This window comes from Sphingomonas sp. PWP1-2 (assembly GCF_049898305.1).
Lineage (GTDB): Bacteria > Pseudomonadota > Alphaproteobacteria > Sphingomonadales > Sphingomonadaceae > Sphingomonas > Sphingomonas glacialis.
This window is the reverse complement of the sequence record NZ_JAFCXM010000007.1, coordinates 166,713-223,606: the sequence shown is the minus strand read 5'-3', so window position 1 is coordinate 223,606 and position 56,894 is coordinate 166,713. Positions and strand designations below refer to the sequence as shown.

Genomic DNA, 56,894 nt, shown 5'->3' with positions numbered 1-56,894 from the left:
GACTGCAGAAGCGAACCGTCCGGTCCGTCGCTGCGGTGACACCCCTCTAGGTCCACGCCCTGATTCGGTCAAACCCTTTTTTGCACTTTTCTTGCAATCCCGCGTCAATCCCGCAGAAATGCTCGGGTTCGGCCTTGCTTCGCCACGCATCCGTCGCAGGACAACCGGCCACCCGCTGATTCGGACCGCCCCCTCCCGGCCCTGAATCAGCTGCCGGACTGTCGCCGCAGGGCTCGCAGATCGATGCCGAGCCGCTTCACCCGGTAGTAGAAGGTCTTGCGCGGCAGCTGCAGGCGCTCGATCGCGAGCGCGATCTCGCCATCGGCGGCGGTGACGGCATCGATGATCGCCGCGCGCTCGAACGCATCGAGCCGGGCCGGCAAGGGTGCCAGCGCCATGTCGGGCTCCCCCCCGCTTTCATCGAGGCCCAGACACATCCGCTCGGCGGTCTTCTCGAGTTCGAGGACGTTGCCCGCCCAGCTGTGTCCGGCAAGGCGATGGGCATGATCCGCCACAGTGGGCATCGCGCAGCCATGCGTCCGCGCCGCGCGGGCCAGGAAATGCGCGAACAGCAGCGGGATGTCGGCGCTGCGCTCGGCCAAGGGCGGCATGCGCAGAGGAACGCCAGCCAGCAAATGGAACAAGGCCGGCAACACGCGGTCGCGTTCGCCCTCCTGCACCGCCGCGATGATCCGGATATCGACTGGATCGGGATCGCGCGCCTCGAGTGCGACCGCCCGCGTCTCGGCGAGCCGGACGAGCCGGTTCTGGAAGTCGTCGCTCGCCCATTCGAGGTTATGGAGAAACAGCGTGCCCCGGTCGGCGCGCGCCACGACGCCGTTGCGCACGAACAGCTCGCGCTCGATCAGCGCCGGCGTCACCGTCGCACAGTCGATCTTAAGGAAGCGATGTCGCGCGCGCCGGCCTGCGCGGTGGACGAGCCGCGCGAAATGCTCCTTGCCGGTGCCGAGCTCCCCCTCGATCACGATATCGAGCGCGGCATCGGCCAGGACCGGGATCATCCCGCGCAGCCGGACGATCGCGGGTGTCGCTCCGATCAACGCATTCCCCGCTTCGGCATCGGCCGCGGCGCGGAGCTGCCGGTTCTCGAGGAGCACAGCCCGCGCCTTCGCCGCGCGCGTCGCCGCCGCCAGCAGCCCTTCGGGATCGAACGGCTTGGTCAGGAAATCCCATGCCCCTGCCTTGATCGCGCCGACAGCCATCTCGACGTCGCCATGCCCGGTGATCAGCACGACGGGCAATTCGGGATCGCGCGCGTTCAACACGCCGAACAATTCGATCCCCGACATACCCGGCATCCGCACATCGGTGATGACGACGCCGGGATAATCCGCGCCGATGGCCGCAAGCGCACTCGCCGCATTGGCGAAGGCGCGTACGCTGAACCCCTCCAGCTCGAGCAACTGCGTCGTCGCCGCGCGCAGATCGTCATCGTCGTCGACCAGCGCGACCTCGAGCGGGGCCGAGGTCTCTCTCACGCGCGCCGCATCCCGATCTCGAAACGCGCCCCGCTCCCACCCCCGCCCTCGCCCTCACCCGGCAGCAGCCGAAGCGTTCCGCCGAGTTCGACCATGATGTCGTGCGCGATCACCAGCCCCAACCCCAATCCTTGCGGCCGCGACGTCACGAACGGGGTGAACAGGCGCTCCGCGATTTCGGCCGACACGCCCGGCCCTGTATCCGCGACGACCAGCCGGACGTGCGTGGCGTCGCTCGTCAGGGTCAGCGCGATCTGCCGTGTCTCGCACGTCGCCATCGCTTCCACCGCATTCTGCATCAGGATCACGAGCACTTGCTCGAGCCGGACCTTGCCGCCGATCACCGCGAGGTGCGGCGCGACCGTCGGGAGATCGAGCGTGACGCCGCGCAGCTGCTGCCTGAGGATCAGCAGCGCGCCGTCGATCACCTCGGCGATGTCGACCGGCCGCACCTCCCCGGTCTGGCGGCGCGCAAAGCCGCGGAGCTGCGCGGTGACCGCGCCGATCCGCTCCGCCAGCCCGCCGATCCTGACGAAATTCTCGCGCGCCTCCGCCATCGCGCCGCGATCGAGCAAGGTCGCACCCGAGGCGGCATAAGTGCGGATCGCGGCGACCGGCTGCGCGGTCTCGTGCGCGACGCTCGCGGTGATCTGCCCCAGCGCAGCGAGCCGGTTGGCCTGGCGCAGCGCTTCGCGCAGTTCGGCGGCACGCGCTTCGCTTTCGGCGCGCTCGTCCATTTCGCGCCGCAGATCGGCGGTCTGCCGCGCGACCGCCCGTTCGAGTTCCTCGGTCCGGCGGCGCGACAGCGTAACGCGTTGGCGCCACGCCCAGGCAAGCGCGGCGAGCGCGATCGTGGCGAGCGCCGCGCTGACCGACGCGGCACGGCGCGCGGCCGCGACCGCTGCGTCGATCGGCTGCAGCAGGAGCAATTGCCAGCCCGGCTGCGCGGTCACCACGGCGCGCGCGAGAAAGGTCGTGCCCAGCCCGACAAAGCGATCCTCGCCATCGACCGCCGCGACCGGCAAAGGCGCGAGTGCGGCTGGCGTGACGCGCGCCTCGCCGCGGAACTGCGCTTCGTCGCGCGCGGAGAGCGGCCGCGTCGCGGCGAAGCGCCAGGCCGGCCGGCTCGTCACCAGCACGACGCCGAGCGGGTTGCGGACGAGCGTGATCCCGCCGGCGCTCGCCCAGACGCGTTCGATCCGGTCGAACTCGAGCTTGATGACGATGACGCCGCGATTGGCGATTCGGCGCGAGAGATAGAGGCCCGGGTGCCCGGAAACCGTTCCCAGCGCATATTGGCTCGCCTCGCCGCGCGCGAGCGCATCGCGGAAATACGGCCGGAAGCGATAGTCGGCGCCGACGAAGCTCTGCGCCGATCGCCAATTGCTCGCCGAGATCGTGATGCCATCCGAGCCGATCACATAGATGGCGGGCGCGCCCGTCACGCGCGACAGCGCTTCGAGCTTGATGTCGAGCGCACGCTTTGCCGCCGCACTCCCGCCGATCGCGGCGATCACGTCGCGATCGTCCGCGAGCGTCAGCGGGAGCAAGCGGAACCGCGCGAGTTCGCCGTTGAGCAGCGCGGCGCGGAGCCGGGCATCGCTCTCGACTTGCTGGTGCAGCGCCGTGACGACGCGCTGCTCGGCAAGGCGCCCGGCGCCCCACGCCGCCGCGATCGCCAAAATCGCCGCGACGATCCCCCAGCGCACCCCGATCGAGCGCCCGACTGCCGCCAGTGCCGTGCGCGCCGTCATCCGCCGGCCCGGCGGGCGGGCGCGGCACGATGCGGTAAGCTTCGAAGGGCAGCGCAGGTCATGGTCGATCGATCTGCCATAGCAAGCGGGCGATGGGACAACAGCTTCGACACGCTGCGGTTGCGGGCGTGGCACACCAATGTGCAACTTTCGGCACAATGTCGCCAGCCTCTGTCCCGATTATTGCATATCGATCGGGCGTTCACAGCCATTCAGCCAGAGAGAAGCGATTATATTTCAATGTCTTGTGCTAAAATAACGAATTGTGCGCCATCCGCAGTCGCCACCGCCGCACACTGTTCGCATAGTCAACCGCCCGTCAGAGGCGCTCCCCCTGGATGAGGACGAGAAGGCCGTGATCCCGATTTCGCAAAACCCCGCCGCCGAGATACCGGCCGCTCCGCGCCGCTCCTGGTATCGCCACACCTATGCGCAGGTGCTGATCGCGATCGTCGCTGGCGTGCTGCTCGGGCATTTCTATCCGGCGACGGGTGAGTCGCTCCAGCCGCTGGCCGATGCCTTCATCAAGCTGGTCAAGATGATCATCGCGCCGGTGATCTTCCTGACGATCGTCACCGGCATCGCCGGGATGCGCGATCTCGGCTCGGTCGGGCGCGTCGTCGGCAAGGCGTTCGCGTATTTCTTCTTCTTCTCGACGCTCGCTTTGATCATCGGGTTGATCGTCGCCAATGTCGTCCGGCCGGGCGCGGGGCTCAATATCGATCCGACCACGCTCGATACGACCAAGGTCGCCGAATATGCCAGCAAGGCGCATGCAACGACGATGGTCGGTTTCTTGACCGGGATCATCCCCAACACCTTCCTGTCGGCGCTGACCGAGGGCAACATCCTGCAGACGCTGTTCGTCGCGGTGCTGTTCGGCATCGGCCTGGCGATGATCGGCGATCGCGGGACCAAGCTGCTCGGCGCGCTTGAGGATATATCGGTCGCGGTGTTCAAGGTCGTCGCGATCGTGATGAAGGCCGCGCCGATCGGCGCGTTCGGCGCGATGGCGTTCACCATCGGCAAATATGGCGCGGGGACGCTTGCCAATCTCGCGATGCTCGTCGGCACCTTTTATGCGACCTCTTTGCTGTTCGTCATCGTCGTGCTCGGGCTGGTCGCGCGCTGGGCGGGGTTCTCGATCTTCACGCTGATCGGCTATCTCAAGGACGAACTGCTACTCGTGCTCGGCACGTCGAGTTCGGAAAGCGCGCTGCCGAGCCTGATCGAGAAGATGGAACGCGCCGGCTGCCCCAAATCGGTGGTCGGGCTGGTCGTGCCGACCGGCTATTCGTTCAATCTCGACGGCACCAACATCTATATGACGCTCGCAGCTTTGTTCATCGCGCAGGCGTGCAATGTCGATCTGTCGCTTGGCCAGCAATTGCTGCTGCTCGGCGTGGCGATGCTGTCGTCGAAGGGCGCCGCGGGGGTGACCGGCGCTGGCTTCATCACCCTGGCCGCGACGCTGTCGATCGTGCCGAGCGTGCCGATCGCCGGGATGGCGCTGATCCTCGGGGTCGATCGCTTCATGAGCGAGTGTCGCAGTCTCACCAACTTCATCGGCAATGCGGTCGCGACCGTCGTCGTGTCGCGCTGGGAGGGCAAGCTCGACATGGAGCAGTTCCGCAGCGCGATCGCCGGGCGCAGCGTGCGCGTCGACGAGATGGCGGCCGACGCCGTTCCGGCCGAATAACATGCGCAAGCCGAACCCGATGCGCGCGCTGCGTGCCACCACCCCGCTTGCCCTGCTGCTTTCCACGCCAGCACTGGCGCAAGCGACCGCAGCGCCTGCCGCAAGCCCCGCCGCGACCGAATATCCCGCGGCGGCGGCGGGCGATGGCGCCACCACCAACGGCTATAATCTGTCGCGCTGGGCCGAGGATTGGCGCGTGCTACGCGATCCCGCCAAGCGCGACGATCCGATCGATCGGATCAAGTTCATCCCGATCGCCGACGACGGGCAAGTCTATCTCACGCTGTCGGGCGAGGCGCGGTTGCGCATCAACATGACGAGCAACCCGAACTTGCGCGAGACACCGCACCAGCGGCAGGACATCCGCCGGCTGACCGCGGGCGCCGATCTCCATCTCGGGCCGCATCTGCGCCTCTACGGCGAAGTCGCGCATGGCGGGATCGGCGGGCGTGAACTCGGCGCGCCCGCGGCGACGCTGCGCAACGCGCTGACGCTGCAGCAATATTTCGCCGAAGCGACCGCCGATGTCGGCGGCGTCGCGCTCGGGGCCCGCTATGGCCGCCAGGAATTCACCGACGGCCCCAATCTGCTCGTCTCGCAGCGCGACAACAACACGATCCGCTATACGCTCAACGGCATCCGCGCCTGGGCGCGCACCGGCCGCTTCCGCCTCGACGTGTTCGACCTCAAGCCGACGGCGTACGGCGATCTCGGTGTCGAGGACGATATCAGCGATCCGGCGCGCCGCTTCTCGGGCGTGACGCTCGGCCTGGTCGTCCCGACGCAGTGGTTCGGCGGGTCGAAGCTCTATGTCGATCCGTTCCTGTGGCGGCGGCGCAATTCGGTCGGCACCTGGGGCGGGCGGATCGGGCCGGGACGGCGCTTCTACGGCGGCGTGCATGTCTGGGGCGATGCCGGCCCCGTGACGATCGACTGGACGCTCAACCATCAATGGGGCAATTTCATCGAGCAGCGGATCGATGCGTGGCACGGCTTCTTTGCGCAGACCTATCGCGTCGGGAAGAGCCCCGCCGCGCCGCGGATCGGCTTCCATGCCGATTATGCGAGCGGCGGTGGCGGCTATGGCGGGCGCACGCTGCGCAACGCCTATGCGCCGTTCGGCAACAACGTCTATTACAGCTATCAATTGTCGCTCACGCCCTCGAACCTGATCGCGGTCGCGCCGACGGTGAGCTTCACGCCGGTCAAGAAGCTGCGCGTCAGTGCCGAATATCAGCTGACGTGGCGCGACGATGCGCGCGACGCGGTGTACCGCGCGAACGGCCAGCCGTTTGCGGGCACGCAAAACGTCGCCGACCGCAAGATCGGCAATGTCGCGCGCGTGCAGGCGGTCTGGTCGATCGCGTCGCGGCTGTCGTTCACCGGGCGCTACGAGCATCTCGCAGCAGGGCCATCGTTGACGAAGGCCGGCTATGCCAGCTCGGACTTCCTCGCCGGCTGGCTGAGCTTCCGGTTCTGAGCTAGCCGATCAGCAGCCGCGCGCCGAGCGCGGCGGCGAGCGCGGGGGCCATCGTCACCGCGCCGACCTTGAGGAAGCGCCAGAAGCCGACATCCTCGCCCTCGCGGCGGATCGCCTGGAGCCACAGGATCGTCGCGAGCGAGCCGGTGATCGACAGATTGGGCCCGAGATCGACCCCGATCAGCAGCGCATCGACGATCAGCCGCGGCGGATGGACTTGCGCCACCGCGGTGCTCGCCACCAAGCCGGCGGGAAGGTTGTTCATCAGGTTCGACGCGACGGCGAGGATCGTCCCCGACAGCGCCGCACCCTGTACGGGGTTCGCCGCCGCCGCGTGCAGCGCCGCGGCGACCTGCGCGATCACACCGGTGCGATCGAGCGCTTCGACCAGCACGAACAGCCCCGCGACGAGCGCGAGCACGCTCCACGACACCTGCCCCGCAAGCGCGAGCGGCGAGCTCTTCGCCAGGGCGCACACGCCGAGCGTCGTCGCGAACCCGGCAACGCAGGTCGGCAGGCCGAGCGACAGGTTGAACGCCGACATGCCGATCAGCACTCCGGCGGTCGCGACGATCCCGGCGAGTGCCGCCTTGCCACCTACCGAGAGCGGAGTGCGCTCGACATCGGATTCGCACGATCCCGCGAGGCTCTTGCGCTCGATCCAGCGGAGCGCCGCATAGGTCACGACGATCGCCGCGAGCGAGGGCAGCGCGAACGAGCCGAACCACTGGCCGAGCGGCGGCATCTTCCCACCATAGAGCACGAGGTTGGCGGGGTTGGAGATCGGCAGCACGAAGCTCGCCGCATTGGCGATCAGCGCGCACGCGAACAGCAGCGGCAACGGTTCGGCCTTGGCCTTGCGCGCCGCGGCATAGACCGCGGGGGTGAGCACGACTGCGGTCGCATCGTTCGACAGGAAGGTCGTCGTCACGATCCCGGTCGCATAGACGAGCAGGAAAAGCCGTGCGGAAGAGCCCTTGGCGTTGATCGCCGCGGTCGCCGCGAGCCAGTCGAACAGGCCTTGCTCGCGCGCGGTTTCGCTGAGCAGCATCATGCCGATCAGGAACAGATAGACGTCGAGCCCCTTGCCGATCGCCGCGACCGCCGCCGGAACGGGCATCAGCCCGAACACGACGAGCAGCACCGCGCCGGCCACCGCCCAGATCGCCTCGGGCAAGCGGAAAGGGCGCGTGATGACAGCGCCGGTGGCGGCCGCGCAAATGCCCCAGGTGGCGCCGTTCCCAAGGATCACCGACGCCGTCCATTCTTGTCGGGGCCGAGCTGCGTACCGGCGTCCGCCACTCCCTTCGCCGTCATCATACGCTCCTGCTCACACGGACCGAGCGCCCGCCGGCGTCAGACCTGAAGTGTCCGAGCGTAACGCTACCGCCACCATCGAGCCTAAACAGCTCCCTTCGTTTTCAGTTCACTTGGATTCAGAAACTTGCCGCAACTCGCTTCGAGCGCTGCGCGCCGCAAAACCAGGTTCTGTTGTCGGACTATTGACGCCAAGCCAGACTGCAGGACCCTTTTCTGCAGTCGAGCCCCGGAAGCGTCCCGCAACGCCGGTTGCACGATGCACCACCACGACCCGCCACTAAGCGCAGCCGTCTCGGGAGAGATGGGATGACCCGGCCAGGTGTCGATCGCCATTGCGCGCTCTTTGCTTCGGCGGCCGCTGAGGCAGGGCCTCCCTGCCCGTTCAGCGCCGCATCTTCCAGCGCCGCCGCGATCGGCCCGCGCGATGCAGGAAGCGGCACCACCGCCCGCAAGCTGGCCCAAGGGGCCGATCGCGGTCGACCTCGGCGATTCCATGATCCGCCCGCGCCAGCTCTGGACGATCGCGCCTGCGCCCGGCGGCGGTGCGCGGGGCGCCGTTTTGACCGAAAGGCTGGATTATCCGTAAACATGCTGACACGATGCCGGACACGCTGTGATGGGCGCAGTTTCCGAAGCGCGCCGTCGCTGCTAGAGGGAAAGGCTGTGACGATTAAAGCCCCCATCATCGCGCCAGACGATGCCGACGCCGGAGACGGTTCCCCCCCTCTGGCACGCCAGCCGCGCGGCAAGGGCAGACGCCTGCGCGGCGCCATTGCCCACAAGCTTGGCGTCGCGATCCTGTCGGGCGAATATGCCCCCGGCGAAACGCTGTCGAGCGAGACCGTCTTTGCCGAGACGCTCGACGTGTCGCGCAGCGCGTATCGCGAGGGGATCCAGGGGCTGATCGCCAAGGGCCTGGTCGAGAGCCGCCCCAAGACCGGCACGCGCGTCCTGCCGCGCGACCGCTGGAATCTGCTCGACCCCGACGTGCTCGCCTGGGCGTTTGCGGGCGAACCCGATCCGCAGCTGGTGCGCAGCCTGTTCGAGCTGCGGCTGATCATCGAGCCCGCCGCCGCCGGGATCGCCGCTGCCAAGCGCGACCGCGACGATATCAAGCGGATGAAGGACGCGCTTGCCGCGATGCGCCGCCATTCGCTCGCGACCGAGCCGGGCCGAACGGCCGATCGCCAGTTCCACGACGCGATCCTGCGCGCGACGCGCAACGATGCGCTGGTGGTGATGAGCGCCTCGATCGGCGCCGCAGTCGCCTGGACGACGCAGTTCAAGCAGCGGATGCGCGCGCTGCCGCGCAATCCGATCCCCGATCACGTGCTCGTCTATGACGCGATCGTCGCCGCCGATGTCGAGGGTGCGACTGCGGCAATGCGGCGGCTGGTCGAATTGGCGCTCGAGGACACGCAAAGCGTGATGGCAGTCTAACGCGCCATGCCGGACTTGATCCGGCATCGATGCGACCCGGTCGAGCATGGCGGCCGTCTCGCATGGACCCGGATCAAGTCCGGGGTGACGGCGCTCTTGGCATCCCCGGGCTGGCGCTCCAGCGCGACACCTTGGCGCCGCCTGCAATCGCGCGACCTGATTCGTGGTCGGCTGGACTGCTATCGCCTGCTACGCGCCGAAGGCATTGCGCAGCGGTGGATCGTCGCGCGCATCCCCGTCTCCTCGAGAACACGCGTCACCGCCGACCCAGCGCCGGCGACGCGCCGCTCCCGCTCAGCGCAAGTCGAGCACCACCACCGACTTGGCCGGGATCGTCGCGGTTAGCGTGCCCCCCGCGACTTGCGCCGCCGTGAACGCCACGGGCTTCACTGCATCGGGCTGCTCGAAGCTGTTATGCGCATCCATCGTCGCGCCGGTGACGATCCGGCCCGTAACGCTGGTCGCGCTCACCCCCGCGAGCGCCATGGACAGCGGGATCGGCCGATTGGGATCGAGATTGACCAGAGCGACATGCACCTGGCCCGCGGTATCGCGCACCGCCGATGCGCTGATCGCCGGCACCGCCACCGCATCCTTGTGATACCAGGGCGACGTGACCTCGATCGGCAAGGTCGTCGCGTCCATCCACGGCAGATAGAGGTCGAACACCCAATAGGTCGGCGTCTTGACCATCTTGGCGCCGTCGGTGAGCAGCATCGCCTGCAGCACGTTCACCATCTGCGCCACCGCCGCCATCTTCACGCGGTCGGCATGGTGCGCGAAGATGTTGAGATTGAGCCCGGCGACGACCGCATCGCGCACGCTGTTCTGCTGGACGAGGAAGCCGGGGTTGCTGCCCGGCGCCGGATCGTACCAGGTGCCCCATTCATCGACGACCAGCCAGACCTTCTTGGCGGGATCGTATTTGTCCATGATCGCCGAATGCTTGGTGACGAACTCCTCCATCTGGAGCGTGTGCGCCATCGTGCTCGCCCACTCGCTCTCGGGGAAGCCGAGCGCTGCACCCTTGTCGTTCCAGTGCACGTCGCGCGGGCGCGTATAATAATGCAGCGACAGGCCGTCGATATGCTTGCCCGACAGCCGCATCAGCGTGTCGGTCCATTCGTAGTTCGAATCGCTCGGGCCGCTGGCGATCTTGCGCATCTTGCCCGATCCCGATTTGGCGAAGGCGGCATAGCGGTTGGTCAGATCGGCGGCATATTCGGCGCGCATGTTGCCGCCGCAGCCCCACAATTCGTTGCCGATGCCGAGATAGGGCACCTTGAACGGCGCGGGATGCCCGTCCGCCGCGCGCTCCTTGGCGAGGCTCGAGCCATTGGGCGAGGTCATGTATTCGACCCACTGCGCGGTCTCGCTCGGCGGCGCGCTGCCGACATTGGCAGAGACATAGGCCTCGGCGCCGAGCCGCTCGACAAAGCCCATGAACTCGGGCGTACCGAAGGCGTTGTCCTCGTTGACGCCGCCCCAATTGGTGTTGATCTTGACCGGACGCTTGCCGCGCGCGCCGACGCCGTCGCGCCAGTGATATTCATCGGCGAAACAGCCCCCGGGCCAGCGCACCGTCGGCACCTTGATCGCGCGCAAGGCGTCGATCACGTCGCGGCGATAGCCATGGTCGTTGGGGATCTTCGATCCTTCGCCGACCCAAATGCCGCCATAGATGCCGTGGCCGAGATGCTCGGCGAACTGGCCGAACACCTGGCGCGCCATTACCGGGCCGGGGCGGTCGGCATGGACCGTGGCGGACGCGGTGGCGTCGCTGGCGGCATCATGGGCGACTGCCGCGGTCGACGCGAGCAGCACCGTGGCGAGAGAGAGCGCAAATCCGGCACGACGGGTCATCGGGGTTTCCTTCGCGGAGAGACGGGAGGGGTTGTCGGCGCGAGTCCGCACGGCGCGCGGTCGAGGGCTGGCACGGCGTCCAGCGACGGGCGCGTGCGCCGGTCGGATTCGGTCGTCGTCGTCGCCATGACCCGCATCCCCCTCCCCCCGGCACGGCCCGCGCGAGGCCTTGCATTTTCAATTATATTGTCTGACTATAATCGCAAAGTCGCGACGTCAACGTACGTCGAACGCAGCATCGCGATTGCGGCGCTACCCCCGCACCGCCCCCTCACGCCCGTCGATCACGCGGAAATGGCCGCTGCAATGCATCAGGCTGAGCAATTGGAGCATTCCGTCGAAATAGCACTGCTCGCCGGTCGGCACCGGCATATCCCACAGCGCCCGCAGAAACGCCTTCGCGTTCGGCCCCGGCGTGGCGGCGAAACCAGCCACCGCGGTCGCCGCAAGCGTGTCGCGATCGGCAAAGCGGTCGATCCCCTCCCCCGCGAGAAAGCCCTGGATCCGATCGCTCAACGTGCCCGAGCGCCTTATGGTGGCGCTATCTGCAAATCCAGCGCGAGACGTTGGCGCAACCATCGGAACGCATTGCCGAAGTCGCGACGGGCGACAGGCATGTCGCGGTCGGTCGGCGCGATCTTGAAACGCCTCGGCGCGACGTCCATGTCGCAGCCTTCATCAACCGGAGAGACCGTGGCCCCATGACGACGACCACCACCACCACCCCGCGTTCCTTCGAAGCCGATGTCGCCAAGCTGCTGCATATGATGGTGCACTCGGTCTATTCGGACAAAGACGTTTTTCTGCGCGAACTCATCTCGAACGCCGCCGATGCGTGCGAGAAATTGCGCTACGAAGGGCTCAGCAACGCAAGCCTGCTCGGCGATGACGGCCAGCCGCGCATCACCGTCACGCTCGACGCCGAAGCGCGTCGCCTGACGATCGAGGATAACGGCATCGGCATGAGCGAGGACGAGCTCGGCGAAGCGCTCGGCACGATCGCGCGCTCGGGCACCAAGGCGTTCATGGATCGCATCGCGGGCGCAAAGGATGCCGAGGGCAGCCAGTTGATCGGCCAGTTCGGCGTCGGTTTCTATTCGGCGTTCATGGTCGCCGATCAGGTCGAAGTAACCTCGCGCCGAGCCGGCGCCGAAACCGCGGCCTTGTGGTCGTCCGACGGCCAGGGCACCTATACGATCGAACCCGTCGACATCGCCCAAGCGCCTGCGCGCGGCACGCGCGTGCTGCTCCAGCTCAAGGACGACGCGACCAGCTATACCGACGCCTTCACGATCGAGCGGACGATCAAGGCGCAGTCGGGCCACGTCCCCGTGCCGATCTTCCTCAAGGACACACCCGACTCCGAGCCCAAGCAGATCGCCGACGGCGCCGCGCTCTGGACCAAGCCCAAGGCCGAGATCAGCCCCGAGGACTATACCGATTTCTACCGCAGCGTGGCGGGCCAGTTCGACGCGCCTGCGCTGACGCTGCATTACCGTGCCGAAGGCGTGCACGAATATACCGTGCTCGCCTTCATCCCCGAGACCAAGCCGTTCGACCTGTTCGATCCCGACCGCGCCGGGCGGATGAAGCTCTATGTCCGCCGCGTCTTCATCACCGACGAGGCCGAGATCCTGCCGCGCTATCTGCGCTTCGTGCGCGGGCTCGTCGATTCGAGCGACCTGCCGCTCAACGTCTCGCGCGAGATGATCCAGGACAGCCCGGTGCTCGCCGCGATCCAGAAGGGCGTGTCGAACCGCGTGCTGAGCGAACTCGACAAGCTCGCGGCGAACGACACCGAGCGCTATCTCAAGCTGTGGGATACGTTCGGCGCGGTGCTCAAGGAAGGCCTGTACGAGGATTATGCGCGGCGCGACACGCTGCTCGGCCTTGCACGTTTCAAGACGACCACTTCGAACGGCGAATGGCGTTCGCTCAAGGACTATGCCGCCGGCCTCAAGGACAACCAGACCGCGGTCTATTACGCGCTCGGGCCCGTTCTCGACCGGCTCGCCTCGTCGCCGCAGCTCGAGGGCTTCCGCGCGCGCGGGATCGAGGTGCTGCTGCTCACCGATCATGTCGACAGCTTCTGGGCCGCCGCGGGCATGGATTTCGACGGCAAGCCGTTCAAGTCGGTGACGCAAGGGTTGGCCGATCTCAGCCTGATCGCGCTTCCCGAAGGCACCGAGCCGACGCCGCCCGCATCGGATACGGTCAACGACTTCATCGCCTTCGTGAAGACGACGCTCGGTGATGCGGTGTCCGACGTGCGCGTGTCCGAGCGCCTGACCGAAAGCGCAGTGTGCCTCGTCGCGCCCGATACCGGGATGGACCGCCAGCTCGAGAAGCTGCTGGCGGGCGCGGGCCGGCTCGAGACCGCCGCCAAGCCCGTGCTCGAGATCAACCCGCGCCATCCGCTGATCGAAAAGCTCGGCGCAGAGGGCGCGGATCCGGCGCTGCGCGAGGACGCCGCGCACCTGCTGTTCGACGAAGCGCGCATCGCCGATGGCGAGCTGCCGGTCGATCCGCGCGCGTTCTCGGCGCGGCTGACGCGCGTGCTCGGGCGCGGGCTCGGCTGAGCCCGCGCCGTCGTGCTGCGTCAGACCAGACGCAGCACGACCTTGCCGCGCGGATGCGCGTCCTGGGCGAAGGCGTGCGCCGCGCGGACGTCCTCGAGCGGGAAGGTCTTGGCCACCGTCACCTTGAGCGCGCCCGACGCGAGCAAGTCGGCGACTTGGCCGAGCGTGGCGGCATCCGGCTCGGCATGCCAGCGCGGCACGATGCGCACCTTGTGCTCGGCCGCCTTGGCCGCATCGGGATCGAGCGTCGAGACGAGGATGCCGCCCTCGCGGATCACGCGGAACGAACGCGCCTGCGTTTCGCCGCCTTGCGTATCGAACACCATGTCGAGATCGGTCGCGATATCCTCGAACCGCGCGTTCTTGTAATCGATCACCGTATCGGCGCCGAGGCTACGGACGAAATCGAGGTCATGCTCGGATGCGGTCGCGAACACCGTCGCGCCTTTCCAGCGCGCGAGCTGCACCGCCATGTGCCCGACCCCGCCCGCGCCGCCATGGATCAGCACGCGCTGCCCGGCGGTCAGCCCGCCATGATCGAACAGCCCCTGCCATGCGGTCATCACCGCAAGCGCCGATCCGGCGGCAGCGTCGAAGTCGATCGCGTCCGGCATCGCGACGAGTTCGCGCGTCTTGACGCAGACGAAGTCGCTCTGCGCACCGCGATCCTGCCCGATAAAGGCGAAGACGCGGTCGCCGACGCTCCAGTCCGAATCCGCGACTTGCGCGATCGTGCCCGCCAGATCGCGCCCGAGCACGATCGGCAGCGCATCCTCGCCGACCGGCGGATATTTGCCCTCGGCGGTCTTCCAGTCGACCGGATTGACGCTCGCCGAATGGACGCGGACGAGCACTTCGTCGGCCGCCGGATAGGGCGTGTCGATCGTGGTGACCTCGATCACCTCGGGGCCGCCGAAATGGGTGATGCGCACCGCGCGGTTGGCGGTTGCGGGCGTGGTGCTATCGAGGTCGGGCATGCGGGAACTCCTTCGCGCCGACAAACGCGTCGCCGCCCAGTGCGATCCCGCACGCCGTCACGCGCCTAGCGTTGAAGCGCCTCGATCGCGTCGCACAGGATCGAGATATGATCGTGCCAGGTCGGCGGATTCCAGCCGCGCATCCGCTCGCGCTGCGCATGATGCATCGGCCCGGCACGCGCATGATCGAGGATCGCCGCCTCCCAACCGAGCCCATCGAGCGGATCGAGGAAATCCGGCGCGGCGCCACCGGCCTCGTGGAGCGCGGGCAGATCGCTGCAGATCACCGGCGTGCCGACCGACAGCGCTTCGGCCACCGGCATGCCATAGCCTTCGGCGAACGACGGCAGCACAAGCGCGCGCGCACCACGCAGCAGCGCGTGCATCCGCTCGTCCGAACAGCCGTTGAGTTCCTCGACATGGCCTTTGAGCCCGGGGCAGCGCTCGAGCATGTCGACGACTTGCTCATTCTCCCAGCCGCGACGCCCGACGATGATCAGCCGCGGGATCGCCGCCGGATCCATCTGCTGCGCCATCGCGCGCCACAGGTTGAGCAGCAGCAAATGGTTCTTGCGCGGCTCGATCGTGCCGAGACACAGGAAATACGGCCGTTCCGCCGCCGCACTCGGCAGCGGCGCGACGTGCGGGATCTCCTCGGTGCCGAGCAGCGCCACGCGCACGTCGACCGAGCGCCAAGCCGCCAAGAGGAACGGCTTGAGCGATTTGGCGGTCGATACCGAATTCACGATCACACTGTCGGCAAAGCGCGTGATCGTGTCGACGCGTTGCTGATGCAGCCGCGCCCCGTCGGGTCGGGCATATTCGGGATATTCGATCGGGATCAGATCGTGGACGAAGCACAGGAAGCGCGCCTGTTCGTGCGCGAGGATCCGTTTCACCAGATCGGGCTTGGTCAGATGGTGCGGCGACGATTGGACATAGACGGCGTTGGGGCCGGGCCGCGGCCGCGTCGGCAGCAGGTTGAGCAGCGTCGGCATCACTTCGGCGATCGGCCGCGGCCCGCCCTTGCCGCGCGCGCTCGCCCAGCGCGCCTCGGTCGCGTCGAGAAACGCTAGCGTTCGCGCGCGCGAAAGACGGCCGTAATTGCCGAACGGATGCACCGCGGCAAAGCCCAAGCGCTCGCCGAGCCGCGCCTGCAAGCCGCGCGCATACGCCATCTCGACGCGATCGACGCCCGACGGAGTCTGGTGCCGCGCGCGCGACAGCAAGCGCGAGACGTCGAGGATGACCTCGCCCGCGCTCATAGCCACCCCATCGTCAAACGTCCCTGCACTTGCTTCAACTTCGTCACCCAGGCCAATCTGTTCGTCGCATTGCCGCTCGCCATGCGCGCGATCAGCACCTCGGGCGGACAGGGCAATCCCGTAACCGGATCGAGATAGCGCGGGTAGACAATCAACACCGCGGCAACGAGTTCCGCCAGCCCCAATCGCCGCCCCCGGCGATCGGGGATCGGCGCGAGATCGCGCGTCAGGCCCCAGCCGGCGTAGAACGGCACGCCGTGGCAGGTGACCGCCCGCCCGCGCAGCAGCGCTTCGAACCCAGTGAGCGAGGTCAGCACATGGACGGCATCGACCAGATCGAGCAGCCGCGCCATCGTCCCGCCGCGCACGATCCGGTCGGCGTGCGCCAGGGCGTCGTCATCACGCACCGCGCCCTTGCGATGCCCGGCATCGACATCGGGGTGCGGACGGAACCAGATCTCGGCATCGGGCTCGAGCACGCGCGCACGGCGCAGCACCTCGAGATTGCTCGTCAGCCCCGCCCCGCCGAGCAGCACGGACTGGTCGTCCTCGACTTGCCCCGCGACAAGCACCAGCCGCTTGCCGACGACGCGTTCGGGAAAGCTGTGCGCGGCATCGCCGCCATATTTGCTGATTCCGGCGGCCAGGATCGTCGCGCTCAACCGCTGCGCGCGCTCGAGCAAGGCGGGCGGGAATTCCCCCTCGGCCAGCAGCACCTCGAGATCGCTCGCGCGCGTCGGGTCGTAATGGATGCCACGCCGGTCGATCGCGATCGACGACGGGGGTACGAGATTGCTGCCGAGCCCGACCGACCGCACGAAGCCATCCTCGACACGGACCAGCGCGACGCCCCGCGCCGCGGCCGCCGCTGCCAACCCGGCCGAAACGCGCGACGGCCACACCGCAATCGCGCCGCCCATCCGCGCGGCATGCGCGATCGCGCGCTGCTCCGACCAGAAGAAGCGCAACGGGTGCGCGGGCGTCCACAGGAAGCGCGCGATCTCGTGCCGCTTCCACCAGCTGAAGCCGCACGCCGCGACGAGCCCGTGATTTGCCGCAAAACTCTGCCGCAGGTCGCCGAGCCACGCGATCATTGCGCCGCTGTCGGCGGTCTGGCCAGTGAACGGGTCGAGACAGGCGGTCTGCGCGAGGTCGCTCGCGACGCGCGCTTCGAGCGTGGCGGCATCGTCGCCGGGCGCGCCGAAGCGGCCAGCCGAGAGCAAATGGACCGCGCAACCAGCGATCGCCGCGAGCGCGACCCATTCGTCGTCACCGTGCGCAACGAGCGTTGTGGCACGATCGAGCACCGACCATAGATCGATCTCGGTCGCGACGATCCGCGCGGCATCGATGCGAGCCTGCACCGCGGCGTCGCGCACCAATGCCGCGGGCATCGACCATAAAGCCGCTGGCGCGAGCGCTGCGGGTACGCTGTCGATATCTTCGCGCGTCCGCAGACGCACGATGGTCGGCGCGCCCTGGACCGCGCTCGCCGGCGCCCAAAACGCTCCGCCGACGCGCGCCGCACGGATCGCAGCGAACAGCGATACGATCGTTTCGGGCGCTAGTACCTGCTCGCAGAGCGCGCTCGTCGTGTCGATGACGGCCGCAGCAGCGCCCGGAAATGCCGGAAATCGAAGCAAGGGAAGGCGCATCGCGTGGCTTTCCAGCAATCCCCCTGGCGATGCAAGGGCTTGTGCGACCGGGCGAAAGCTTACGGCCGACGGTTCCAATCGCCCAATCGCAGCCCGCCCGCGTCGCGAACGATCGTACCGAAGGCGCCCGTCCGCAGCTTGAGCGTCAGCAACGGAGCAGCCTGTTCGTGCAGTCCTGCGTCCGAAAGCAAGGCGAACCGCGCCGCGCCATTGCTCGTGACGAGGAGGATGTTGCCCGACCCCGATGCCCAGAGCGCCTTCCACCCGGCGACGCGCTGCGCAGGGTCGACGCTCCAGCCATCGGGGGCGTGCGCGGCATGATCCCACGCCTCGATCGCCGCCGCGCCGATCCGCGCGAGCACGGCGCTCTCGGGCATGTCCTCATCGGGCCCATGGTCGATTTCGGTGAGCCAGTCGGCGGTCTCGACCGGCGGCGGCGCGGCTTGCGCGGCGAGGATCAGCGCGAGCGTCTCGCGACTGCGCGCAAGCGGCGCGGTCAGCGCGCGATCGAAGCGCTGCCCGCCTGCCGCGAAGGCGGCGCCCAGCGCCTGCGCTTGCGCCCGCCCGCTCGCGACGAGCGGCAAGTCGGTCCGCGCGCCGATCCGCCGCGGCGCGACGCCCGGCTCGAACGTGTCGCCGTGACGGACGATCGTGACCCTCAGCGCCATGCGTGCTCTGGCTCGCCGAACTGGGCGATCAGCCGCTCGGCAAGCGCGACGTCTGCCGGAGTGTCGATCCCCGACATGGCATGGCGCGGCGGCGCGACCGTGACGGTCCGGATCTCGACCCCCGATTCGAGAAAGCGCAATTGCTCGAGCCCCTCGAGCTGCTCGTAGGGCGTCGGCGGGGTTGCCTCGAATTCGCGCAACGCAGCGAAGCGATAGGCGTAGAGGCCGATATGGCGAAACACCGGCGACAGTCCGCCCGCCTCGCGCAGCGTGACCTCGTTGCGCATCGCCGGAAGGATGGTCTTGGAAAACCACAATGCGCGGCCCTCGCTATCGCGCACGCATGTCGTGCCGCTGAACGGCGAGGTCTGCTTGTGCGCGCGCATCGCGTCGAGCGCATCCCAGTCGAGCTGCACCACCGGCGTCGCGACCGCGCTGCTCGAGTCGCGCAAGGCGCCGATCAGCGCGGCGATCATCCCCGGATCGACGAACGGCGCATCGCCCTGCAAATTGACGACGATCTCGGGCGCGCGATCGCGCGCCGCCGCCCAGGCCCGCCCCGAACCCGACGTGATCGCGCTTGCGGTCAGCACCGCGTCGCAGCCGAGCGCGTGCGCGTGATCGAGGATACGGGCATCGTCGGTCGCCACGACGATCTCGGCATTGCCCGCCCGCCGCGCGCCCTCGCGAGCGACGGCGACGACGCGCGACAACAGCGTTTTCCCGGCGATCTCGACCAGCGGCTTGCCCGGCAACCGCGTCGAGCCATAGCGCGCTGGAATTACGATCAAGTCGGGCATTGCAGCGTCAGGCAACGCCCGCGCGCAGAATGTCGTGCAAGTGGATCAGCCCGACGAGCTTTTCGCCACTGACGACGAACAGCACAGACACCGCCTTTTCATTGAGGATCCGCAGCGCGTCCGAGGCAAGGATCTCGGGTCCGACGGTAATCGGCTTGAGCGTCATATGGTCGCGAATATCGGCATGCATGTGATCGCCGCTGACCGCGCGGCGCAAATCGCCATCGGTGAAGACGCCGAGCAGTCGCCCACCCTCGTCGACTACCGCAGTGCAGCCGCAGCGCTTGCGGCTCATCTCGATCGTCGCCTCGATCAAGCTCGCGCCGACCTTGACCACGGGGATGTCGTCACCCTTTGCCATCAACTGCGCCGCGGTTGCGAGACGCGCGCCAAGACGGCCGCCCGGGTGGAAAGCGAGGAAATCCGAACGCGTGAAGCCGCGCCGCTCGATCAACGCGACTGCCAATGCGTCACCGAGCACGACTTGCACCGTGGTCGACGACGTCGGCGCGAGTTCGTTGGGGCACGCCTCGCGCACTTGCGGCAAGGTGAGGCAGAGATCGGCAGCGCGTCCGGCGGTGCTCTCGGCAAACGCGGTCGCGACGATCAGGCGGATGCCGAATCGGCGGCAATAGGCGATGATATCGCCAAGCTCGGTGGTTTCGCCCGACCAGCTGAGCGCGAACACGATGTCCTCACGCCCGATCATGCCGAGATCGCCATGGCTCGCTTCGCTGGGATGGAGGAACAGCGACGGCGTCCCGGTCGACCGCATCGTCGCGGCGATCTTGCGCGCGACGATCCCGCTCTTTCCCATGCCGGTTACGACGAGTCGCCCCGTATTTGCGGCGATCGTATCGACGGCTTCGAGGAATCGGTCGCGCAACGGGAATTCGTTGAGCGCGAGCGACAGCGCCTGAAGCGCCGCCATCTGGATTCGCGTGGTGCGCAGTGCCGAGAGCAAACCAGGATGTTGCGAGCTGCTAAGCGCGATCGCTTTCATAAAATCCCCTTCTGCCATGCCTTTACGGCCGGCATGGATGCCATGGCCCGGTATCCAATTGACTTCCACCGCTGCTCGAGCGCAGGTCGCTATATACGCGCTCCCTTACGCAAAAAGCCATAGGGGCAAAACCATCAGAGAAAGCGTGACCATGCAGCTGTGCGGACAAGCGGTCGGCCCGGACCACCAGATTTTCTTCATCGCAGGGCCGTGCGTCATCGAAAGCGAGGCCCAGTCGCTGGCGATCGCGACCCAGCTTCGCGCGATCGCCGACCGGCTCGGCGTGCTGCTGATCTACAAGAGCTCGTTCGACAAGGCGAACCGCAGCTCGGGCACGTCGTTCCGCGGCCCGGGGATCGAAGAAGGCTTGCGCATCCTCGAAAAAGTGCGCGCCGAAACCGGGCTTCCGGTGCTGACCGACGTCCATACCGAGGACCAGGTGAAGATGGTGGCCGCGGTCGTCGACGTCCTCCAGACGCCCGCCTTCCTCGCGCGGCAAACCGATTTCATTTCGGCGGTTGCCGCTTGCGGTAAGCCGGTCAACATCAAGAAGGCGCAGTTCATGGCCCCCGGCGACATGACGCACGTCGTCGCCAAGGCGCGTGCCGCCGCGACAAGCGCCGGTGTTTCGGACGGCAACATCATGGTGTGCGAGCGCGGCGCGAGCTTTGGCTACAACAACCTCGTCTCGGACATGCGCAGCCTGGCGATCATGCAGGGTACCGGCTGCCCGGTGGTGTTCGACGCGACCCACTCGGTCCAGCTGCCGGGCGGGCAAGGCGACCGCTCGGGTGGTCAGCGAGAGTTCGTGCCCGTCCTCGCGCGCGCGGCCGTCGCGGCGGGGGTGGCAGGGTTGTTCCTCGAAACGCATCCCGATCCCGACCAGGCGCTGTCCGACGGGCCGAACAGCTGGCCGCTCGACCAGCTCGAGCCGCTGCTCGAGCGGCTGGTGGCAATCGATGCGCTGGTGAAGGGGTAACGGGCAAAGCGAGGCACGTGTGCCAATAGGCACGTTCTATGAAAGCATACCACTTGCAACACGTGTCGATTGATAACAGGCGTCTAAAGCGCGCAGCCCCAGTCTCTTTGCGTAATTTCTTACGTAAGGCGCTGTAATGGAAGCGAGTTTTCTCGAACCGGCGAGGCATTGAAAGACGTTCACACGCCACCCGCTTCCCTCTCGAGAGACTTCCGCCCACTTCGCTTGGTCCGTCGAGATCGCGACGCTGGGGGCCGGTTCTGACAGGACGCCGACGAACGCCGGGGCGACGCGGAGGAGAATGCCAGCACGAGAAATGCCTATGAAACGGTCGCCGCCCACGATGATTTGCCAGCGGAGGCGCCACAGGGGGTTTTGATCCCGCGCGTCGATCTGCCTGATCGCGACAAGTTGGGAGAGGTTCGAAGGCGTGGACGCCATGGCGAACTCGACTGTGCGCCCATACCGGTATCCGTCTTCGACCGAGACCGCGGCCAAAACGGAGCGGAGAGATCCCCCCGACAACGCAGATGAAGCGAATTCCCATTTGAAATCCGGCCGAGCGACGAGATCGTTCGCATAGGTACCCCACATCCACAGGCCGACCTTTCCAGCCCGCTTGGCGGACAGGATGGCATCGACGAATGCCGCGTGGCCTTGCATGGTGTAGACCGAGTCGCCCGCCCCCGCTTCCGATATGATGATCGGACGTCCCGGGATAATGCGTCGAAGATACGCAATCAAAGCGTCGGTCTTCTCGCGGACGACCAATGCTCCCTCTGCGGCATTTGGGTAATAATGAATGTTAATATATGGCTCCTGGGCCAGCGCGCCCGCAGCCGCCAGTCCCTCCACTATCGCCGTGTTCCAGGCAGCTACGCCCGACGAGATCGGGATCGCGCGGAGCGACGGATCGTACCGATAGAGCAGCGATCGGATTCTGACGATGGCGCGCCCGAACTCGGGGCGCTCGGTTTCGGCAAACTCGGGCTCGTTGAACATTTCGAGCCCCGCCAGCGCCGGGTATCTGCGGAGGAAGCGCGCCATTTTCAGGAAACGCGTTGCGAATCTCGATTGCGTTTCTGGATCTTCGAAGATCGCCTTGGATGTGATGCGGCCGTAATAGCCACTCTGAAAGCTCTTCTTGCACGTGGCGACTGCGACGGTGGGCGTTTGCGTCGACCGATGACGCTGCCAACCGGCAATCACTGCGGCACGTTCGCGTTCGCCACGTGGCAAGCTCGCAAAGGTGCCATCCGCAGTGTCCGCCATCACCACAACAACGGAAATACCGAGTTTTTGAGCCTGTTGCAGCAAAATACGGCTGATCGTGAACCACGCGGGATCGAGGTCGCCGTTCGTCTGATTTTCGGGGTCGCGCGCACAAGCATATTGCGGCCACGCGCCCGTGACAAACCAGCGTACCGTACGCCCACCGTCGATTTTGACGGTGTGCAATATGCCGGAAATCTGCTCGGTCAATTCGCCTTCGGATCGGCCCGGCTCAGTGGGATTGATTAACGAATCGTCGATATTGTAGCCAAATCCGGTGAGATCGACCCCGCGAACGGCACGGCCTTCGCCAGTTCTCGCCGTCGAGGATGCGGAGAGCAGGATTACGGTGGCTGCAAGGAGTCCTTGCAGGATCGCAGATATAGTATGGCGCGGCTTCATTTCGGCTGTTCCGATACGACCTTGGGTTGGCCGCGGAGCGTCTCGCCACGCGGGAACACCGGTGCACGTAGTGTCGGGACCCGGAGGTACCGCCACCGGCCCGACGGTGTGGACAGACCTGTACAACCTGTCGCGAGCGCTTATGCTATCATGATCGGTCAGTAGCCGCGGGAATTGCGCGACAGATGAGTTCCTCCGTTGCCAACGCACTCGCGAACGATAGTACAGAGCATGTCCTACACTCACTCGAGCGGCGCGAGCTAAGTCCCACCGTCTCCAAATGGGTCAAGGACCTACAGACCCGAACGCCCGCCGCACCGGACTGAACTAGTCGGCATCGCGCTTGATCACGAGCTCAAATCCCCTGAGCAGCAAATCGGCCGGATCGCACGCCAATTTTGCTGCGGCCGACGCTAGGTTGGGATGAGACGGGTAGATCTCGTCGACGCATCCGCCATAGCTGTTGTACCACAAGATTGTGCCACGTCCGCGCTCAATCACTCTTGGCAGCATGTCGCGATAAAAGCCTACCGGGAGCCGATTCATGTGGCTTTTGTAGGAGGCGATTTCATAATCCGAAGCGCCGTTTGCCGCCATCATGGTCCCAATCTCGGCATCATCAGAAATGAGGTGCTGCCACGGCGCCCCAATCCGATCGAGGAAGTGGCTTCCGCTGTCGGCGGTCCACACCGGATCGAAGCGAATGTAGATCAAGCCATTCGGCGCAGTCACCCGCATGATCTCCGAAAGCGCGGCAGCGGGGTCGGGAATATGCTCGAAAGCGTTGAGCGATACGACAAAATCGAACCAATTATCTCGAAATGGCAAGTTTTGCGCGTCCGCCCATAGAAACTGCAATTTTGCTAAATCGAGATCACGGCCATTGCGCTTGAACTTTTCCCTGAGAAGATGCGGGTATTTCCCGTCATAGGTCACCGCGATATCGGCAATATCGGTAGAAATCAGGGATTTGAGATGCGCCGACAAGAGACCGGCCAAAATGCCGCCGCTCCCACCGATCTCGAGGCCATTCCGCTGCGAAAGAGTTTCGAAAGACTCACCAAGACAATCTTTCATATATTCGACGACCGTATCTTTCTCCGAGAAGTCATCTATCTCTCTATACGACATTAGATTATTCCAATCGGTTTTCTACCAATAGATTACATTCGTCGACAAATTGACTAATCGAGTGCGACCAATCTCGCTTTAGCGCCATCTTTCGACCGGCGCGCCCCAGCGCCTTTCGCAAACCTGATTCCCGCAGGATCTTCGCCATGAACTCTGACAACGAGTCGCTGGTTACTAGGAAGCCATTAACGTTGTCTTCGATAACATCGGCGAAAGCTGGACAAGCACTGTTCGCCAGGACCGCAGCTTCGGCCAACCCGGCTTCGAGGACAACGATGCCGAAGCTTTCGCTCTGGCTCATGTTCACCAAGGCCGCGCACGTCATGAGCGCGCCCCTGACGACTGCGCGGTCCTGAATGCCGAGATAGGTGACGCAATCACCTGTGACCGGCATCTTGTCGTCGTCGGGACCAATCATAACAATTTTGGCGCCCAAAGCCTTGGGCAGGCGTTCACACGCCGCGATGACATCGGAATACCCTTTCGCCCCGGCCTTTCGCCCCAACACGAGAAAAAACGGCGCGTTGTCGTGATAGACCGATCGAAACGCAACGATGTCGGCGTCGCTGAAGCGTTCGTCGGTGTCGACGCCCGGCGCATGATACGTCGCCCCCAACACACCTATTTGCTTCAAAAAGTCTACCGCGCTCGTCGGCGAAGTCAGGACTGCGTCGGCATCGTGATAGGCTTGGTAGATATCATCGAAATGATAATAATCGTCCTCCAAGTGCGTGTGCGGTATCAGGATGGATTTGACCCCATTCGTTCTTGCGATTGCAAGGGGTTCGGTAGCCGTCTTGAACACCGCATTGTGCGTGATGAGAAGATCATAACTCTTCATATTCTGATGAAGGTAGTGCGAGAGTGCGGCGCTGTGCGGGCCGCGCAACTCTGTCAATGAGAGCTTCTCGACATGCCGCGTTCTCGAATACGCGGCATGATGGGCGCTGAACAACGCCTGCGGGCTAGCCTGCCGCGTCACGCTCATCGGCACCGTCGCAAGCACGTTGTCACCACCGGCTTCTAGGGCGAAGATGAACGCCCCAAGTGGACGCAGATCGGCAACGGTCGAACTGGAACATTGGTAGAGCTCGAGTTCAACCCAGCCGTCACTCGGTCTAAGGGTAACGCTGAAAAAGTCGCTAAACTCCCGGTCTACCAAAACCCCATCCTGTTTGGATCGGATGTAGAGATTTTGCGGGAAATTCAGCTTCCCCGATAGCGTCACCTCGCATTGGTGTGTCACGTAGAAGCCGAAGCTGCGATGCGTCCAGCGACCGCCGCCCTCCAAGCCGCCCCAACCCCAGCCGAGCGAAGACTGCGGCGGTATCAGCGCCAGCGCCTTCACCAACTCGTGATCGTACCGTGCCTGCGACTTCCAGATCTTTGCAAGCGCCGTGGTATCGGTCGGCGTGGTGTCGAGCGGGAAGCGCGCGGTTCTTACCCGCGGCAGGCCAACCGGAATCGGTCCCGCCCCTTCTTTCGCCGTGTACGCTGACGCGAAGCGGAGCCAATCCTCGATTTCGACGATCGCAGGCGCTACGACGTCCACATCATAGCCGCTATCGGCCAACCCTTCGATCAGACGATTAACATAGACCTCACCACCACCGCGGCGGGGATAATTATATCGATAGGTTACGTAGAGCGCGCGTGGCCGACGCTTTTTCAGAAGGTCGAGCAACAACGCCGCATAGGTCCGTCCGTTGGCGAACATCGAAAGCTTGTCGATCAGTCGACGACTGCGCTCGCCCCGTGCCGTGAGGGCGCACCGCGGATCGTCCAGCAGATCGGCGAGACAATCGGCAAACCCGTCAATGTCGACGATCGTTAGGTCTTGCTCCCCCTGCAATTCATATCCACGCGCGCCGAACGTCGTCGAGACAACGTGCAGCCCGTTTTTGATATAGTCTGCCATCTTAACGTTGGAGCCACTGCCGCTCAACATCGGATTGATCGCCAGCGTGCAGCGCGAACAGATAGCGGCTTTTCGCGCGTCGTCGACGATACCCCAAAGCTTGAGATTGCGTTGCGGTTTTCCCTCGAAGGACTGGCAGACCGATCCGACGATGTGAAACTCGACATCGGGCAACTGCGGCATCAGCGTTTCGAAGATGTATTGAACCGCCTCCACGTTCGGCACGTGTCCTGAGCCCAGGAACAGCACGGCGCGCGGGCCGATCGCCTCTATCACGTCCGGATGGTCGTCAAGCTCGAACGACGCCGGTTCGCTTGCGCCGTTTGCAATGACCACGATCGGCGCGGAAACCGGGTACGCCTCGCCGATCGCGGCCGCATCCTGGTCCGACACCGCGATGATCAGCGCCGAGCAGGCGACAGCGAAACTCTCCGTCTGTGCCAGACTGGACAGGAGCGGCTCTCGCGATGGATGCCACCGCAACATCTGTCGTTTCAGGCCGAGTTCGAAATTCTGCGATGAATAGACGAACCGGTCGCCATTCCGACGGGGTAGCGCGACCATGTAGGGATGCTCGCAGATCACCAAGTCCGCAACTTGGGAAGCACTGTCGTAGATCTGCGTCATGACACTGTTACGGGCGACCTCTTCGCTCGCGACGATATCCGAGACCGCGATGTAGAATTCCCCGGCCGTCCGCTTATCGTATTCGATATGGCTTTGCGTCTTCGGGACGCCCAGCATCGAGACGCCGCCGAATCGCGCTTTTTTGAGGTCGGGACCATCGGTAAAGCACAAGACCAGAATGTCTGCGGTTTCCGCGAGAGCGCGGGACATTTCCCTGATCCTCGTGCCGCCGCCGCCGATATTGCTGGACGGGTCATAATCGTTGAGGATCAGGTAGGTCGGCTTACTCGGCCGCGCTTCGAGCGACCGCTCGATCGCTACGGCCATCTTATCCGCGATATGGTCCCAGGTGAAATTTCCATGGATGTGCGTGCGCGCCGAGGAGCCGACCGCAGCGGCCGCTGTAGGGTCACGAAGCGCCGCATTGATGGAGACCTCGATGTCGTCGGCGTCCAGCAGAAAATACTCTTGTCCAGCCTCGAAATCGAACCCCCTGACGCCAAGCTTTGTCGAGATAATCGGCAAGCCGTGCGCTGCAAAATCGGCGATCTTCAGGCTCGACCCGCCCCCCATCAACATGGGGTTTATCGCGAATGCTGCGTTCTGCAGAAAGGTGTCGCGATCAACGTCGCTGACGCGTCCGTGCGCGACGACGTTGGGGCCGTACGCGCCCGCTTTCAGGCAGGTGCCAAGGATATCGAATCGAATGTTGGGAAAGCGCGGCGCGATCTCCTTCACGACGAGGTCGGCGGCCTGGACGTTGGGAAGATGTCCGCTGCCCAAAAACACCATTCCTGATCGCGCACGGGGCGGCAGCGGATCGAGCCGAAACGCCGAAATCCCGTTGGGGATCAGCGAAAAGCGATTGTCGTAAGGGTAGAGCGTCGCAAATCTTTTGGCATCTTCGCTGGAACACACCAAGACGTCGTTGATCTGGCGAAGGACGCGCTCTTCGCAATCGCGGACGAGGTTTGAGACCTCGGTGTCCTCGTTACGGTGCATCACCTGATATAGATCGGCTTCCACGTTATACGCATTGTATAGGCGAGGCTTCGAGTCCCATCCCAGAAAGAGGTCGCAGTCGATGAGGAACGGATTCTCGTGGATGATGACATCCGCGGCGGGATATTCCTGAAGATAGATCTCGTGCATCTGACCAAAGCTCTTGGCACTTAACGCCAATGCCGGAGCCGACAGATCGCCCGCCCCCGCATGATCGGCCAATGCCGCCCAAGCATTCGCAAACGCATTCGATTTCGGGACGCGAATTTCCCTGAAATGGTCCGTATGCTCGATGACCTCGAGCGGAACATTCATATGCGACGACGTTACCAGCGTGATCTTGTAATGCCGGGACAGTTCGCGGTAGACATTGAACAATCGCGCCTCACCGCCACTTGATGGAGGCACGAACGCTGGGAAAAAGCCAAGTACCAAGAGCCTTTTCATTCCACTTTCCATCCAGTTTGGGCGAAAAAGCGCTCCATTACTCCGGGCACGGCGCCGCGACGAGACGATGATCGCGATGTCGCAGGATGATCCGGCGTCTCTTGCGATTGCGCGACCGAGCCCGAATTCAGCGCCGCGTCTGCGGCCAGGCAGGACGAGACGGCATGTTGCAGACCGTGGTTCGCTTCCCGAAGATCGGCGACCTCCTGTCGCAAGCGCGCTATGTCGTTTGACAGCACCCTAAGCGCGCACTCGACGGGTGTATCGCCCTCGACGCTGCAGACCCATCGTACAAAATGGCCGATGACGGGTTTGCGCGCCGAGTGCGCACGCCGGATTGTATCGTCCAGCCCCGGGATATCGGTGTTTTGAGACCGCCCTTCTGCGGAGGCGCGCAACTCGCCAAGGATGATAATCTTGCTCACGCCGGCGCGGAGCCTGTGGCTATAAAAATTTAGTCCTCCATGATCAGCCTCGCGTGCGAGCAGAGTTTGGTAGGCCGCTCGGATGAACGGAACATCATCGAGCGATAACAGCTCCTGAAGCGTTTCGACTTGCATAAGACTGCCTTTTACCAATCCGGCCCGAGACCCCCCCCGGTGCGAGGATCAAGATAACGCCATGCCTGCGGTGCAGACCTGGCTCGCACACTTCAACTCGTATCTGCGTCCCCCGACGCCGCGATTCTGAGCCAGGCACGCCACAACGCGTTACACCAGCCCCAAACAGAAGATTCGAGCTCTTATTTCGCAATCCGAGTACCTCCATTACCCCCAAACGTATTTTTGTCTAGCTGTACGAAACGATCCACATTCCGAATCAAACGCTATACCGCTTCCGCGGCCCCCTTCCCTGTGACGAGCGCCAAGTCAGACCGGATTTCCGCCGATCTTCACCGCCCATGCCGATTGCTTTGACCTGCTCCCCACAGCCGCGGTCAGAGAAGGCTTGGCCTAGAGACCCGTATCGGCGACGGGCCAGGCAAGGCGAAGCACACACCCTTTACACGCCGCATTTGCCCGATCGACCGACCCGCCCACATTGCGCGCCACGGTTCCTTGTGACCGTATCGATTTCTCGCTAGGTCCAACGACCGATAAGCATTGCGCGGTGTTCGAACTTCACCAGACTGATTTTACAATGTGGATTACATAAATGGCTGACAAATCATCGGATTCCACTGACCGTGGAAGCGAAAGCGATATTCACTGGTTCCATTCGTTCGCGTTCCCGGATGGAAGCACCGTCGATGGCATCAAGTCTCTCGAGATCCAACGCGCCGAGGCGGATCTTTTCTTCGAGAGCGACCTCGCGGGCAAATCGGTGCTGGATATTGGCGCTTGGGACGGATTCTTTTCGTTCGAGGCCGAACGACGGGGCGCGGCTCGCGTTTTGGCAACCGACCACTTCTGTTGGTCGGGGCCCGGTTGGGGAACGCGTGATGGGTTCGACTTCGCGCACCGTGCACTCGATTCGAACGTCGAAAGCCTCGACATCGATGTCCCGTCTCTTGAACCTGCGGCCCTAGGCCAATTCGATGTCGTTCTCTTCCTAGGAGTCCTTTATCATGTGAAGGATCCCTACGGGTCGCTGGAGGCTGCGGCACGCATGTGCTCCGATCAGCTGATCATCGAAACCGTGACGGCCCTGCATTTTGAAGCGCTTCCGGCCATGCGGCTTTACAAACCCGGCGAATTGGGCGGGGATCCGACGAATTTCTGGGCGCCCAACGTTCCTGCGCTCAAGTTGATGCTCAACACATTCGGCTTCTCTCGGGTTGAGGCTATTCCATCCCCAGTGACGCAAGACCACCCGCTAAGCCGGCCGCGCGGCTGGGGGTTTGAGACAAACGCGCGCAAGAAGGCCAACCACCGAACGATTATTCGCGCCTGGCGCTAGACCTGCGGTTTTGGTCGTTTTTCAAGATGGCTTGAACCGCGCGCGCGCTGTCCTTCCATGAGGTCAGTTGGTGTGCCGGGGGCGGAGTGTCCGCCCCCCCGGCATCCTTGACGGCGCCGACGAGGCTCTTGGACAATTGACAGGCGTCGGCGTCGGCGGGAAAATAGCGCAATCCATACTGAGCATGTGCGCGAAAGGCCGGTATGTCACGCGCAAGAACCGGGCATGATCGAGCGATTGCTTCAAGGACCGGGAGTCCGAAGCCTTCTGCGTAAGATGCAGCGACGAGCAGGATTGCGCGATCGTACAGATCGGTCAGGTCGTGGTCGTCCAGGCCGGTGAACCAGAAGAGCCGCGTCCCAAATTCCGCGTGGTCGCGGATCGAGCGCTGAAGGGCGTCTGTCCTCCAGCCAGAAGCGCCAACAATGACGAGCCTCGTCTCCCAACCGTCGTCCCACAAGATTTGAAATGCCTCCAAGAGCAGGTGATACCCCTTGCGCGGCTCGACCGTTCCCACCGCAAGGACAAACGGTTGCGACGGGGCAAGACGCCTTTGCGAATCTATCGCTGCGCAGCCGGCCCGGGCCAGCGGCATATCGAACCCCATCGGGATGACGCGGATATCGACAGACTCATCGAGCTTGAAGCGGGTTGCGAGCAAGGCGCGCATCTCGTCGGCTACGTGTGGCGATATGCAGATATAGCCGTTCGCAAGCTGTGCCGTCGCAACCAGCCACCATCGAAAGCGCACCACAACCTTCGCGGAAAAGTACTGTGGTGTGTGAAACGGAAGGAGATCGTAAACCACAAACCAAAAGGCCGTTCCTTCGCGCTTTAGCCGGCGCAGCACGCGCCGGTTGCGCCGGATGGCGTCGAACGAAAGATCAAGCCCGAGGAAGACGTCACCAGGTGCTGGCACCATCGCAGGCCGGTCCGCCCTATCTGCGGCGGGCCACGGCGTAAGCCTGAAGCCAGTGCGCGCATACCGGACGGGCACGACGTCCCACCCTTGAGGATCGGTCATCAAATAGGTTGTCAGCGAGCGCACGACTCGCTGGATGCCGGTACTGATATCATTCCGCGCGATTGCGGTGACATCGACAAACATCCGTGCCGTTGCTATGCCGATCAATGCGGATCTACGAGCAAACCGCCGTGCGAATCGGATGCGTGCGCGCTCGAGCCACGCCTGCGATATGATCGGCAGCAGGAAACGGAGCGTCCACCACATCGTATGCAACTCCAGACACCGTCCGGTCTACGCCAGCGCAGCGCCGTTTGCGGCGCATAGTCCTTCAGGAAAGCGAATTGGTGTAGAACTCGAACGCCTCTTCAGTGTTGTCGAAATTGTGCAGCTCGCCCCGGACGAGAACAGCGGCCCGATCACAATGGGCGCGCACATACCCGGCATCGTGCGACACGATGACCAGCGCTCGATCCGCGCGCTTCTCGAACAATTCGACACGGCACTTTTCATGGAACCGGGAATCGCCGACATTGACGACTTCGTCGATCAGGAAGCAGTCGAATTCGATGCTCATCGACACCGCAAAACCGAGCCGCGCCCGCATCCCCGCCGAGTAGGTATTGATCGGTTCATACAGATAATCCCCCAGATCGGAGAATTGCTGGATAAAGGGGATGCGCTCTTCAACGCTCACGCCATAAATGCGACAGATGAACTTGATGTTGTCGATCCCGGTGAGCGCCGACTGGAAGGCCCCGGTATAGGCGAGCGGCCACGAGGTGCTCATCTCTCGGCGAATAACGCCGTCCGTCGGATGTTCCGCGCCGCTAATGATGCGGATAAGGGTCGATTTACCAGCGCCATTCCGGCCCAGAATTCCGACTTTGTCACCGGGACCGACCGTCAGGTTGACCGACTTTAAGATCTGCCGAGGGCCGCGGCGCGTGGAATAGAATTTGTTGACATTGGAGAGCTCGATCATTCGGGAATCACTTCACGACTTATCTTGCGCAACTGGGCAAGTGCCAAAACGGTCAGACCAGCGCAGATTACAATCGCATATGCCATATCATGATGCGCGTGAAACTTGCTCCCGAAATAGCCTTCTCGAACGTACTCGGTGCAATGGACCATCGGCAGAATAAGGACGACCTGTTGTGCCTGGACCGGCAGAACGTCGACTAAAAAAGCGGCCCCCGACAGCGGAAACAGCAGATAGGACGCCGGGTGCCACAGCTTGTCGACAAGTTCGGATTGCTCACCCCAGGCCGCCAGAAGCAGCGCCGTAGACATACCGAACCAAGCCAGCACCAGCCAGCCGCCGATAACCTGCAACACATCCTCGGGTGGAGGAATCCAACCGATCGAGATGAACACGACTGACAATACGACGAACGAGATAGTAGCGCCCGCACCCTCGAGCAATAAGCGCGCCATAAGTACGTCCAAGACCTTCACCTGCCGATGATACATCAGCGACAGGTTCGGCTTGATCGCCCCGATACTGCGCGCGGGCATGTTTCGCCACAACAAGACGGTGGAATAGCCCGTTAGCGCGAAAGAAACGATCGGCAAATCAGACCCATGCGCCGACTTCGTGAGCGCCCACAAGGTTGTCACGCCTAGGGTAAACAGCATCGGCTCGACGAAAAGCCATAAAAACCCGATATTATGTCGACCGTAGCGCGTGAGCATTTCACGGAGCAGCAAAGCCCAGATGACGCGTTGCTGAATCGCCCAAGACGAGGAAAGAGATTTTAGCGAGCGGCTCGTAGCCACAATTCAGTCCTTATGCTCTTGAACGCCAGCGAGCAGCATCGTCATGATCCCCCACGCGACGAACCCAAGCACCACGGTCGAAAAGATGCCGCGAAGCCGGCGCGGCTCTAGCGGCTCGTCGGGCTTGCTTGGTTCGACGATGCGTTCGAGATAAGCTTGCTTCCTGCGCGCTTCGTTGGACGCATCTTGCAGCGAGGACATGGCAGCGGCAAGCTGCTTGTCGGCGAACTGGCTCTCGAGCGAAAGCCGTTGATACTGCGCGGCACTCGACGAAAGCGACTTGCTACCGCCGGCAACTGCCGACACTTGGTTCCGCATCTCGTTCTCAAGCCCCCTGATCCTCGTCTCGAGCACATCGATCTGCGGGTTTTGCGGCGCAAACGAGCGCAACTGGAGTAGCTCGGAGCGCGCGGCGATGATCTCGTCCTGGATCTTCGACACCATTTGCAGCTGGACCGTCGCCTGCTTTTCGGGATCAACGACACCTTGACTGTTACGGAAAGATGAAAGAGCCAGCGCAGTGGCGCGAGCCTTGTTCTTAGCTTCGTCCACCTCAACCGTCGCAAAATGGATCAAGTCTTGCCGACCACGCTCATTCAAATGATTGACGGTCACCTCCGCCATGCCAAGAAGCTGCGAGTTGACACGATAGGCCTCTTCCGGCGTATAGGCTCTAACGGTTAGGGTAGTGATCGAGGCGGCCGACTCATGCTCGACCGAGATCTTGCTCTTATAGTAGCGATATAGCTTTTCGAAGCTGCCACTAGAACCAAATCCGTCGAGACGGTCAACAAACGAAATGGAGGGATCGCTATAGGCCTTGCGGTACGCATCGTGCTTATTAAGCGCAACCAGAGCATCTCGCGACAGGATAAAGCTTTCAGCCGCGTAGACCTCATCACCACCATTAGAAAATCCGGTAGACTTCAGCAAAACACCCAATCCGGTCGACGAGGACTTATCAGGACTGCGTACAACAAATCGTGACTCGGAAATGTAGACGTCAGAGGCGAGAAGTCCGAAGTAGACAACTGCAAGAATAGTCGGAATAATGACGGTTATCATCAACACTCGGTCAATTTTCGCCAGCCGGTGAAACATCGTGTTCTGCATATCTTCCCGCATTCCGTCTCTGTCTGGCGCGACCGATTTCAACGATCTAATGCGCATAGAAGGCGGATTTTGCAACCGCAAAGCCACCCACCGGGCGTAATCGAGCCCGCCTCCGCCCCGATCAACCGCGCGCTGCGATCGGTTGAGAAGGGCGAACCCACAGGACGCTTAGGGGACCGCGTTGGACACCGTCGCGATCGGGAACACCGTCGACGAAATGACGCTCACAAACTTCTGGATATCCGCCAGCGGCGCGTTCGACACATAGACGACATCCTTGTCTCGAATCGGGAAGCTCTGCGCTACGAAGAACGTCGATGGATCCTTAAGGTTGACGCGATAGATGACCGCAACCTTGCCGTCCGGCGTCTGCTGCACGCTCTGTAGCAACGTCGGATCGAGCGCTGCAAGATCTTCCAGTCGGAAGATGAACACGCCCTTCACGTCGGCCCGCTGATCCTGAATGCCCGCAACCCTGCCAAGTGCTTGGGCGAGGGTCACGCCAGTGCCTTCGAGGGGAAGCTCGTCATTACGCCCGGCGGCCCCCAGCGCCGTGAAACTGAAAGGCTGAAAGAGCGCCGTCACGACATCGTCCGGCTGAAGGCGGATATTCTGGCGCGGATCCCGGATCACGGCACCGAGAGGCATCGACGCGATTTTCTGACCGCGCGTGATCTGGATCGTCATTTTGCCGATTGGCTGACGAACACCACCCACCGACGCAAGAACGTCGAGCAAGCGCTCGCCCTTGGCGGTGACGGGAACTCGCGCGCTCGAAGTGACGTCACCAACGACCGTAACGTTCGAACTCGAGTTCCGCACCATTCGAACGATCACCTGCGGCAGATGCGCCTTGCCGGCAAGCCGCTTGGTGATTTCACGCTCGATCTGCGACGATGTGCGCCCGGCAGCGACAACCGAGCCAACGAAAGGAATATTGATTCGGCCCTCGCTGCTGACCATCTGCTCGGGCAAGGTTGTCCCGCGCGCTGTACTGCTCGAAGTGGTCAGGCGAGAGTCCCCACCGGCCGCGCCGAACAGAGCAGCGGGCGGCGCTTCCCAGATCGCGATATCAAGCACATCGCCACGCCCGATGATCGATCCGGCGGCATAGCCGTCGCCGAGCGACTCAGAAAAGAGACTCTGATGCTGTGCCGCGATTACCCGCCGCGCGACGGCATCCGATACATCAATGATCTTGATCGAGGCGTTGTTGGTCATGACCATGCGATCGGCCCGGTTGACGGCGCGTGACGAGGGCCCAGCCGCAGACATGATCGCGCACCCTGAAAGGGGCACACCGATTGCGCACGTCAACATCACCCGACCAAATGTACCGGAAAACCGGCCCAGCTGTGAAATCGTCATTTCGTTCCTTCAACCGACGCTACCGCTACAAGCACGGTACACATCGACGGTTTCGTCCACGCATCGGCCCCAGCTGTAATGGTTAGCTACCGCCAGGCCCGCCCGTATAGCGCGCTCCCGCCAATTGTCATCATCCAAACCCTGTTCGATGGCCCGCTCGAACTGATCTAGGTCATCTGAATCGATTAGCATCGCGGCCCCCCGTGTAACCTCAGGAAGACAGGAGCGATTCGAGACAATCGTGGGCACTCCACTGGCCATCGCTTCGATCGGCGGGAGTCCGAACCCCTCGTAAACCGACGGGTATAGAAACAGCTTGGCACCAGCATAGAGCATCGGAAGATCGCCTTCGCCGACGAAGCCAAGCATGATCAACCGCCCCTTCCGTTGCTCATGCTCGATCAAGGCGTGCAGACTGTCATTGCCCCAGCCCTTGGCCCCGACCAGGACAAGGGGAATATCCCGCCCTGTACGGTCACAATAACGAGCATGCGCCAGGATCGCGGATTCGATGCGTTTGCGCGGCTCGAAAGTCGCAACCGACAGGATGTAGTCGCCGATAGGACGATCGAAGATCTTCTCTCTATGTGCAACGAGCGCGCTCGCATCGCACGGAGAAAACGCGTCCGAAACCCCGAGATGGACCGTTGTCACCTTCGCAGCTGCATAGGAAAAGTGGCGGATTAGGTCGACCCGAGTTGCTTCGGAGTCGGTGATGACGTGGGTCGTGCGCTCGAGCGAGCTTGCGAACCGTTTCTCGAAATCTCGTATGCGCTCGACCGGATGCGTTTCCGGATACAGGTAGATGGAAAGATCGTGGACGGTGATGACCCCCGCCTCGGCAAGCGGCGGAAGAAAATAATTCGTTCCGTGAATCAAGCGGGACTTGAAGCCGACGTTGGTACTCCATCGGCGGATCACCTTTGGCACGCGCGAGCGGCGCCGGGCTTGCCCGGTAAGGAGCCCGGCTGGGTTCGCATGCCAGTGCTCCCCCAGGAAGAACGTCAGATCATCGATCAGCGGATTATTTTGCAGTCCCTGGCACAACTCCCAGGTATAACGGCCGATGCCGGTCAAATTCGTGGAGAGCGCATCGATCGTAATGCCAACACGCATGCCTATGACTCGATCATCCACCGCAGCGTGTCGTCAAGCGACGGCATCGCGAGCGGGCCGATTACGCGTTCGAGCTTTGCGCGCGAGCCCTGGAGCAGCTTCACTTCGTTCGAGCGGACGAAGGCGGGATTGACTCGTACGTCGATCTCATGGCCCGCGATCCGGCATGCTTGGGCGACGACCTCCCGAAGCGACGCCGCTTCACCAGAGCAGACGTTGCACGTCACGCCAACAGCTTGCGGCGCCTCGATCAAGCGGAGATACGCATCGACAACGGCACGGACGTCCGAGAAATCGCGCGCGACATCCAGATTCCCGAGTTCGATTACCGGCGCCTTGCGTTTGATGTAGCTGACAATCTTCGGGATCAGAAACGAATCGCTCTGCCCGACTCCGGTGTAATTGAACGGCCGTGCAACGATGACCGGCACGCGCGCACCATAAATGGCAGCCAGATTTTCGACCGCAACCTTGGTGATCGCATAGTCATTCGCCGGACGGACCGGCGCGTCTTCGGTCAGCGTTCCCTCGCTGGCATTACCATAGACATTGGCACTGCTGGCGATGAGGACTGCGCGCGGTTGCGCGGCAACGTTCGCGCTGGCCTCGAGCAAGGCGCGCGTACCAAGAACGTTGGTGCGATACATTTCCGCAAGATCGTCATGCGCCACGAAGGCGACGCCCGCCAGATGGACGATGTAGTCCGGACGGATGTCGGCGATTATCGCCGACATCCGCTCCTGGTCGAGGAGATCGCTGGTATGCAGCACCGTCGCTGCATCGCGATCTACCCGATCGGCATCGCGCACCAGACCATGAACCTCATGACCAGCCGCATGAAGACGCTGCGCCATATAATAGCCAGTGAAGCCGTTGATTCCGGTGACGAGGGTCTTGGTCATGGCCGCAGCCCGGCGCGACCATGATCCCTCGCGACTGTCTGCCGCGGCCGCCCCATCGCGGCGGCAGCACGCTCCGGAGTCCGCATGATCAGAACGACATGCCGTACTGGTTGCGGCGCAGATCGGCATCCACCATTAAACGGCAGAGCTCCTCGAGCGTGGTCTTGGGCTTCCAGCCGAGCACGCGCTCCGCCTTGCTAGCGTCGCCGATCAACAGATCGACCTCGGCCGGGCGATGGAAGCGCGGATTGACGCGAACGACTTCCTTGCCGGTCGCAACATCGACCGCGGTCTCATGGTCGTCGGCGCCACGGAACTCGAGATCAATATCGGCGGCTTTGAACGCCATCCGAACGAAATCGCGGACGGTCTCGGTGCGGTTGGTCGCGAGCACGAACGTATCGGGCTCGTCGGCCTGCAGCATCGCATACATACCCTCGACATATTCCTTGGCGAATCCCCAGTCGCGCTTGGCGTCCATGTTGCCGAGCTCTAGCACTTCGGCCTTGCCGAGCTTGATCTTGGCGACGGTGTCGGTGATTTTGCGCGTGACGAACTCGCGGCCGCGCAGCGGGCTCTCATGGTTGAACAGGATGCCGCTGCTGCCGAAGATGCCGTAGCTCTCGCGGTAGTTGATCGTGATCCAGTGCGCGTAGAGCTTCGCGACGCCATACGGACTGCGCGGCCAGAACGGCGTGTCTTCCTTCTGCGGCACGGCCTGCACCTTGCCGAACATCTCCGACGTGCTCGCCTGGTAGAATCGGATCTTGGGGTTCACGCAGCGGATCGCCTCGAGCATGTTGAGCGCGCCGATGCCGGTGATCTCCGCAGTCGTCGCGGGCTGGTCGAACGACACCCCGACGAAGCTCTGCGCGGCGAGGTTGTAGACTTCGGTCGCCTCGGATGTCTGCAGCAGGCGGATCGACGAGGAAAGATCGGTCAGGTCATGCTCGACCAAGTGGAGGTTCGGGTCGTTGAGGATCCCCAGTTCTTCGATACGCCAAAAATTGACCGAACTGGTACGGCGATACGTGCCATAGACGCGGTAGTTCTTTGCCAGAAGCATTTGTGCAAGATACGCGCCATCCTGGCCCGAAATACCTGTTATAACAACGGTTTTCATAAATCGCCTCTCAATCTCTCATTGCGCCGACAAACGCTCAGACGCGATGCCCCCAAACACCTTTGAGGCGCGCGCCCTCACCCACCTTGGGCCACGCACTCCAAAACTGCCCCTCGGCCATTAGCAGGCTTTTTTTCCCGGTACAGTCTTAAGTTCGGTTTCCAGAACGGCGATTGCTGCGTTGCAGCACCTAGGCAACGGCCGCCAAACGGGAGCTATCGCGGATGATGCTGATCGCCGATCTCGGGAGGTTGCCAGACGGCCGTCGCTGGCACGGTCGGCTTGCGTACCTGTGGAATTGCAACCTTCAATGGACTTGCCGCCTCGAGCCTGGCTACGACCCCTTCAATCACCTTGTCGAGCGCCTCGTCCGAGAAGAATCCGCCGGCCACCAGACAGCGGTCGATCAGCACGCGCCGGAATGCCGCGAAGGTTTCGGCATCGGGCTTGCCCGGATCGCGCCAGAAATCGTCGAGCCGCCCCTGATAGGTAACGCCCTCGATGTCGTAAACCGCCTGGCCCAGCGCGATCACCGGAATATCGAGCGCGATCGCCAGCGTACCGCTGGTGCTGTTGATCGTCACCATTCCCTTCGAGCGCTGCGTTACGGGAACGATGTCGCCCATCTCGAGATAATCGATCCGGTCCGCCACGCCGTGCAATGCGGCCAGCATCATCGCCTCGTCGCGCCAGTCGCGCACGCCATTGTCGAGCGGATGCTCCTTCACTACCAATCGCATATCCTTCGGCGCATGGCTGGCGAACGACGTGATCACCATCAGCAACGCATCGGCGACACCCGCGAAAGACGAATGGAAGCGGATCTGCGCATCCGAATCGAGCTGGAGCGGAAACACCATATAGGGTTCGGTCGTCACCGCGAGCCGGGCAAGAACCGCATCGGCGCGTTCGCGCGCTTCCTTGCGGCGCATTAATCGACGGGCCCAGCCGATGCCCTCGACCACCGGGTGGAACGGGCGGTGGTTTTCCCAGAACGGATAATGCCAGCGCGTCAGCACGTCGGCGAGATTGTAGAGAATGCCCTCCACCGCGCGGCGGCGAAACGACGAGGGGAAGGGATACTGTGGCGGCACCGGCGGCAGCGTCGCGGCCTCGGCGCGATACCAGGCGGCATCGCGCGGCAGCGTCGAATGGCCATTCACGCCGCCGAGCTCGAGCGTCACCCAATCGGGCCGGATATAGCCTTCTTCGAAGACATGGACCGGAATGTGGAGATTGCGGCACAGCGCGATCGCGGCGATGTGCAGCGGGCGGCAGTCGCCGAACAGCACGACGTCGGTAATGCCGCGATCGGCGATGATACGCTCCAGCGCCCCCGGCCATTCCGCCGGGGTGCCGCGATAGTCGATCCCGTTCGACAAGCGCCAGAACAGCCGGTCGCCGCCGTTGAAATTGACCTTGTAGACGCCGTACCCGTCGCGCCGCAGCGCTTGCCCGACCTTGCGAAAGAGCGGCCCCATCAGCCCCTGCAGCAACAGGATGTTGCGCCGCTCGAACGCGGCCGGCACGCCCGGCGCCGCGACCTGCGGCATCAGGACCGGCGCGCCGGTAGAGTGTTCGGGCATCTGGTCTTCCTTGTCTTCACCCGGCAATGGCTGTGCCCCATACGCCATCGTACCAAAACGCGCTCATACAGAGCGTTGCAGAACTTTCCAAGGAGGGCAGCGCGCGCGCGCGATCGTGACAGCCTTGTCCACGGACGCTATAGCGCAGCCGCTTCTCCTTGCAGCAAGTGCGCAGGCAAGGTTCGGTCGAGGCAGACGACGCGCCCGTTCGAAGCGCGCATTTGTGGCGGATGATGTGATCGTCTTTATTGCTATGCTGATCGCGTCGATCTTGCTTGACGCTAGTGTGAGGCCGCGCCCCGTCCGCTTTCGCGCAACACGGGGGCTGGCGCTGCATGCCCTGGCGATGACCGCTTTGTTCGGTTTCGGCCTCGCGCTCTCGGGCAATGCGCCGGTCGCGGCACTGCTGACGATCGCGCTGCTGGCGTTGTTCGTCGTCGCCTCCAACGCGAAATTCACAATGCTCGGCGAGCCGCTGGTATTTTCCGACCTCGCGTTGCTCGTCGCCGTCGTGCGTCACCCGCGATTCTATTTCACCGCGATCCCGCCGCGTCAGCGCTGGCTCGGGGCGATCGCGCTGCTCCTCGCCGTTCTGACGTTGATGGCGCTGTTCGAGCCTGCGCCGCTCGCGCATGCGGCGGGCTTGGCGGTGATGATTGGCGCGGGTGGCGCGATGGGTGCGCTGCTGCGCGGACGCTGGTTCGCGGCGGAGGCGCTGCGGCCGGGGCTCGAGGCGGATCTCGCGCGCTTCGGGCTGATCGCGACCGCGGCGCTGTATTGGCTACGCTGGCGCGAAACCGCCGACCCGCCGCCGCAACCGCCCTTGCCCGCGCCGCGTGCCGCGGCCGGGATCGCCGCGCCGCAAGTGATCGTCATCGTGCAGTGCGAATCGTTTGCCGATCCGGTCGCCATGACGGGCGACCCGTCGCGCGCGCTGCCCGGGCTCGACCGCGCCCGCGCCGCCGCCTGGCAATATGGCGAGCTCGAGGTGAGCGGCTTTGGCGCCTACACGATGCGCACCGAATATGGCGTGCTGTTCGGCCGCAACGAAGCAGCGCTTGGTTTCCGGCGCTACGATCCGTTTCTCAGCGCGCACGGCGAGGCGAGCTATGCGCTGTCAGCGCAGCTCGGCGCGATCGGCTATCGCACGACCTTCGTCCATCCGCACGATCTGCGCTTCTATGGCCGCAACCGCCTGATGCCGGCGGTCGGGTTCGACAGGTTGATCGGCGCGGAGGGCTTTGCGCCTACGCTGGAAGGCGGCGGGCGGTATGTCGATGACCGGACATTGGGCGACGCGCTCGCCGCGCTGGTCGACCAATCGCCCGAAACGGCGCTGATCTATGTGGTGACGATGGAAAACCACGGCCCTTGGGACAAGCATCGCGAGCCCGGCGCGGCAATCGGGCTCGACGCCTATCTGCGGCATCTGCGCAGCAGCGATGCGATGCTGACCGCGCTGTGCACTCGCATCGCCGCCGATGAACGCCCGGCGCTGCTCGTGTTCTTCGGCGATCATCGGCCGAGCATTCCCGGCATTCTCGAACCCGGCGGTGCGCGGCACACGCCCTATGTCATGCTGCGCTTCGACGGGACGGGGAACACGATTGCGGGCAACGGCCGGGTCGACCTGACGCCCGCCGATCTGCATCACGCCGTGCTCGACTGCCTCAGGCCGCCCGCGGCGGTGTAATCGTCGCGCTCGCCGCGACGATTACGGCGATCGGTCACGCGATCGCACGAGACGCGACGTCGTACGCCGCCGGCGGCTGACCGCCAGCGGCGGTACCGCTTATTTGAGGCAGGCGACGATACCCTCGATCACCGCGACGGTTTCCTTCGGATCACGAACGCGGACCGTGTCGAGCCCGAGTTCCTTCGCTGGATAATCGTTGCCGCCCGGGAAGATCGCGTCGCCGATGAACATCATCTCGTCGAGCGCGATGCCGCTCGCGTCGCGCAGCTTCTTGAGGCCGTACGCCTTGTCGACGCCTTCGCGGGTGATGTCGATCGAGGTCGCGCCGCCCATGTTGATCGACAGCCCCGGCAGACGCTTGCGCAGATCGGCCTGGATGATCTTGCGCTTGGCGAAATCGGGATCCCAATGCTCCTTGGCATCGAGCGGCGCTTGCTGGCCGAGTGCCGAGAAGGTGATCTGGCTGCCGCGATCCTCGATCCGCTCGCCCCAGGTCTGCTCGGGAACGAAGCCCGTCGCGACCAGCGCGGCGTCGAATTCGGTGAGGATCTTGGCCTTGGTCGCATCGTCGAACAGTTCGGCGAAGACCGCCGACCAGGCGCCGTCCTTGAAAGTATAGAGCTTGGTGCCGGTGGTCGGCATCAGCCACAATTTGCTGCGGTCGGCGCCTTCGGGCAGGCGCGAGGCGACCTGCTTCTCGAACTGCGGCCAGTCGCCGCCCGAGATCACCGCGACATGCGCCACGCCGAGCAGATCGGTCAGCGCTTGCTGCATCGGCTCTTGCAGCGGCTGCTTGCTCTCGGCCAGTGTTCCGTCGAGGTCGAAGGCAACCAGTTTTTTCATACGCCGGGTCTCTGAAAACTAGGGCCTGAAGGGCCGATGGACACAATGCCCGAAGTCTTTGCGCAGCGTGCGCATCCTTGGCAAGCCAATTGTTGCCCGAGCCGACGGGGCCACAACGGCGTCAGCCCCGATAAAATGATCTGCGCTCCGGTTTGCACTGTCTTAAGGTGCTGGCCTTAAGCCCGACAGCGGTGGGCAAGACTGCCGGATGCGGAAGATGTGGTCGTGAACAGCAATCCCCGGACAAACACTTCTCCCCGCAGGGGGATCATCCTTGCCGGCGGATCGGGCACGCGACTCTATCCGCTCACCAAGGGCGTCTCGAAGCAGTTGATGGCCATCTACGACAAGCCGATGATCTATTATTCGCTGTCGACGCTTCTGCTGGCGGGGATCCGCGAGATCATGGTGATCACCACGCCACACGACCAACCGGCGTTCAAGGCGCTGCTCGGCGATGGCAGCGCGCTCGGCATCCGGCTCGACTATGCGGTGCAAGCCGAACCCGCGGGGCTCGCGCAGGCCTATCACATCGCGGCCGATTTTGTCGCGGACCGACCTTCCGCGCTGATCCTTGGAGATAATATCTTCTACGGCCACGGCCTGATCGACACGCTCTCGCGCGCCTCCGCAACGACCGAGGGCGCGACGGTGTTCGGCTATTACGTGAAGGACGCCTCGGCCTACGGCGTGGTGTCGCTCGACGCCTCGGGCAAGGCCGAGACGATCGAGGAAAAGCCGACCGCCCCGAAATCGCATTATGCCGTGACCGGGCTCTATTTCTATGACGGCCGCGCGGTCGAACTGGCGCGCGGGCTCAAACCCTCGGTGCGCGGCGAACTCGAAATCACCGACCTCAACCGGCTGTATCTCGAGAAGGGGCAGCTTTCGGTCGAGATATTGGGCCGTGGTTTCGCCTGGCTCGACACGGGCACGCACGCCTCGCTGCTCGATGCGGCGCTTTATGTGCGGATCATCGAGGAGCGCCAGGGGCTCAAGATCTGCTGCCCCGAAGAGATTGCGTGGCGGCAGGGCTTTATCGACGACGCGCAACTCGAACGCCTCGCAGCGCCGCTGCGCAAGAGCGGCTATGGCGAGTATCTCCTCGGCCTGCTCGATGGCCGGGCCGCGCTTTCGATGGTGCAGCAATGACCATGCCGACGATGGCGTTTCCGCGCCGCCTCACCCATCCTTTGGGGACCGCGCGCAATGGCTAATCTGATGGTCACCGGCGGCGCCGGCTTTATCGGCGCCAATTTCGTCCATCATTGGCGCACGGCGGCCCCCGACGATGCGATCGTCGTGCTCGACCTGCTGACCTATGCCGGCAATCGCGCCAATCTCGACGGGTTTGCCGGCGTCGAGCTGATCGTCGGGGATATCTGCGATACCGATCTGGTGGCGCGGACGATCGCCGATCGCCGCATCGACACGATCGTACATTTCGCCGCGGAGACGCATGTCGACCGGTCGATCACCGGCCCCGATGCATTCATCACCACCAATATCGTCGGCACGCACAGCCTGCTCAAGGCGGCGAAGGCTGCCTGGCTCGATCGCGGGAGCGGAGTGCCGCATCGCTTCCACCATGTCTCGACCGACGAGGTCTACGGCTCGCTGGGGCCGGAAGACGCGGCCTTTGGCGAGACCACCGCGTATGCGCCGAATTCGCCTTATTCGGCGTCGAAGGCTGGCTCGGACCACCTCGTCCGCGCCTATCACCATACCTATGGGCTTGAGACGACGACGAGCAATTGCTCAAACAATTACGGGCCGTTCCAATTCCCCGAAAAGCTGATTCCGCTGTTTATCCTCAACGCGCTGTCGGGTCGGCCGCTGCCGATCTATGGCGACGGGATGAACGTCCGCGACTGGCTGCACGTCGCGGATCATTGCCACGGGATCAAACTGGTGCTGCGCGGCGGGCGGGTCGGCGAAACGTATAATATCGGGGGTGGGCAGGAATTGCCCAACCATGCAGTGATTGACGCAATTTGCCACGGGGTCGACCTGGCGTTTGCACGCGATGCGACGCTCGCGCATCGCTTTCCTCGCGCGCCGGCCGCACACGGGCGCCCGACTGCCGAACTGAAGACCTTTGTCGAAGACCGGAAGGGGCACGATCGCCGCTACGCGATCGACGAAAGCAAAATCCGACACGCGCTTGGATACGCCCCCGCTCGCGATTTTGCTGGCGGGTTTGCCGCGACGCTCGCTTGGTATCTCGCGCATGAGGATTGGTGGCGACCGCTCGTCGCCCGGGGCGCGCCTCCGGGTGCCATGGGCGCATAGTGCGATGTCTCGCCGCGCGCGCGACAAATATGGGGTTCAGTTCCGTCGATTATTGGTTGTATACGGTCACCGTTCTACCCGCGCTTTAGAAGGTGATAGTAATTGGTTTCGAAGCCGGAACAAGGTCCCGCAGACCGCTCGCGACCAAACAAGCGTCGCTCCAGCGATTCCGCGAATATCCGTCCGGCGAATGGTCGAGAGATTGTCCGAGCCAAATCCTATGACATGACCAATTTGGGGGGCAGTAAATCGCGTCCGCTACCGGTCTTTTTGCATTCCAGTTTTCGTACGTCGAGCACATGGCTTTGGACAAGCCTCAGAAGGCTCCCGAACGTGGTTGCTTATTACGAAATATTTAACGGAATGCTCGCAGATATTAGCGAAAAATCCATAATTAGCACGACATGCTCGACATGGGATTCGCGTCATCCAGCGCAGGCGCCTTATTTTCTTGAATATCTCCCCCTTTTAAAGAAAGGTGGGGGTGTGATCGGCTTCGACGCCAGCATGGCGCTTGAACGCTTCATCCCTCAGGGCGGGATGGACGGGGAGCTTTCGCTCGAAGAACAGGCGTATCTCAACATCCTCGTGGAGCACGCGTATCGAAGTCGGAAGGTCCCACTCCTGAGCTGCACGCGCAGCATCGGGCGGATGGCGGCAATCAAACGTTTCATGCCGGTACAGAATGTCTTGCTACATCGCAATATATTCGAACAGTGGTCATCTTACTCCGGACAATTCTTGCGGGGCAATCGCTTCTTCTTTGACACAATCGATCACACAGCGGCGTCATTCTACAACGATAGGTTTCTGAATGGGCTCAACGAAGCCCTATCGAATCGCGTCTCGTCACCCAAGGACGAGCAGACGTTCCTTCTGTTTATCCTGATGCATATCTATCTTTATGCTCAGTCAATCGAATCTGCCGATGTGGTGATCGATACTAGCGCGCTGACGACCGATCCCGCGTTGCGACGCTCGGTCGAAGCCCAATTGTCCAGCCTCGTCTGCGCCCCCGTCGATCTGTCTGATGCAAAATCCAACTTCGACACCTCGATCGTGCTGGTGCGCGATCGCCAGCAATTTATCGATACCATCGAGCAATTCGTCAAGATCATCGCATCGACTTGCGCGAGCGAGGAAGCGGCCGCTTTCGCGTTCAAACTGAAAGACGAGACGCTCGCACAGTGGGACCTCCATGACAGGCTGACGCGCGGCGCAACGACTTGGTATGACGGCCTGACGACAGAGCTGCAGCACAAGAACGACGAGCATGTGCGCGCCCAGGCCGCGATCGAGTCCCAGGTCGCCGCGGTTGGCGGCGAGCGCGACGATGCCGTTGCCACACTAGAAAATATCGAGGCGGCCCGCATCACGGCCGACACGGCATTGGCGACGGTGACGGCCGAACGCGATGCAATCGCGGCCACCCATGCCGAGACTGCGGCAGCGCGAACCGTGGCGCAAGACGCCGCGGCTGCGTTCGAGGCGGAACGCGATCGAATGGCCGCGGCGCTCGACGAGACGACCGTCGCCCGGGATGCCGCGGACGCAGCGATGAACGCGCTCGGCGCGGAGCGCGATCGCCTTGCCACGTCCCTTGCGTCCATGGCCGCCGCTAAGGCAGCGGCCGACGAAACCACAATTACCATCACCGAGGACCGCGATCGGATCGCCGCAAGGCTCGCGGAAGCCGACGCCGCGAGGATTGCGACCGAAGAGGCTATCGCGACAGCGACTGCCGACCACGAACGGCTCGCTGCGTCACTTGTGGAAGCGGCGCAGGCGCGCACCGATGCCGAGGCCACGCTGAGCGCCGTTGCGGCAGAACGTGACAGCCTTGCCGCTGCGTTAACCGAGGCCTTGGCCTCGCGGTCGCTTGTCGAAAAGGCGAATGAGGCGCTCAGCGCGGACTGCGACAGCGTCGCCGCGACCCTCGCCGGGACCACAGCAGCCAAGGACGCTGCCGATCATCGCACCGCCGAACTCGTAGCCGAGCGTGATCGCATCGCCGGAGCGCTTGCCGAGACTGCAGCCGCCAAGGACGCCGCCGACCACCACGTCGCCGAATTCGAAGCCGAGCGTGATCGCATCGCCGCAACCCTTGCCGAGACTGCAGCCGCCAAGGACGCCGCCGACCACCACGTCGCCGAACTCGAAGCCGAGCATGATAGCATCGCCGCAACGCTTGCCGAGACTGCAGCCGCCAAGGACGCCGCCGACCGCAACGTCGCTGAACTCGAAGCCGAGCGTGATAGCATCGCCGCAACGCTTGCCGAGACTGCAGCTGCCAAGGACGCCGCCGACCACCACGTCGCCAAACTCGAAGCCGAGCGTGATAGCATCGCCGCAACCCTTGCCGAGACTGCAGCCGCCAAGGACGCCGCCGACCACCACGTCGACGAACTCGAAGCCGAGCGTGATAGCATCGCCGCAACGCTTGCCGAGACTGCAGCCGCCAAGGACGCCGCCGACCGCAACGTCGACGAACTCGAAGCTGAGCGCGATCGTATCGCCGCCGGAGCGCTTGCCGACACCGCGGCCGCCAAGGACGCCGCCGACCACCACTTCGCCGAACTCGAAGCCGAGCGTGATAGCATCGCCGCAACGCTTGCCGAGACTGCAGCCGCCAAGGACGCCGCCGACCGCAACGTCGCTGAACACGAAGCCGAGCGTAATCGCATTGCCGGAGCGCTTGCCGAGACTGCAGCCGCGAAGGACGCCGCCGACCGCAACGTCGCCGAACTCGAAGCCGAGCGCGATCGTATCGCCGGAGCGCTTGCCGACACCGCGGCCGCCAAGGACGCCGCCGACCACCACGTCGCCGAACTCGAAACCGAGCGCGATCGTATCGCCGGAGCGCTTGCCGAGACTGCAGCCGCCAAGGACGCCGCCGACCACCACGTCGCCGAACTCGAAACCGAGCGTGATAGCATCGCCGCAACGCTTGCCGAGACTGCAGCCGCCAAGGTCGCCGCCGACCACCACGTCGCCGAACTCGAAGCCGAGCGCGATCGTATCGCCGGAGCGCTTGCCGAGACTGCAGCCGCCAAGGACGCCGCCGACCACCACGTCGCCGAACTCGAAGCCGAGCGTGATAGCATCGCCGCAACCCTTGCCGAGACTGCAGCCGCCAAGGTCGCCGCCGACCACCACGTCGCCGAACTCGAAGCCGAGCGCGATCGTATCGCCGCAACCCTCGCCGAAACCGCGGCCGCCAAGGATGCTGCCAACACTACCGTTGCCGAACTCGACGCCGAGCGCGGCGAGCTCCGCGCGGCCTTGACCGCGGCGGAGGCGGCCAAGGCCGAAGCGGGCACCGCCATTACCGCGTTCGAAGCCGAGTGCCATCGGATCTCCGCAGCTTTGTCTGATATTAGCGCCGCGAAGGCGGGCGCGGACGAAAGCGTGGTGACCCTGCAAAACGAACGCGACCGAATCGCGACCGAACTGACCGAGACCGCGGACGCGCGCGACGCTGCAATCTGCCGCCTCTCGGAAGTGGCGGAGGAGCGCGATAAACTTGCCGCCACGCTCGCCGAACTCGAAGCGGCGCGCTTGGCAGCCGAGAGCGCCCGCGCTGCCCGCGCCTCACCGTTGCGCCGACTTTGGTCGAATTGACGCTGGGCACAGGGTCGTCCCAGGGCCTTGCGATCAGCCCTGCTGCGCTCTGGTTCGCGTCGGCGCGCGACAAAGGCGGCTGCTGTGTTGCCCAAAATCAACGCCGGGCCACTCGCTTTTCGAAAGTGTCAGCACGGTATCTGGAATTGCGCTATTGCGAATTGATCACGTCTTTCGGTGCGTGTAACAGCTTCGCTGCACTGCAGCTAAGCCCGTTGATCAGTCTGCCGTAGGATGACCATGCCGATCACTGGAACGCGACATAAAGGCGATAGCGGTGAGGAGCAGCGTATTCGGCTGTTCCGTAACGACTTTCTCGAGCGGACGACGACGGTTTCGCCGATCGCGTTCGGGATCACTTGGCTCGGCATGCTGGCGCTTGCGGTTTACGCGAGCTGGGGCTTGATGAGCTTCATCGAGTCGGTGGGCCTCGCTTTGCTGGGCCTCTTCCTCTGGTCGCTGTTCGAATATGCGATGCATCGCTTCGTGTTTCACATGAAGCTCACCTCAAATCTCGGCCGCGCCTTCCTCTTCCTGTCGCACGGCAACCACCACACCCAGCCCAACGATGCGTTGCGCAATCTCATGCCGCCGCTCATCAGCATTGCGATCAACGGGACGGTATGGCTGCTCTTGTATCTCGTCGTGGGTCCGATCAGCTCGGTCATCTTCATCGGCTTCGGCATCGGCTATGTGATCTATGACAGCGTGCATTACGCGGTGCATCAATTCCCGCTGCGCCACGGCATGCTCGGTCGTTTGAAGCGCCACCATATCCGTCATCATTATGCGCGCGAGGAAGGCAATTTTTCGATCACCGCGATCTTCTGGGATCGGGTTTTCGGGACCGAAGTCGCGACCAAACGGCGCTAAGCGGCATAGGCGACCAAGCGCCTGCACCAAGCCGCGATGCTGCCCGCCGCAAGCCCGCGGCTATTGGTTCGTGACTACTGTCACGTCGACCTCGGCAGGCACCGAATTGCGACGGCCGACTCCGACATCCTATCGTCAAGCGCATCGCGGGTGACTGGAATTCGCACGCAGGCGCCTGCACACCATAGCGAACTCTGCACGATCGCGCCGGATCGACGCGAATATGGCTGGAACGTCGAGAAAACGCGACCTCACGATTTTTGACCAAGCGACACGTCGACACGCGTTTGCGGCTGGATTGCGGCGAGCGGGGCATGCGGTGCGACAAGCAGCGCCGAATCCCGGAACATGTGGCGATGGCGCCCAATTTCCTCAGCGATTTCGTGGTACTGCTCCTCCACTGTTTCCGAGGGACATGTCGCAAATCGTGCAACACTCATTACCCGCCCTGTCGCGTCGCAACCTCGGCAAAGCCGGGATCGCCCTCCTTGGCGCAGCCGCGCTCCCGCGCATCGCCGCCGCGCAAGTGCCCGCCACCGTCCAACCGCTCGCCTCGACGCGCGTGGTTCGCCCAGAACTGCTTCGCCGCGCGATGAGCGCGTTCCATCGCCATGGCGCGCAGATCGCACGCCGCGATCGCATCGCAATCGCCGATTTCTCCCAGCCGTCGTCGCAACCGCGCTTCTACCTCATCGACATGGCGAGCGGGATGACGACGACGCTGCTCGTCGCACATGGCAGCGGGAGCGATCCGGCGCATACCGGATTCCTCCAGCGCTTCTCGAACGCCGAGGGCTCGAACGCGTCGAGCGAAGGCGCCTTCGTTGCCTCGGATTATTATGTCGGCAAGCACGGCCTGTCGCAGCGGCTGATCGGGCTCGATCCGACCAATTCGAATGCGCTGTCGCGCGCGCTCGTCGTCCATGCCGCATGGTACGCCAATCCCGACATGCTGCGCACGCACGGCCAGCTCGGCCGCAGCCAGGGATGCTTTGCGGTCAGCGAAGGCGATCTCCAGCAAGTCTTCGCGCGACTCGGCGAAGGCCGGATGATCTATTCCGCCAAAGTGTGACGGCCGGCCCGGTGCTAGAAGGCGCCGCGTCGATGGTGCGCCGGCGGCGTGAAGCCGAGCTCGACGAGATTTGCGACGCGCACGTCGCGCGCCTGGGCCGATTTTTCCCCAAGCACGACCGCGATGACGCGCACGCCACCCCGCTTGGCCGAGGTCGCGATGTTATACCCCGCGTCGAGCGTGTAGCCGGTCTTGATCCCGTCGACCCCGCCGACCTTGCCGAGCAGATGGTCATGATTCGCATAGCGCCGCGATCGCCACGTGATCGAGCGCGTCGCGAACACGCGATATTCGCGCGCGTGATCGCGCAGCAACGCCCGCGCGAGCGTCGCCATGTCGCGTGCCGTCGTCTGGTTGCCCGTGTCGGTCAGCCCGGTCGCGTTGGCAAAGCTGGTCCGGGTCATGCCAAGCTCGCGTGCCTTGGCGTTCATCAGGCCAGCGAAATCGCGTTCGCTACCGGCGAGCCGCTCGGCGATCGCGACGCTCACATCGTTGGCGGAATGGACCGCCATCGCCTGGATCGCGGTACGCAGCGGCAATGATGTGCCGGCGGTCAGGCCGAGTCGCGACGCCGGCTGACGCGCGGCCCGATGCGATACGGGAATCGATTCGCTGATCCGCACCCGCCCCGAATCGAGCGCATCGAACAGCAAGTAGAGCGTCATCATCTTGGTCAGCGATGCCGGACGACGCGGCGCGTCGGGCAGATTGGCGAAGATCACCCGGCCGCTCGACGCGGTGACGAGCACCTCCGCAACAGGTCGTCGCGACACACCGCGTGCCTGCGACGGCTGCGCCACCAAGCCCGAAACGAGCGCCAGACTCCCCAGCATGACGCGCATCGACCAGGCGGGTACGCTTACTCTTACAGTTTCCAAAGCCATCGGCAGGTCTTGGAGCGGTGTCGCTTAACAAGAGATTGCACACGCGCGCGTTTTGAGACGCACTGCGCACGACGCCGAAAAACCCCGGCGCCCATGACGGGAGCCGGGGTCTTCGCAGGCCGTCCACATAGATCGCCAAGCGAACGACCCGGTCGGCCCCGACACCCTTTATGGGGGGTCGGGCACCAGGGCCGAGGCCGCTTAGCCGAGCAGCTTGAGCACGCCCTGCTGCGACTGGTTCGCCTGGGCGAGCAGCGCGGTCGATGCCTGGCTGAGGATCTGCGCCTTGGCGAGGCTGGTCGTCTCGGTCGAGAAATCGACGTCTTCGATCCGGCTCTTCGCGTCGGTCAGGTTGGCGACGTTCGAGGTCAGCGTGTTGACCGCCGAGGAGAGTCGGCTCTGGCCAGCACCGATCGAAGCGCGCGTGGTGTTGATCGACTTCAGCGCCGCATCGATGTTGTCGAGCGTGGTGCCCGCATTGGTGACGCTGGTGACGTCGAGTGCCGTCGCGTCGACCTTGGTGCCATCGATCGCCGCGATGTTGAGGTTCACCGTGTTGGCGGTCGCGTCGGATCCGGAGCCGGTCTGGATCTTGATCTTGATGTCGTCGGTCGCAGGGACGGGCGTTGCGGTGGTGACCTTGAACAGGCTGACGCCGTTGAACTTGGCGCCGAGCGTCGTCGAGAGCTGCGAGGTCAATTCGGTAACTTCAGTCTGCATGTTTGCGCGATCGTCTGCGCCATAGGTGCCCGACGCCGACTGGACGGCGAGTTCGCGGACGCGCTGCAGGATGTTGGTCGCTTCGCCGAGCGCGCTGTCGGCGGTCTGCGACAGCGCGATGCCGTCGTTCGCATTGCGGATCGCCTGGTTCTGGCCCTTGATCTGCGAGGTCAGCGACGAGGCGATCGCGAGACCGGCGGCATCGTCCTTGGCCGAGTTGATGCGCTTGCCGGTCGACAGGCGCTCGATGCTGGTGGCGAGCGCCATGCTCGCCGAGTTCGATGCGTTGGTCGCCTTGAGTGCGGCGACGTTGGTTCCGATAACGGTCATGGTGAAAATCTCCATTGGGTCCGGCAATCCCGCCGTCCCCCATCGGAGAGCCGAGCCGCCAACAGTGCTAACGACCGCATCCGCCGCGGATTAAGCACTTTTGCAAACCCGCTGCGCTTTTGCCGATTTTGCCTGAATTTACCGGCAAAAATCGCGGCAAACGGTCAGACTTTGCCGCCCCGGCAACATCCTTAACCATTCATTTACCAGAAATGCAGCATTGCAAGGCTCGTTCAAGGGGGCCCGTCATGCGATCCATCGTTCCGTCAGCCGCGATTCTTCGCCAGCACTACGCGCTGGTGTCCGCACTCCGCGCGCAAGGCTTCGCGATCGCCGCCTGCGAAGACGGCAAGGCACCGCGCGACGCGCTGTTCCTCATTGCAGAGGGCGAGACCCCGCCCGCCGCCGCACGCACCGTAGTGCTCGCCAGCGAGGGACGCTACGTCATTCCGTCGCACGACGGTGGTCCGGCGCGGGTCGCCTTCGAAAGCGCCGATGCCGCAGTCGGTGTGGGCTTCGTCCGCGCCTTGCTCGCCGAACCCGAAATGCCGACCGCCGCCGACCCCGAGAGCCTCGCGCTCCACGCGCTCGCCGATCGCGTCGCCGCCGCCGACATCACCGTGCTGATCAACGGCCCGACCGGCACCGGCAAGGAAGTGCTCGCGCGCTCGATCCATCTCAAGTCGGCGCGCGCCGCCGGCCCGTTCATCGCGATCAACTGTGCCGCGCTTCCCGAGACGATGCTCGAGGCGCTGCTGTTCGGCCACCAGAAGGGCGCCTTCACCGGTGCCTCGTCGGGCGGCGAAGGCTTCTTCCGTGCAGCACATGGCGGCACGTTGCTGCTCGACGAAGTCGCCGAACTGCCGCTCCAGCTCCAGGCCAAGCTGCTCCGCGCGCTGCAGGAGCGCGAGATCGTCCCGATCGGTGCGACCACGCCGCAGTCGATCGACGTGCGGGTCATCGCCTGCGCCAACCGCGACCTGCAGGACGAGGTCGCCGCGGGCCGCTTCCGCGCCGATCTGTATTACCGCCTCTCGGTCTTCCCGCTCACGACCAAGCTGCTCGCCGAGCGACCGCAGGATATCCCCGCGCTCGCCGCGACGATGATCCTGCGCCACGCCGGCAATCGCCAGACCGTTCCCTGGCCCGATATGTCGGCGATCGACCTGCTGCTGCGCCACGACTGGCCGGGCAATGTCCGCGAGCTCGAAAACGTCGTCCAGCGCGCGCTGCTCTTTGCCGGCGGTGACACGATCTCGGCCGAGCACATCGTCTTCGACCGCCCGAGCGCACGCGCCGCCGGCGCAGCGAACGACGAGCCCGCGCAACCCGCGACGCCCCCTGTCACTTTGGGCAACATCGTCCAGATGCACGAATTCCAGGCGATCCGCGAAACGCTCGCCGCGTGCAACGGCAGCCGGATCGAAACCGCGCGGCGGCTCGGCATTTCGGAGCGCACCTTGCGCTACCGTCTCGCCAAGGCGCGTGAACAGGGTGACGACATCGTCTCTGCCGTCGGCCGGGTGGCCCAGTACGCCATGGGTGTCGCATGAGCATCGACGCGATCGGTGGCGGCGCGATGGGCGTCGACCGGGTGATGGCGCTGCGGGCGCAGATCCTCGAACGCAACCAGGCGCTCGCGCGCGCCGGGACGTCGGGGCCAGCTGCTCCGGCGACTGAAGCCAAGCCGACCAGCTTTGCCTCGACGATGGAAGACGCGCTGAAAAGCGTGAACCAGGGTCAAGTCGAGGCGAGCAAGCTCTCCGAAAGCTATGAGCGCGGCGAGACGATCGACATCGCCAAGGTGATGCTGGCGCGTCAGCAGGCGTCGGTCGGCTTCGAAGCGACGCTGCAAGTCCGCAACAAACTCCTGTCCGCTTACAAGGACATTATGAGCATGCCGGTATAATCGATGAGCAACGCTCTCACCCCCGCTCCGCAAGGGTCGTCTGGCTCCGGGCTCGCCGCAATGGTGCCCGAACGCTTCGCCAACCCGCTCAGCCAGCTCCAGGGCCTGTTCGCGCAGCCGGCGGTGCGCCGCAGCCTGCCGATGGCGCTGCTCGTCGGCTTGATCGGCGCCGCAGCCCTCGCCTGGATGATGCTCGCGACGCCGAACCAGAAGGTGTTGTTCGCCGGCCTCGCCGATGCCGACAAGGCCTCGGTCACCGCCGCGCTGCAGGCCGCCAACATCACGTCCAAGATCGACGCGGCGACCGGATCGCTGACCGTCAATGAAGACGATTATTCGCGCGCGCGCATCCTGCTCGCCGGCCAGGGGCTGCCCAAGGCGGCACCCGGCGGCTACGCGATCCTCGACAACCTCCCGATGGGCGTATCGCGCGCGGTCGAGGGCGAACGGCTGCGCCAGGCGCGCGAAACCGAACTCGCGCGGTCCATCCAGGAGATCGACGCGGTCGCCGAAGCGCGCGTCCATCTCGCGACCCCCGAACAATCGGTGTTCGTGCGCGATTCCGCCGCACCGTCGGCCTCGGTCATCGTCAAATTGCAGCCGGGCCGCTCGCTCGGCGACGCGCAGGTGTCGTCGATCATCAACCTCGTCGCCTCGTCGGTCCCGGGGATGAAACCCGAAGGCGTGACGATCGTCGACCAGATGGGTGGCTTGCTGACCAAGGGCGCGAACCAGAGCGCGCTGGGGGCGGCAAGCGACGAACGCGTCGCCTTCCAGCGCCGGATCGAGGAGAAATATCGTGCGCAGGTCGTGCAGATGCTCACGCCGCTGATCGGCGCGGGGAATTTCACCACCGAAGTCCAGGCCGATGTCGACCTCAACGAAACGCAGGCGACCAAGGAAAGCTATGACAAGCAAGGCGTGCTGCGCGTCGAGCAGGGCCAGTGGACCGGCAACGGCAAGGACGGGCAAGCGCCCGGCGGAATCCCCGGCGCGCTGTCGAACACCCCGCCGCCGGCCTCGACGCTGAGCGCGCCGCAGCCGACCCCAGCGCCGACCCCTGCCCCGGGCGCGACTCCCGTCGCATCGACGCCGGGTGCCACCGGCCCGGTCGTCGCGGCGGCCGCCGGTGCGGTCAGCGATGCGCTGAAGGCGAGCGACCAATATTCGCGCGCTTACGATCTCGGCAAGGAAGTCTCGGTCAGCCGCACGGCGCCCGGCACGATCACGCGCCTGTCGGTTGCGGTGCTGCTGCGCGACCCGGAAACGGGCAAGCCGCGCAGCCAGCTCGAGATCCAGCAGATCACCCAGCTCGTCCAGACCGCGGTCGGCTACAGCCAGCCGCGCGGCGACCAGGTCACGGTTATCAGTCGCAAGTTCGCCGGCGCCACCGCGCTCGACGACAAGCAGCCATGGTATGAGGCCGGCTGGCTCCCGGTGGTGGCGCGCAACGTGACGGCACTCGTCATTGCGCTGCTCGTGCTGTTCCTCGGTGTCCGTCCGCTCGCGACGGCGCTGCTCAAGAAGCGCGACGACAGCGCCGCGCAGCCGCGCGCCGCGCTCGGCCGCGAGATCGGCGCGCCCGACGGCTATGAAGGCGGCCAGATCCCGCCGCCGCGGACCGACCAGCCGGTCAGCATCGATGCGCTCGAGAATGCGCGCAACTATGACGACCGGATCGGCATGGTGCGCGGCTTCACCCGCGACAATCCGGCGCGCGCCGCGCTCGCCGTACGGGACATGATCAAGTCATGAACGCTCCCACCCGCATTTATACCGGCGTCGAACGCGCCGCCGTGCTGATGATGCTCGTCGGCGAGGAGGAAGCCGCCGCGATCCTGCAGAAGCTCGATCCCGAGGAAGTCCGCCAGCTCGGCAAGGCAATGTTCGCGGTCGCCGATGTCAGCGAGATCGAGGTCGAGGGCGTGCTCGACGATTTCGTCGGCAAGGCGCGCGAACGGACCGCGATCGGCTTCGACCCGCGCCCGCGGATCGAGGCGGTGATGACGCGTGCGCTCGGCCAGGAGAAAGCCGACAGCGTGCTCGCCCGCATCGTGCCCGCCCAGGAATCGTGCCAGCTCGACTTGCTCGACTGGCTCGACGCGGGCGAGATCGCCGCGATGATCGAGAAGGAGCATCCGCAGATCGCCGCGGTCCTGATCGCCAATCTCGATCCGACGGTCGGCGCACAGGTGCTCGAGCTGATGCCCGATGCGGTCCAGCCGGATATCCTCCACCGGCTCGCGCGGCTTGGGCCGATCACGCCCGAAGCGGTCGAGACGCTCAAAACGATGCTTGCGAACCGCACTGGTACATCACAAGCCTCGGCCGGCGTCACGCTCGGCGGGACCAAGGACGCCGCCAAGATCCTGTCGAGCGGGCGCAAGGCGACCGAGCTGCGCGTCATGCCCAAATTGTTCAAGATCGACCGCGACGTGGCGAAGGCGATCGAGGAAGCGATGTTCGTGTTCGACAATCTGCTCGAGCTCGACGACAAAAACCTCGGCACGCTGATCCGCAACATCGACAGCGACATCCTCACGCGTGCCTTGAAGGGCGTCGACGAGAGCATCCGCGCCCGCTTCCTCGGCTGCATGTCGAGCCGCGCCGCCGATGGCATTCGCGACGAGATGGAGGCGCGCGGGCCGATGAAGCTCTCCGAAGTGCTCGAGGCGCAAAAGGTGATCATCCAGATCGCGCGCAACCTCGCCAAGGACGGCACGATCCAAATGGGTGCAGGCGAAGACGATTATGTCTGAGTTCACCGCAGGTTTTTCCGCGCGCGGCCAGGGCGTGGCCGAGGCACTCACGGCAGCGTTCGCGCCGCGCGTCGCGGGCTTTGCGCCCGCCGATCTGCGCGACCGCGTTGCACGCGGCCCCGTCTCGTTCGCACCGCAAGCGGCAGGCGAGGCCGGCCCGCGCCACTTCACCCCCGCCGATCCCGACACCAACCCGACCGAGGGGTGGGACCCGTTCGAGGCGGCCGCCGCCGCGACGCCGTTCGTCGATCCGATCGAGGCG

45 protein-coding genes (1 of these 45 only partly in view) are annotated in these 56,894 nt (G+C 64.2%); 17 read left to right on the top strand and 28 right to left on the bottom strand.

Going from position 1 to position 56,894, the window contains the following annotated elements; translation table 11 throughout:
* Window positions 1–206: 206 nt before the first annotated feature.
* On the bottom strand, window positions 207–1,499 hold the full coding sequence (locus ACP7C5_RS17505) for a sigma-54-dependent transcriptional regulator (RefSeq protein ID WP_426265211.1): 1,293 nt from the start codon (window positions 1,497–1,499) through the stop codon (window positions 207–209).
* The gene (locus ACP7C5_RS17500; RefSeq protein ID WP_426265210.1) at window positions 1,496–3,253 is read right to left on the bottom strand and encodes a sensor histidine kinase; all 1,758 of its coding nucleotides are present in this window, start codon (window positions 3,251–3,253) and stop codon (window positions 1,496–1,498) included. Before ACP7C5_RS17500 ends, ACP7C5_RS17505 begins: the two co-directional genes overlap by 4 nt.
* 358 nt (window positions 3,254–3,611) lie before the next feature.
* On the opposite strand from ACP7C5_RS17500, the gene ACP7C5_RS17495 reads away from it, so the two are divergent.
* Both ACP7C5_RS17495 and ACP7C5_RS17490 read left to right on the top strand, forming a co-directional pair.
* Window positions 3,612–4,952 (top strand): dicarboxylate/amino acid:cation symporter, encoded by a 1,341-nt coding sequence (locus tag ACP7C5_RS17495; RefSeq protein WP_426265222.1) that lies wholly within the window; start codon window positions 3,612–3,614, stop codon window positions 4,950–4,952.
* A 1-nt stretch (window position 4,953) separates the two neighbouring features.
* Window positions 4,954–6,432, top strand: a complete 1,479-nt coding sequence (locus ACP7C5_RS17490; RefSeq protein ID WP_426265209.1) for an alginate export family protein — start codon at window positions 4,954–4,956, stop codon at window positions 6,430–6,432.
* Between the two features lies 1 nt (window position 6,433).
* Here the strand turns inward: ACP7C5_RS17490 and ACP7C5_RS17485 are convergent, their stop codons facing one another.
* Entirely contained in the window at window positions 6,434–7,684 is a 1,251-nt protein-coding gene (locus ACP7C5_RS17485; RefSeq protein ID WP_426265208.1) for an arsenic transporter, read from the bottom strand.
* A 749-nt stretch (window positions 7,685–8,433) separates the two neighbouring features.
* On the opposite strand from ACP7C5_RS17485, the gene ACP7C5_RS17480 reads away from it, so the two are divergent.
* Window positions 8,434–9,192 (top strand): FadR/GntR family transcriptional regulator, encoded by a 759-nt coding sequence (locus ACP7C5_RS17480; RefSeq protein WP_322164141.1) that lies wholly within the window; start codon window positions 8,434–8,436, stop codon window positions 9,190–9,192.
* 294 nt (window positions 9,193–9,486) lie between these two features.
* Here ACP7C5_RS17480 and ACP7C5_RS17475 read toward each other — a convergent pair whose 3' ends face one another.
* The 3 genes from ACP7C5_RS17475 to ACP7C5_RS17465 all read right to left on the bottom strand — a co-directional run bounded on the left by ACP7C5_RS17475 (window position 9,487) and on the right by ACP7C5_RS17465 (window position 11,720).
* Window positions 9,487–11,055 carry an alpha-N-arabinofuranosidase gene (locus ACP7C5_RS17475; RefSeq protein WP_426265207.1) on the bottom strand — a complete coding sequence of 523 codons (1,569 nt, stop codon included), beginning with the start codon at window positions 11,053–11,055 and terminating at the stop codon, window positions 9,487–9,489.
* Window positions 11,056–11,307: 252 nt separating this feature from the next.
* Window positions 11,308–11,571: a hypothetical protein gene (locus tag ACP7C5_RS17470; protein WP_426265206.1), complete on the bottom strand. Its 264-nt coding sequence runs from the start codon at window positions 11,569–11,571 to the stop codon at window positions 11,308–11,310.
* Window positions 11,572–11,585: 14 nt separating this feature from the next.
* Window positions 11,586–11,720 carry a hypothetical protein gene (locus ACP7C5_RS17465; RefSeq protein ID WP_426265205.1) on the bottom strand — a complete coding sequence of 45 codons (135 nt, stop codon included), beginning with the start codon at window positions 11,718–11,720 and terminating at the stop codon, window positions 11,586–11,588.
* Window positions 11,721–11,756: 36 nt separating this feature from the next.
* Here ACP7C5_RS17465 and htpG point away from each other — a divergent pair, with 36 nt between their 5' ends.
* The gene (gene htpG, locus ACP7C5_RS17460; protein WP_426265204.1) at window positions 11,757–13,634 is read left to right on the top strand and encodes a molecular chaperone HtpG; all 1,878 of its coding nucleotides are present in this window, start codon (window positions 11,757–11,759) and stop codon (window positions 13,632–13,634) included.
* 20 nt (window positions 13,635–13,654) lie between these two features.
* On the opposite strand, the gene ACP7C5_RS17455 is transcribed toward htpG, so the two are convergent.
* The 6 genes from ACP7C5_RS17455 to ACP7C5_RS17430 all read right to left on the bottom strand — a co-directional run bounded on the left by ACP7C5_RS17455 (window position 13,655) and on the right by ACP7C5_RS17430 (window position 20,002).
* Window positions 13,655–14,611: an NADP-dependent oxidoreductase gene (locus tag ACP7C5_RS17455; protein ID WP_426265203.1), complete on the bottom strand. Its 957-nt coding sequence runs from the start codon at window positions 14,609–14,611 to the stop codon at window positions 13,655–13,657.
* 65 nt (window positions 14,612–14,676) lie between these two features.
* Complete coding sequence (locus ACP7C5_RS17450; RefSeq protein ID WP_426265202.1) at window positions 14,677–15,876, bottom strand: glycosyltransferase family 4 protein; 1,200 nt, start codon at window positions 15,874–15,876, stop codon at window positions 14,677–14,679.
* Window positions 15,873–17,531, bottom strand: coding sequence for a beta-3-deoxy-D-manno-oct-2-ulosonic acid transferase (locus tag ACP7C5_RS17445; RefSeq protein ID WP_426265201.1), 1,659 nt, complete (start codon window positions 17,529–17,531; stop codon window positions 15,873–15,875). The genes ACP7C5_RS17450 and ACP7C5_RS17445 overlap by 4 nt, the downstream gene beginning before the upstream one ends.
* Before the next feature lie 59 nt (window positions 17,532–17,590).
* Window positions 17,591–18,199, bottom strand: coding sequence for a histidine phosphatase family protein (locus tag ACP7C5_RS17440; RefSeq protein ID WP_426265200.1), 609 nt, complete (start codon window positions 18,197–18,199; stop codon window positions 17,591–17,593).
* Window positions 18,190–18,999: a 3-deoxy-manno-octulosonate cytidylyltransferase gene (locus ACP7C5_RS17435; RefSeq protein ID WP_426265199.1), complete on the bottom strand. Its 810-nt coding sequence runs from the start codon at window positions 18,997–18,999 to the stop codon at window positions 18,190–18,192. The genes ACP7C5_RS17440 and ACP7C5_RS17435 overlap by 10 nt, the downstream gene beginning before the upstream one ends.
* Window positions 19,000–19,006: 7 nt before the next feature.
* Window positions 19,007–20,002 (bottom strand): KpsF/GutQ family sugar-phosphate isomerase, encoded by a 996-nt coding sequence (locus ACP7C5_RS17430; RefSeq protein ID WP_133190920.1) that lies wholly within the window; start codon window positions 20,000–20,002, stop codon window positions 19,007–19,009.
* A 151-nt stretch (window positions 20,003–20,153) separates the two neighbouring features.
* Here ACP7C5_RS17430 and kdsA point away from each other — a divergent pair, with 151 nt between their 5' ends.
* Window positions 20,154–20,981 (top strand): 3-deoxy-8-phosphooctulonate synthase, encoded by an 828-nt coding sequence (gene kdsA / locus ACP7C5_RS17425; protein ID WP_426265221.1) that lies wholly within the window; start codon window positions 20,154–20,156, stop codon window positions 20,979–20,981.
* A gap of 36 nt (window positions 20,982–21,017) precedes the next feature.
* Here kdsA and ACP7C5_RS17420 read toward each other — a convergent pair whose 3' ends face one another.
* The 4 genes from ACP7C5_RS17420 to ACP7C5_RS17405 form a co-directional block, all read right to left on the bottom strand.
* Complete coding sequence (locus ACP7C5_RS17420; RefSeq protein WP_426265198.1) at window positions 21,018–22,655, bottom strand: hypothetical protein; 1,638 nt, start codon at window positions 22,653–22,655, stop codon at window positions 21,018–21,020.
* A 327-nt stretch (window positions 22,656–22,982) separates the two neighbouring features.
* A complete protein-coding gene (locus ACP7C5_RS17415; protein ID WP_426265197.1) occupies window positions 22,983–23,786 on the bottom strand; it encodes a class I SAM-dependent methyltransferase in 804 nt (267 codons plus the stop codon).
* A gap of 4 nt (window positions 23,787–23,790) precedes the next feature.
* The gene (locus ACP7C5_RS17410) at window positions 23,791–27,780 is read right to left on the bottom strand and encodes a glycosyltransferase (protein ID WP_426265196.1); all 3,990 of its coding nucleotides are present in this window, start codon (window positions 27,778–27,780) and stop codon (window positions 23,791–23,793) included.
* Window positions 27,777–28,340: a DUF4214 domain-containing protein gene (locus ACP7C5_RS17405; RefSeq protein ID WP_426265195.1), complete on the bottom strand. Its 564-nt coding sequence runs from the start codon at window positions 28,338–28,340 to the stop codon at window positions 27,777–27,779. Before ACP7C5_RS17405 ends, ACP7C5_RS17410 begins: the two co-directional genes overlap by 4 nt.
* A gap of 595 nt (window positions 28,341–28,935) precedes the next feature.
* On the opposite strand from ACP7C5_RS17405, the gene ACP7C5_RS17400 reads away from it, so the two are divergent.
* Entirely contained in the window at window positions 28,936–29,679 is a 744-nt protein-coding gene (locus tag ACP7C5_RS17400) for a class I SAM-dependent methyltransferase (RefSeq protein ID WP_426265194.1), read from the top strand.
* Here ACP7C5_RS17400 and ACP7C5_RS17395 read toward each other — a convergent pair.
* From ACP7C5_RS17395 to ACP7C5_RS17355, 9 genes are all read right to left on the bottom strand, one after another.
* Window positions 29,660–30,910, bottom strand: a complete 1,251-nt coding sequence (locus tag ACP7C5_RS17395) for a glycosyltransferase family 4 protein (protein WP_426265193.1) — start codon at window positions 30,908–30,910, stop codon at window positions 29,660–29,662. The two genes, ACP7C5_RS17400 and ACP7C5_RS17395, sit on opposite strands and share 20 nt — an antisense overlap.
* 64 nt (window positions 30,911–30,974) lie before the next feature.
* Window positions 30,975–31,628 (bottom strand): ABC transporter ATP-binding protein, encoded by a 654-nt coding sequence (locus ACP7C5_RS17390; protein WP_426265192.1) that lies wholly within the window; start codon window positions 31,626–31,628, stop codon window positions 30,975–30,977.
* Window positions 31,625–32,425 carry an ABC transporter permease gene (locus ACP7C5_RS17385; protein ID WP_426265191.1) on the bottom strand — a complete coding sequence of 267 codons (801 nt, stop codon included), beginning with the start codon at window positions 32,423–32,425 and terminating at the stop codon, window positions 31,625–31,627. Before ACP7C5_RS17385 ends, ACP7C5_RS17390 begins: the two co-directional genes overlap by 4 nt.
* A gap of 3 nt (window positions 32,426–32,428) precedes the next feature.
* Window positions 32,429–33,538, bottom strand: coding sequence for a hypothetical protein (locus ACP7C5_RS17380; protein WP_426265190.1), 1,110 nt, complete (start codon window positions 33,536–33,538; stop codon window positions 32,429–32,431).
* Window positions 33,539–33,706: 168 nt separating this feature from the next.
* Window positions 33,707–34,906 (bottom strand): polysaccharide biosynthesis/export family protein, encoded by a 1,200-nt coding sequence (locus tag ACP7C5_RS17375; protein ID WP_426265189.1) that lies wholly within the window; start codon window positions 34,904–34,906, stop codon window positions 33,707–33,709.
* 9 nt (window positions 34,907–34,915) lie between these two features.
* Window positions 34,916–36,022 (bottom strand): glycosyltransferase family 4 protein, encoded by a 1,107-nt coding sequence (locus ACP7C5_RS17370; RefSeq protein ID WP_426265188.1) that lies wholly within the window; start codon window positions 36,020–36,022, stop codon window positions 34,916–34,918.
* A gap of 2 nt (window positions 36,023–36,024) precedes the next feature.
* On the bottom strand, window positions 36,025–36,924 hold the full coding sequence (locus ACP7C5_RS17365; protein WP_426265187.1) for a GDP-mannose 4,6-dehydratase: 900 nt from the start codon (window positions 36,922–36,924) through the stop codon (window positions 36,025–36,027).
* Between the two features lie 88 nt (window positions 36,925–37,012).
* Entirely contained in the window at window positions 37,013–38,047 is a 1,035-nt protein-coding gene (gmd, locus tag ACP7C5_RS17360) for a GDP-mannose 4,6-dehydratase (RefSeq protein WP_354287840.1), read from the bottom strand.
* Between the two features lie 215 nt (window positions 38,048–38,262).
* Window positions 38,263–39,633 carry a capsule biosynthesis protein gene (locus ACP7C5_RS17355; RefSeq protein ID WP_426265186.1) on the bottom strand — a complete coding sequence of 457 codons (1,371 nt, stop codon included), beginning with the start codon at window positions 39,631–39,633 and terminating at the stop codon, window positions 38,263–38,265.
* Between the two features lie 346 nt (window positions 39,634–39,979).
* On the opposite strand from ACP7C5_RS17355, the gene ACP7C5_RS17350 reads away from it, so the two are divergent.
* Window positions 39,980–41,326 (top strand): LTA synthase family protein, encoded by a 1,347-nt coding sequence (locus ACP7C5_RS17350; protein ID WP_426265185.1) that lies wholly within the window; start codon window positions 39,980–39,982, stop codon window positions 41,324–41,326.
* A 99-nt stretch (window positions 41,327–41,425) separates the two neighbouring features.
* Here the strand turns inward: ACP7C5_RS17350 and ACP7C5_RS17345 are convergent, their stop codons facing one another.
* Window positions 41,426–42,172, bottom strand: a complete 747-nt coding sequence (locus ACP7C5_RS17345) for an HAD-IIB family hydrolase (RefSeq protein WP_189676615.1) — start codon at window positions 42,170–42,172, stop codon at window positions 41,426–41,428.
* 225 nt (window positions 42,173–42,397) lie between these two features.
* Here ACP7C5_RS17345 and rfbA point away from each other — a divergent pair, with 225 nt between their 5' ends.
* From rfbA to ACP7C5_RS17320, 5 genes are all read left to right on the top strand, one after another.
* Complete coding sequence (gene rfbA / locus ACP7C5_RS17340; RefSeq protein ID WP_426265184.1) at window positions 42,398–43,324, top strand: glucose-1-phosphate thymidylyltransferase RfbA; 927 nt, start codon at window positions 42,398–42,400, stop codon at window positions 43,322–43,324.
* Between the two features lie 57 nt (window positions 43,325–43,381).
* Window positions 43,382–44,464 carry a dTDP-glucose 4,6-dehydratase gene (rfbB, locus tag ACP7C5_RS17335; protein WP_426265183.1) on the top strand — a complete coding sequence of 361 codons (1,083 nt, stop codon included), beginning with the start codon at window positions 43,382–43,384 and terminating at the stop codon, window positions 44,462–44,464.
* Window positions 44,465–44,566: 102 nt separating this feature from the next.
* Window positions 44,567–48,085, top strand: a complete 3,519-nt coding sequence (locus ACP7C5_RS17330; RefSeq protein ID WP_426265182.1) for a hypothetical protein — start codon at window positions 44,567–44,569, stop codon at window positions 48,083–48,085.
* 240 nt (window positions 48,086–48,325) lie between these two features.
* On the top strand, window positions 48,326–48,958 hold the full coding sequence (locus ACP7C5_RS17325) for a sterol desaturase family protein (RefSeq protein ID WP_426265181.1): 633 nt from the start codon (window positions 48,326–48,328) through the stop codon (window positions 48,956–48,958).
* Window positions 48,959–49,373: 415 nt separating this feature from the next.
* A complete protein-coding gene (locus ACP7C5_RS17320; protein ID WP_426265180.1) occupies window positions 49,374–50,030 on the top strand; it encodes a murein L,D-transpeptidase catalytic domain family protein in 657 nt (218 codons plus the stop codon).
* Between the two features lie 14 nt (window positions 50,031–50,044).
* On the opposite strand, the gene ACP7C5_RS17315 is transcribed toward ACP7C5_RS17320, so the two are convergent.
* Both ACP7C5_RS17315 and ACP7C5_RS17310 read right to left on the bottom strand, forming a co-directional pair.
* Entirely contained in the window at window positions 50,045–50,914 is an 870-nt protein-coding gene (locus tag ACP7C5_RS17315) for a D-alanyl-D-alanine carboxypeptidase family protein (protein WP_426265179.1), read from the bottom strand.
* A gap of 201 nt (window positions 50,915–51,115) precedes the next feature.
* Complete coding sequence (locus ACP7C5_RS17310; protein ID WP_133190984.1) at window positions 51,116–51,964, bottom strand: flagellin; 849 nt, start codon at window positions 51,962–51,964, stop codon at window positions 51,116–51,118.
* A gap of 248 nt (window positions 51,965–52,212) precedes the next feature.
* On the opposite strand from ACP7C5_RS17310, the gene ACP7C5_RS17305 reads away from it, so the two are divergent.
* The 5 genes in view from ACP7C5_RS17305 to ACP7C5_RS17285 are tightly spaced (at most 3 nt apart) and all read left to right on the top strand, a layout consistent with a single transcriptional unit that may run on beyond the window.
* Window positions 52,213–53,517, top strand: coding sequence for a sigma-54 interaction domain-containing protein (locus ACP7C5_RS17305; protein ID WP_426265178.1), 1,305 nt, complete (start codon window positions 52,213–52,215; stop codon window positions 53,515–53,517).
* Window positions 53,514–53,873, top strand: a complete 360-nt coding sequence (gene fliE, locus ACP7C5_RS17300; protein ID WP_189676607.1) for a flagellar hook-basal body complex protein FliE — start codon at window positions 53,514–53,516, stop codon at window positions 53,871–53,873. The genes ACP7C5_RS17305 and fliE overlap by 4 nt, the downstream gene beginning before the upstream one ends.
* A gap of 3 nt (window positions 53,874–53,876) precedes the next feature.
* On the top strand, window positions 53,877–55,628 hold the full coding sequence (gene fliF, locus ACP7C5_RS17295) for a flagellar basal-body MS-ring/collar protein FliF (RefSeq protein ID WP_189676606.1): 1,752 nt from the start codon (window positions 53,877–53,879) through the stop codon (window positions 55,626–55,628).
* Window positions 55,625–56,632: a flagellar motor switch protein FliG gene (gene fliG / locus ACP7C5_RS17290; protein WP_189676605.1), complete on the top strand. Its 1,008-nt coding sequence runs from the start codon at window positions 55,625–55,627 to the stop codon at window positions 56,630–56,632. The genes fliF and fliG overlap by 4 nt, the downstream gene beginning before the upstream one ends.
* Window positions 56,625–56,894, top strand: the beginning of a protein-coding gene (locus ACP7C5_RS17285) for a FliH/SctL family protein (protein WP_426265177.1). It continues 468 nt past the right edge of the window; only the first 270 of its 738 coding nucleotides appear in the window; its start codon is at window positions 56,625–56,627; its stop codon lies off the right edge, out of view. Before fliG ends, ACP7C5_RS17285 begins: the two co-directional genes overlap by 8 nt.

Coding starts and splice junctions, on each gene's coding strand:
- ACP7C5_RS17500 (WP_426265210.1), bottom strand. CDS start 3,253: ATGACGGCGCGCACGGCACTGGCGGCAGTCGGGCGCTCGATCGGGGTG.
- ACP7C5_RS17490 (WP_426265209.1), top strand. CDS start 4,954: ATGCGCAAGCCGAACCCGATGCGCGCGCTGCGTGCCACCACCCCGCTT.
- ACP7C5_RS17475 (WP_426265207.1), bottom strand. CDS start 11,055: ATGACCCGTCGTGCCGGATTTGCGCTCTCTCTCGCCACGGTGCTGCTC.
- ACP7C5_RS17465 (WP_426265205.1), bottom strand. CDS start 11,720: ATGGACGTCGCGCCGAGGCGTTTCAAGATCGCGCCGACCGACCGCGAC.
- htpG (WP_426265204.1), top strand. CDS start 11,757: ATGACGACGACCACCACCACCACCCCGCGTTCCTTCGAAGCCGATGTC.
- ACP7C5_RS17455 (WP_426265203.1), bottom strand. CDS start 14,611: ATGCCCGACCTCGATAGCACCACGCCCGCAACCGCCAACCGCGCGGTG.
- ACP7C5_RS17450 (WP_426265202.1), bottom strand. CDS start 15,876: ATGAGCGCGGGCGAGGTCATCCTCGACGTCTCGCGCTTGCTGTCGCGC.
- ACP7C5_RS17445 (WP_426265201.1), bottom strand. CDS start 17,531: ATGCGCCTTCCCTTGCTTCGATTTCCGGCATTTCCGGGCGCTGCTGCG.
- ACP7C5_RS17440 (WP_426265200.1), bottom strand. CDS start 18,199: ATGGCGCTGAGGGTCACGATCGTCCGTCACGGCGACACGTTCGAGCCG.
- ACP7C5_RS17435 (WP_426265199.1), bottom strand. CDS start 18,999: ATGCCCGACTTGATCGTAATTCCAGCGCGCTATGGCTCGACGCGGTTG.
- ACP7C5_RS17430 (WP_133190920.1), bottom strand. CDS start 20,002: ATGAAAGCGATCGCGCTTAGCAGCTCGCAACATCCTGGTTTGCTCTCG.
- kdsA (WP_426265221.1), top strand. CDS start 20,154: ATGCAGCTGTGCGGACAAGCGGTCGGCCCGGACCACCAGATTTTCTTC.
- ACP7C5_RS17420 (WP_426265198.1), bottom strand. CDS start 22,655: ATGAAGCCGCGCCATACTATATCTGCGATCCTGCAAGGACTCCTTGCA.
- ACP7C5_RS17415 (WP_426265197.1), bottom strand. CDS start 23,786: ATGTCGTATAGAGAGATAGATGACTTCTCGGAGAAAGATACGGTCGTC.
- ACP7C5_RS17410 (WP_426265196.1), bottom strand. CDS start 27,780: ATGAAAAGGCTCTTGGTACTTGGCTTTTTCCCAGCGTTCGTGCCTCCA.
- ACP7C5_RS17405 (WP_426265195.1), bottom strand. CDS start 28,340: ATGCAAGTCGAAACGCTTCAGGAGCTGTTATCGCTCGATGATGTTCCG.
- ACP7C5_RS17400 (WP_426265194.1), top strand. CDS start 28,936: ATGGCTGACAAATCATCGGATTCCACTGACCGTGGAAGCGAAAGCGAT.
- ACP7C5_RS17395 (WP_426265193.1), bottom strand. CDS start 30,910: ATGTGGTGGACGCTCCGTTTCCTGCTGCCGATCATATCGCAGGCGTGG.
- ACP7C5_RS17390 (WP_426265192.1), bottom strand. CDS start 31,628: ATGATCGAGCTCTCCAATGTCAACAAATTCTATTCCACGCGCCGCGGC.
- ACP7C5_RS17380 (WP_426265190.1), bottom strand. CDS start 33,538: ATGCAGAACACGATGTTTCACCGGCTGGCGAAAATTGACCGAGTGTTG.
- ACP7C5_RS17375 (WP_426265189.1), bottom strand. CDS start 34,906: ATGACGATTTCACAGCTGGGCCGGTTTTCCGGTACATTTGGTCGGGTG.
- ACP7C5_RS17370 (WP_426265188.1), bottom strand. CDS start 36,022: ATGCGTGTTGGCATTACGATCGATGCGCTCTCCACGAATTTGACCGGC.
- ACP7C5_RS17365 (WP_426265187.1), bottom strand. CDS start 36,924: ATGACCAAGACCCTCGTCACCGGAATCAACGGCTTCACTGGCTATTAT.
- gmd (WP_354287840.1), bottom strand. CDS start 38,047: ATGAAAACCGTTGTTATAACAGGTATTTCGGGCCAGGATGGCGCGTAT.
- ACP7C5_RS17355 (WP_426265186.1), bottom strand. CDS start 39,633: ATGCCCGAACACTCTACCGGCGCGCCGGTCCTGATGCCGCAGGTCGCG.
- ACP7C5_RS17350 (WP_426265185.1), top strand. CDS start 39,980: ATGACCGCTTTGTTCGGTTTCGGCCTCGCGCTCTCGGGCAATGCGCCG.
- ACP7C5_RS17345 (WP_189676615.1), bottom strand. CDS start 42,172: ATGAAAAAACTGGTTGCCTTCGACCTCGACGGAACACTGGCCGAGAGC.
- rfbB (WP_426265183.1), top strand. CDS start 43,382: ATGGCTAATCTGATGGTCACCGGCGGCGCCGGCTTTATCGGCGCCAAT.
- ACP7C5_RS17325 (WP_426265181.1), top strand. CDS start 48,326: ATGCCGATCACTGGAACGCGACATAAAGGCGATAGCGGTGAGGAGCAG.
- ACP7C5_RS17320 (WP_426265180.1), top strand. CDS start 49,374: ATGTCGCAAATCGTGCAACACTCATTACCCGCCCTGTCGCGTCGCAAC.
- ACP7C5_RS17315 (WP_426265179.1), bottom strand. CDS start 50,914: ATGGCTTTGGAAACTGTAAGAGTAAGCGTACCCGCCTGGTCGATGCGC.
- ACP7C5_RS17310 (WP_133190984.1), bottom strand. CDS start 51,964: ATGACCGTTATCGGAACCAACGTCGCCGCACTCAAGGCGACCAACGCA.
- ACP7C5_RS17305 (WP_426265178.1), top strand. CDS start 52,213: ATGCGATCCATCGTTCCGTCAGCCGCGATTCTTCGCCAGCACTACGCG.
- fliE (WP_189676607.1), top strand. CDS start 53,514: ATGAGCATCGACGCGATCGGTGGCGGCGCGATGGGCGTCGACCGGGTG.
- fliF (WP_189676606.1), top strand. CDS start 53,877: ATGAGCAACGCTCTCACCCCCGCTCCGCAAGGGTCGTCTGGCTCCGGG.
- fliG (WP_189676605.1), top strand. CDS start 55,625: ATGAACGCTCCCACCCGCATTTATACCGGCGTCGAACGCGCCGCCGTG.